We start from the raw sequence: 49,480 nt of genomic DNA on the forward strand, positions 1-49,480 counted from the left end.
TGTTCCTGCATTGCAATTGTTTTTATGCCTTGCAAGCAAATTATAGCCCTTTTATTCGAATATTGCAATAGGAAATTCGTATTTAAATGAATTATTGAAAATATATGGGTAGGAAAAGTCAAAAGCTGTTCAGTAAAAGGCGGACAGCTTTTTTTATTGCCCGCAGGCTGGGGGGAATTTTATATTCTCGATAGGTCGAATCTATCCCTTTGTCCTTCTTATTGAATTACGGAAATGATTTAGCTTGCCCTCAGGCCGGGCGGGCCCCTACTTTCGGAATCGTCCGAAAGTAGGCAACGGACGAGCCGGGGGCTTTTAACGCCCGGGGGGTGGGTTCCAAAAAAGCCCCCTGCACCCCGGTGGTATCCCCAAAAAGCCTTTGGGGTACACGCATTCTATGTGGTTTTCATTGACGCTCCTCCGAGGTAGCTTAGAGAAGAAGGTACCTTTTTTAAAACGTGCGTGCAGGCTCAGCCTGCCCCGGCGGGAGGGTTCTGTAAAAGCCCCCTGCACCCCGGAGGTATCCCCAAAGGGCCTTTGGGGTATACGCTTTCTTTGTGGTTTTCATTGACGTTCCTCCACGGCAGTTTAGGGAAAAAAAGTACCTCATTATAGCGTGCATGCAGGCTCAACCTGCCCCGGTTGGAGGGTTCCGCAAAAGTCTCTGCACCCCGAGGTATCCCCAAAGGACCTTTGGGATACACGCTTTCTACGTGGTTTTCATTGACGTTCCTCCGCGGCAGCTTAGAAAATAATGCCTTTATTTGTTCGATAGGAATTATGAAATTCTATATTTAATTGAATTCTTAAAAACGGTGGTTTTCAACCATCATTTAATGTATAATAATGGCAGGAATACACAGGATATAAAATCAAAAAGACTGAAGGAGGAAAGTGAAGATGGAATTCAAAGGCAGCAGGACGGAAGCGAATCTGATGGCCGCATTTGCGGGCGAATCACAGGCGAGGAACAAATATACATTTTATGCTTCCAAAGCCAGAAAAGAAGGCTACGAGCAGATAGCCGCGATTTTTGAAGAAACCGCCAACAACGAAAAGGAACACGCGAAGCTGTGGTTCAAATACCTGAAGGGCGGAGAAATCGGCCCGACAAGCACGAACCTTGAGGACGCGGCGGCGGGCGAAAACTACGAGTGGACATCGATGTACAAGGAATTCGCTGAAGAAGCCGAAAAAGAAGGCTTTACGGAAATCGCGGAAACCATGCGGCTGATTGCCGAAGTGGAAAAATCCCACGAGGACCGCTACCGCAAGCTGATTCAGAACATGAAGAAAGATATCGTATTTAAGGCTGACGAGGAAACCGTCTGGGTGTGCCGCAACTGCGGTTATATTCATGTGGGCAAAAATGCTCCGGAGGTATGCCCCGCCTGTAAACATCCCCAGTCTTATTTTGAGCGCAAGGCGAGCAACTATTAACCTTGTAAATTCGTATAAAAAAGGGGCCCCTCCGAATGACCGTTCAAGCCATTCGGAGCAGGGCTCTTTTTTGCATTGTGAAATTATTTTAATATTGTATTTTTAATGATTGTCTGATATAATAAAAACAGTGAATGAGGAACTGATCGGACGGTTAGCTCCCAAATGTTAGTTTAGAAATAAACCGCTGGTTTGGTCGCTGGGCGGTTTATTTCTTTTTATATAATGTACATACACTTATTACTCCGATGATAACGAGTGCAAACTGATATAAATCAGAATATGTTACATACATTCATACCCCCTCCATTCCTTGCACAGTCACGAGGAGAGGTTAAAAAGAATTATAAGGCTCTCCTCTAGCTTATTAGCTAACGAGAGAGCAACCGCCCAATCCGCCTTGTCAAATTAAGGAGAATGAAAAAAATCCAGGACTTTGATTCCTCATTCACATATATACATTATATTTTACAGGTCGCATAATGTCAATAATAGAAATATCCCCTGTCAGCTAAAAATTGTATAAAAAAGGAGCCCTTTCCGAATGAGCGGTTCAAGCCATTCGGAGCAGGGCTCTTTTTCATTCTTCTTCCTGCGCAAGTTCCAGCACTTTATTCGCCAGCTTCTGATCAACCACCAAAGTGTTGATAAATCCGCCGCGCACGGCCGCCAGCACGGCTTCCGCTTTAAATTCCGAGGCGCTGATTCCAATCGACCATTCGGCCGCCCGCATGGCTTCGAGCGGGGCGCTGATCGCGAACCGGCCGATTAGAGGAATTTCATTCCCGTCTTTGTCAAACGGATGGGCGAGAAGATGGCCGACCGCGCCCCGCCCGATCAGATCGATCCGGTCCCGGTCGGTAAGATAGCCGGCTTTCTGTAAGGTGGTATTCGAATCCAGCGACCCGATTCCGGTGAGGATAATGTCGGTGTGCATGGCGCGTTTCAGCGTGGCCTCGATCTGCGGCTCGGCCACAAGGTAGGAATAGACCACTTCGCTTTCCACGTAAATCGGGGCATAAATGTTGGAATAGGTTCCCCCCAGCTTTTTCGCCATGCGAAAGGCCAGCTCCAGCCCGTCCAGATTGGGGTTGCCGGTAGCCAGACAGCCGACCATCTGCACAACGTTCACATTGTAATAGTCCTTGGGTTCGATCAGGTCGCAGAGTATTTTCAGGGCGGAGCCCCAGGTAATACCCACGGTCTTGTTATTTTCAATAATGGTGCTGAAAAGCTGGTTTGCCGCTTCGCAGCAGCGGCTCAGCCCTTTTTCATAATCGTAATTTCCGCTTACCACAATCGCTTCCCGCAGGCCGAGGTTTACGCGGAGACGGTGGGAAAGCTGCGGGTCTTTTTTGATCGGACTATGTACAATGACTTCCACCACGCCGTCTTCCTTGGCTTCATCCAGAAGGCGGGAAACCGTGGGGCGCGAGGTCCCTAAAATATCTGCAATGGCACTTTGATTCAAGCCCTGTTCATAATACAGCTCCGAAACCCGAACCAGTAAATCCACTTTTTTGTCCATTTAATTTTTTTCTCCTTTTCTTCAACAGGGTTTTATGTGAAAATTATAACATAAAGCCGGTATTTTCGAAACAAGAAATTGAAAAAATTATCAAACAAAATTTTTCGGTACAAATTCGGTTCGGTCATCTGCAATAAGGGTAAAGTGCGCCGGTTTCAGTTTCGGATTGGGTGCGGATGTGTGCCCGGAAATCCATGCGGCTCAAGTGTACTTTTCCATGGAAAAAATATAGACCGGAGGAAACGGGGCGAAGCGTAGGAAATGGCATCAGTTTGGGTTCGGCCATACTATGGCTTAGGCCGTTTTTGCTTTTCTTCTTCCAGCAGAAGCTCCATAATGTTCACCAGCATAATGCGGTAGTCGAGATGATGCTTTGTTCCATGGGTGAACAGCAGGGCGCGGATATGATTTTTCCCGTACTGTGCACAGAATTTGTTTTCCTTGATCAGTTCGTTTAAGTAGCTGCGGATATAGAGAATGCCGGTAGCGTCCGTGTCGTCGCGGTAAAGGGGATAGTCCAGAAAGCCCATCCCGGGCGTAATGTGCGCCTGAAAGCGCGGGTCATAGGATTTAAAAAATTCCCGGAAGTAGTCGTCCAGGGTGTGGTTGTATACCATTAAATCCGTGTCCACCCGTGTCTTTTTCGCTTCCTCCCAAAGCTGTCTGGATTCCTCCTCATACTGCCTTACCAGATACAGCCCCTGTACGAAAAGCTGCTGTACGTCGATGGTTTTCAGTGTGGCGTACGGGTCGGGAAGGGTGCCGAGATAGGCTTTTATGCAGTAGAGCATGGACTCGAACAGGCTTTGCGCCGTTTCCGCGGGAACCGAGCTGCTTTTCCCGCCGGTGTAATAGAGGATTTCTTCGCCGAGCAGTTCCAGCAGGCGGGATTGTAAGGCCGCGATTTCCTCCGCCTGCAAAGACGTTTCCAGCGTATGGTTATTCATCGTATTCTTCCTCCGTTTCCTCTTCGTCCGGATTCATGTTTGTGTAATCCTTCACACCGCTGCGGAGGTTTTCCGCCAGCTTTTGCACGTCGCGTTCGTACAGCGCCTCCAGGGAACCGCCGCAGCGGGTTTCGAAGGAGTTACGTAGAAAAGCGATCAGCTCGTCGTCGGAAATCCGGTCTTCCGTTTCGGTTTTGGCTCCGTAAAAAATCTCGATGAGCTGCTGAAGGGTTTCCGCGTAGTCGTTCTGGGTAATATAACTGGAATCGCAGAATGCTTCAATCAGCTTTATGATGGTTTCGCTTCCGACCTCCACCCTTCCGTTGAAGCGCAGTTCTTCCTCGCGTGTTTTCATTAGTGCGGCCGCGTCCTGCGGGGTAAGCGAAAGCCCGTAATACGAGGTCTCATCGTTGCAGCTCAGAATTCGGTTTACGGCGTTGGGGTCGGAGTAGAAATCAAGCGAAAATACCGAGGTCAAATCGGTGTTCATAAAAAAGATCCCCTATTTAAAATTTTTTACACATATCCTCTTGACAAGCACTTATATTTGTGCTATAATATATATGTAAAAGTATGTGAAAATGAATATTTATGCCAAACTTTATCTTACCATTGATTCGAACGTGAGTCAATGGTTTTTTTATTAAAATTATGGACGGACAGGAGATGCCGTTTCAACAAAATACCCCCGCCGGTGGAGCGGGGGAACACCTTATCGGGCAGCCTATACGGCTGCCTTATTTTTTTAGAACCGATTCCACCTTTTCGATCAGCTTCGGCTGTATTTCCGGGTATGTCCACTGCGCGGGAAGCAGCCGCGCCTACAGATTATTTATATAGCTTTGCAGACATTCCAGATATTTTCCGGCGTGGAAACCGTCCATCAGGCAATGGTTTGCCTGAACGGAATAGGAAATCATCACTTTCTCGCCTTCCCGGTGATATTTTCCCCAGGAGAGACGCGGGACGGAATCCTCCGAGCCGAGCATGATGGGGTGCGTAAGCTGCGTGAAAGAGAACCACGGTGCACAGGTGCAGTAAAGCTGGTCGTCCCGCTTCTCGGATTCCAAATCCATAAAGCCGGGCTGACGGTCATTTTTCTCATTTACGGCCTTTGTGTAATCGCGGATGTCGTCGGTCATGTCGGCGGCAACCATTTTATAGAGGTCGCTGCCCTCGGGCAGGATGGTAAACGACGGATGAACCTTGTCGTGGAGCACAACCTGATCTCCGCGGATGCGGTACCGGAAATTCTCAATTTCGTTGGCGGCGGCGGCCGACGCGTAGCCCAGGGTGAAATAGAAGGAAAGCCCGTTTTCCTTCACGAATTGCAGAAGACGCGTTACGTCCAGATTTACGCAGATGTTGAACTGCGGATATTCCATACGGCGGAAAAAGTCAAAATGCTCTTTACGGGGCCATGTTTTTAAATCAATGATTTTCATCGGAAAAGCCCTCCTTTTCAGTTTGCAGAATCGCTTTATAGATATCGCCCTTTTTCAGGCCGGTTTCGGCGGCGGCCTTCCTGGCGGCTTCCGAGGAAGAAAGCCCTTCGGCGATCATTTCCCGCGCCATGGCAACGCCGTCTTCCAGCGTAAACGCCGTTTTTTCCGGCTCCGGCGCGCCCTCGATCACCAGCACGAATTCGCCTTTCGCGCCGCCGTCGGCGTAGCGCCGAACCGCTTCGGAAAGCGTGGTGCGGATCACTTCCTCGTGGATTTTTGTCAGTTCCCGAACAAGGGCGATGCGGCGGTCGCCCCACGCGGCGAGCATGTCGTTTAAGGTGGCGGAAAGCTTGTGCGGCGCTTCGTAAAAGACCATGGTGCGGCGCTCGTTTTTCACTTGCTCCAAATGCTCGCGGCGGCTTTTTTTATTCACGCTTAAAAAGCCTTCGAACGTAAAGCGCCCCGTCGGCAGGCCGGAAACCGCCAGCGCGGAAATAACGGCGCTGGGGCCGGGGACGACGTAAACCGGAATCCCGCGTTGTGCGCACTGGGCGACGAGCAGCTCGCCGGGGTCGGAAATTGCAGGCATGCCCGCGTCGGATACCAGCGCGCAGGTTTCGCCCTGCTCCATCCGGCCGCAGATCGTCTGCCCGCGCTCGCGCTTGTTGTGCTCGAAATAGCTGATCATCGGTTTCTTAATATCAAAATGATTGAGCAGTTTCAGCGTGACGCGCGTGTCTTCCGCGGCGATAAAATCTGCTTCCCGCAGCGTTTCCACCGCGCGGGGGGAAAAATCGGAAAGATTTCCGATCGGGGTGCCCACCACCATTAATTTTCCGTTCATTTGCCTGCCGCTCCTTTATTCAGCGCGTATTCGCCGTATATTTGTTTCATTTCTTCGGAAAAACCGCCGCCGTCCTCAATAAACAGCACAGGATCGACGGTCATGCCCGGCTTGCCGCCCCGGTTCGCCTGTAAAAGAAAGAGGGAGGGGGGCTTGTCCGGCCGCTGCTGTACAAAGCGCAGGCGTTTCGGCTCCAGCCCCGCATTTTTCAGGTCGAGCATGGTACCGCAAAGGCGCTCCGGCCGCATGCAGCAGAAGAAGCGCCCGCCGAACCGCAGGAGGTACGCGGCGGCTTTCGCGATGTCTTCAAACCGGCACGCAGTTTCATGCCGCGCAACGCGCAGGGCTTCGTCCGGATTCTGCGCGCCCGCGCCGTCGGTTTTGTACGGCGGGTTGCAGGAAACGGTGCCGAACGCGTTGGCGGGCAGGCCGGATTTTCGGATTTCCCGGATGTCTCCGTGCACGATCTCGACCGTTTCACAAAGCCGGTTGTATTTCACCGAACGGCGTGCCATGGCGCAGGCTTCCTCCTGAATTTCCAGGGCGTACACTTTGTGCGGCTTCGCCTTCGCGCACCAGATCAGCGGGATGGCGCCGCAGCCCGTCCCCAGATCGGCGCAAATTTCCCCCGCCCGCGGCGCGGAAAACGCGGCGAGCAGGATGGTGTCGGTATTAAAACGGTGGCTTTGCGAAACGATTACGGAGTAATCGCGCGAAAGCGGCTCAAGGTGTTCGGCCTCCAATAGAAATTTCCTCCTTATTTTTCTAAATCATAGCATGTATAAAAGGAAATAAATCGTCAAATAAAGAGAGCATTCGATATATAGAAAAAAGACGGGGCGCCGAAACGCTCCGCCTTCATCCTCTTGAATATTATTCCTGTGCAGGAGCTCCTACGGGGCAAGCATCGGCGCAGGCGCCGCACTCTGTGCAAAGATCTGCATCGATGACGAACTTACCATCACCCTCGGAAATTGCGTTTACGGGGCAACCCGCTGCGCAAGCGCCGCAGGAAATGCACTCATCACTAATAGCATATGCCATGGGAAAACACCTCCATATTAAATTACATCCATAATTCTATCATAAATGACAGAAAATGCAACCGTATAGGAGGAAATAATTTAATCCTTTTCAAGCTCCTTTAACTGCTCCAGTTCGCTGCGGTCAATGCTGACCTGACCGCCCTTAATCAGCTTCACCTGCGCGGCTTTGAAAAGCTTGGGCGCGGCCTCCGGCGCGGAGTCGAGGCGCACCTGAAGAATGCCGGTAAGCATATTCAAATCCACCACGGTGCCCTTGCCGTCCGGCGTCATCACCACGGAATTGACGCTCGGGGTGGAGCGCAGCAAATCCTGATACGCTTCCTGTTCGTATTTCAGGCAGCACATCAGGCGCCCGCAGGTACCGGATATTTTCACCGGATTCAGCGAAAGGCCCTGTTCCTTTGCCATTTTAATCGAAACCGGCTGGAATCCGCCCAAAAAGGTTGAGCAGCAGAACGGCCGGCCGCAGATGCCGAGGCCGCCGAGCATTTTTGCTTCGTCGCGCACGCCGATCTGCCGCAGCTCGATGCGGGTACGGAAAACGGAAGCCAGGTCTTTTACCAGCTCGCGGAAATCGACCCGCCCGTCGGCGGTAAAGTAAAACAGGATTTTGGAGTTGTCAAAGGTATATTCCACGTCGACCAGCTTCATTTCCAGCTTGTGGGCGGCAATCTTTTTCAGGCAGATATTGAAGGCGGTCTTTTCCTTGGCGGTATTTTCCTCCAGCTTCTTCAAATCTTCCTTTGTGGCGACGCGGATCAGCTTTTTCAGCGGCTGGACGATGCCCTCGTCGCTGATCTGCCGGTTTTCCATTGCGATTTCGCCGCACTCGACGCCGCGTGCGGTTTCAACAATAACCATATCCCCCTGTTTCAGTATATTCCCGTCGGGGTCAAAATAATATACTTTTCCAACATTTTTAAAACGAACGCCAATAACTTCGGCCATGTGAACCTCCCAATAATGAATTGGCATTATCTGCCGGCGGCCGCGCGCAGGTTCGCGCAAAGAGCCGTAACAAGCAGCGCCGCGTTCGCGTTTCGGTCAAGCGCGCGCTGTGCTTTTTGGACTTCGTCCAGAAGGGCAAGAAGTTTTCCGCGGGTCAGTCCCGCGCCGAGCGCCGCCGCCGTTTCCGGCTGGCCGGAAAGGCAGGCGCCGCCGCCCGAGCGCAAAACCGCCGCGTCACGGATCAGAATCAAAAGTTCCGAAAGGACAGCGCGCAGCCTGTCCTTGTTTTTTATCAGATCCGCCGTCAGGAACAGCAGATCCGTTTCGTTTGCCGCGGTAACCGCCGCGGCCAGCTTTTTCAAATATTCCGGCTCCACGCCGCTTTGCTCCCGGGCGGCTTCCAGCGAAAAAATCTGCGCCCGCGAGCGGATGGTCGGCAGAAGCGCCGCCGCGCTGGAAGCGGTGAGCAGGAACCGGACGTTTTCGGGCGGCTCCTCAAAGACTTTCAGCAGTGCGTTCTGCGAAGTCTCACTCATATTCTGCGCGCCGTACAGCAGATATACCTTGCAGTCCGCTTCGTTCGGCTTAATATAGGCGTCCGAGCGGATGGAACGGATGGCGTCGATCGGGAAAGCGCGCGGGTCGGCGTCGCCGTCCAGCGTAAAGATATCCGGGTGCGAACCGGCTTTCGCCTTGATGCATCCCGGGCATTTCCCGCAGGGCCTTTCCGCGGGGCCGGTGCAGACGCTGGCTTTCGCCAACGCGGCGGCCAGCCCGTTCCGCTCCTTTTGGGGTCCTTCCAGAATCATGGCGTGGGGCAGCCTGCCCTCTTCAAACAGAAGCGCGAGCGAATGCTTTACGTCTTCGCTGCCGGAAACCGAATGCAGGCTGAGCAGGCTCATACCTTTTCGAAGCGGTCCACGTTCAGAACGAAGATGGTGGAACCGCCGACGGTGACTTCAATCGGGAACGAGGAATACATGCCGACGTCCATGGTGGTTGCGCTTGGCACAAGCTGGGTACGGCGGCTGCTCTGCTTTGAAATAATGGAGATGACCTGGTCGACCTTGTCGTCTTCGGTGCCGACGATGAAGGTGGTGTTGCCCGCCATCAGGAATCCGCCGGTGGTTGCAAGCTTGGTGACGGAGAAGCCGTCTTTGGTCAGCGCGGCGGAAACCATGCCGCTGTCGTCGTTGCTTACAATCGCAAGTACCAGTTTCATAATGAATCCCTCCATAAATACAAATTGATTATAGAATAAAAATTGAAATCAAGAAATCCTTTTTATGGATATTATTTTATCACTTTTATCGTAAAAAAGCCATACCCGCGCAGAAACCGGAGGATTTCTTTTGTGATTTCCTCCCCTGGCATCACAACCGGAACGCCCGGCGGGCAGGGACAGGCGGCCTGTGCGGCGATGCGGCCCGCCGCCTGTGCAAGGAGCAAGGTTTCCGACGGCGCGAAAACGGCTTCGCGCAGGCTCATTTTTACAGCCGGGAGCGGCGGGAGTTCCGCCGTCTGCGGCAGGGGACGGCTTACCGGCAAGAGCGTGATCGCGTTTTTCAGCCGTGTAAAATCGTCGTCCGTATTAAACGGGGTGGCAATCAGAACCACATGTGCGCCGTCCGCGAACTCCGGCTCCACGCCCGCGCCCCGGAAGATTTCGGCGGCAGCAGTTCCGGTGATGCCGACGGAGGCCGTGTTCAGCGTGATGCGCGTCGGGTCCGTCAGGCCCTCCGGAAGGGTAATCCCGCGTTCGCGCGCGGTAGCTTTAATGTCCGCAACCTTTTTCTGAAGCGGCAGAAATTCCCCGCGGTGCAGCCGGAGCCATTCGCGCGCGAGGTCGAGCGAGGCCATCACCGGGTAGTTGGGGCTGGTCGAGCCGAACAGCGCCATAGCTTCCTTCGCGCCTTCGGCATAGCGGGCATCCGCGATATTGAGCCACGCGCCGCCCGTAAGCACATTCAGCGTTTTGTGCGCGGAGCAGGCGGTCATGCTCGCGCCGAGGGCGAGCGGATGGAGTTTTGGCTCGGTGAACATCAGGTGCGCGCCGTGGGCGTTGTCCACCAGAAGGGGAATGTCCCGCGCCCGGCACGCTTCGGCGATCGCGGGGATATCCAGAAGCTGCCCGTAATAGTTGGGGCTGGTTACGTAAACCGCCTTTGCGTCGGGCGTTTTCGAAAGGACGGAGAGGAGTTCCCCCGGCATCGCCCAGACGGGCGTTAAATCCAGCAAAGCCATGGTGTTCACCGCGCTGCGGTGCAGGATGCGGGAACAGACGATTTTGCCGCCGTTCGGCGCGGCAAGCCGGAACATCGCCTGAATGCAGAGGGTGCATCCGCCCGCGGAAATACAGGTTCGTTTTGCCCCGAACAGCTCGGCGGCAAGTTCTTCCGCCCGGGCGATCGGGCCGTTTGCTTCGAACAGGCTGTCCGTGTCCGGAAGCTCGGTAAAGTCGAGCGAAAGCAGATCGGGCGGCAGGGCGTGGGGATTATTTTTATGTCCCGGCGTGTGGAAAGAAGCGCGTCCGCGCTTTTTGTGTTCCAGTAAAGCGGTATAAAGCGGGGTAGACATTTTGATTGGCTCCTTTGAAAAAAAACCGCACGGCTCCCACCGTGCGGCACTTTGATGAAGAAATATTGCGGCCGGAATCCTTGTACAGATTCGTCACATATGGAATTGCATTAGCCGTTGCCCCCGTACGATTTTGTGGGCAGGTCGCTTTCGTAAATGAATTCCGCCAGGCTCTGGCTGCACTTCTCCAGATCCGGAACAAGCACGTCCGCAGGCGATCCGCCCATGGTTACCCGTTCGGAGGAATATTCGCTGTTGCCCGGCGTACGGTTCTGGCTGATCGGGTAATTCAGGTAGGTCAGCGCATTTGTTGCCATGCTCAGAACTTCGTTCTTCGTCATGTTGGTCGTGATGAGGGGAAGAACATCGTAGAGCGCCTGGTTGATCGTTCCGATGTCCGCGGTCTTGAATTTTTCAACAAGGCTTGAAAAAACCTTGCGCTGGCGCTCGGTGCGCTCAAAGTCGTCGCCGATCGCGCGGATACGGGAATAGTACAGCGCCTGTTTCCCGCTCAGCAAAAAGGTTCCGGCGGTCAGGTTGCGGCGCGGGTCGCCGGAGTTCCGGTTGATGAGCTGTGCCTCGCCCTTTGTAATCGTCATGGTAACGCCGCCGAGCTTGTCGATAATTTTGGAGAAGGACGCGTAGTCGATCAAGACAAAGCGGTCGATATCGGTTCCGAAGTTCGCTTCAATGGTGGCGACGGAGAGCTGCGGGCCGCCCATGGAATAGGCGACGTTCAGGCGCTGGCTCGCGTGGCCGGGAATCGCGACGTACATATCGCGCATGAACGAATTCAGTTTCAGTTTTTTATGGCGCGTGTCGACGGAGACGAGCATCATGCTGTCGCTTCGCCCGGGGTCGTTCGGCTGGTAATCGTCCACGCCCATTACCAAAATGTTCGTAATGGCGTCGTCATGATACAGCCCGCCCAAAACGCCGGCTTTGGCGCTTGTGGTGCTGTTGCCAGAGCCTCCCTGAAAGAGATCGCCGGTATTTACTTTTGAGGTCGTGTCCATTGGTACAAAATTAATCCGGCTCAGCATTTGATCGGCATAAACACAGCCAACGCCGGAGATCAGCATGACTGCGCTTAAAAAGAGTATAACGATATTTCGAATCAATTTTTTTGGACTTTTTCCGTTTTTCGGCATTTTTCCTGCTTTTTTCACAACATCAGTCCTCAATCGGCAATTTTTATAGTAATAACCGATTTATTATACCTTGCGGTTTACCTATAATAATTACTATACGGAATTAATTTGTAAACAGATTTTAGCAATTCAGTCCTGCTCATCCAGCGTCAGCTGATAGGAAGGCAGGAACTCCTCCACAAAACAGTCCGCTTCCGGAAGATGCATTTCGGCGACGGCCCGGCGCAGGGAAATCTCCGCTTTGGAAAATTCGCTGTTTCCCATCCCTTTTTCCTCCATGCATTTGATAACGGCGGAAAGCTTGTCCGCTGCTTTCACAAGGGGAAGAAGTTCGCGGTCGCCTTCGCCCGAGGCGGTCAGGATGGATTCGTAGCCCGGCTTTAAATCAGCGGGCAAAAGGCTTAAAAGCTTTTTGCGGGCGGTTTTTTCCACTTCGCCGTAGGCGGAGCGGATTTCCGGGTTATAATATTTTACCGGAGTAGGTAAGTCGCCGGTCAGGATTTCGGTTGCGTCGTGGTACAGCGCGAGGAGCGCGGCGCGCTCCGGATTTACGTTTCCGCCGAAGCGGGTGTTGCGGAGCACCGCCAGCGCGTGGGCGATTACGGCGGTTTCAAAGCTGTGCTCACAGAGGTTTTCTTCGCGCGTGTTGTGCATCAGCCCCCAACGGTTAATATATTTCATGCGCGAAAGCATCGCGTAAAAATGGAACATCCGGTTATCCCCCTGTATCCTTATATACTGCCCGTTTTTAAAGCAAAACTCCCCTGTTCTGAAAGGAAAAGGCAGGAAAGCCGAATGGGAATCATGCGTTTTCATAAACGGAAAGCGAATTATTTATAATATACTAATAAAACGTAAATTTTGCAAGAAGAGGGAGCCGGTTTTATTAAATTCGCTTTGTTCCAACAAAACCCTGTGTTATAATATGGAATAACAAATTGATAAACAGAGCAGTCGGCTTTTCCATGTTTACTGCTGTTAAACGGAGGCGACGGTTTGACCAGCATACTGACCCGCAAAGGAAAACAGAACTACTATCGGAAGGCCTTTTTATACGGCCTTGCAGTCTCCTTTCTTTTTTTCATCCCGTTTATTCTTTACGACAACGGCTATTTTTTATTCTACGGTGATTTTAATGTGCAGCAGGTGCCGTTCTACCAGATGTGCCACGACGCAATCCGCAGCGGAAACATCGGCTGGAGCTGGACAACCGATCTGGGCGCGAATTTCATCGGTTCCTATTCCTTTTACCTTCTGGGAAGCCCGTTTTTCTGGCTGACCATCCCGTTTCCGAGCGCGGCGGTGCCGTACCTGATGGGTCCGCTGCTGATTCTGAAATTCGGCTGCGCTTCGCTGACGGGATACCTTTATCTGGAAAGATACGTCGAGGAGAAGGACTACGCGGTGATCGGCGGAATGCTGTACGCGTTTTCCGGCTTTTCGGTTTACAATATCTTTTTTAATCATTTCCATGAAGCGATCGTATTCTTTCCGCTCATGCTGTGGGCGCTGGATGAATACATGTACAAAAAACGCAGGGGGCTTTTCGCGCTGACCGTTTTTATCTGCTGCTTCGTCAATTATTACTTCTTCGTGGGACAGGTTGTTTTTACCCTGCTTTACGGGTTTACCCGGCTGTTCAGCGGAAACTGGAAAATCACGGTGCGCGATTTCCTCCTGCTGATGTGCGAAGCGGTGATCGGTGTGCTGTGCGCCTGCGTTTTGCTGGTGCCGACCGTGCTTGCCGTGATTCAGAACCCGCGCGTGAACAGTCCGCCGGACGGCTGGAACGCCCTGCTTTACGACTGGAACCAGCGGTACGTTCATATCCTGGAATGTTTCTTCTTCCCGCCGGATATCCCCGCGCGGCCGAACTTTACCCCGAAGTCCGAGGCAAAATGGGCGTCGCTGGGCGCGTGGCTGCCGCTGTTCAGCATGACCGGCGTGATCGGTTTTCTGCGGATGCGCAAAAAGCACTGGCTGAAAACCCTGCTCGGCATCCTGTTCCTGATGGCGTTTGTCCCGGTTCTGAATTCCGCGTTCCAGCTCTTTAACTCCTCCTATTATGCGCGCTGGTTCTATATGCTGACCCTGATGATGAGCCTTGCGACAATCATTGCGCTGCAAAGGGCGTGCATTGACTGGAAAAGCTCGATGAAATGGACAATGGGGATTACGCTTGGAATCGCGCTGCCGATCGGGCTGATGGTGAAATCCACCCAGCAGGACGGCAATAAGACCTACACGTTCGGGCTGGAGGATTACCCGACGCGCTTCTGGTCGTATGTCGCCATCGCCATGGTGAGCCTGCTCCTTTTAACCATTATCTTTAAATATTATAAACGCGATAAAAAAGGCTTTATCCGCCGCTGTATGGGTGGGGTGGCCGCGATTTCCTTCGTTTACGCGCTGTTCTTTGTCGCGCTGGGGAAAACCCAGAGCGAGGACGCCCACAAGGAGATGATTCCCTATTCCCTGAACGGCGGCGCGGACATCAAGCTGCCGGACACGAAAAACTGCCGTGTCGACGTTTACGACGGAATGGATAATCAGGCCATGTTCTGGCAGATTCCCACCATTCAGGCGTTCCACAGCATTGTTCCCGGTTCCATCATGGATTTTTACCCCTCGATCGGCGTGCAGCGCGACGTGGGTTCCCGCCCGGAAACGAAGTATTACGGCCTGCGCGGGCTGACGAGCTGCCGCTGGCTGTTTGACCCGGCTTTAAGCGGCAAGGACTTCGCCGTGGGGGAAGCGGATGTGAACGCGCCGGCCATGCCGGGCTGGCGTTACTACGCTTCACAGAACGGGTTCAAAATTTATGAGAATCAGTACTATATTCCCATGGGATTCAGCTACGATTCCTACATCACCCGCTCGGAGTACGAGCAGGTAGACAAGGAAAGCCGCCATCTGCTTCTGCTGAAAACGCTGGTGGTGGAAAACGACGACGTGAAGAAAGTAAGCGGCATGCTCAAGCATGACGACGACTTTATGTCCTCCGATTTTTCGCAGGAGGCCTATTTTGAGGACTGCCTGAACCGCAAGGCCGAGTCCTGCTCCTTCTTTGAACACGACAACGGCGGTTTTACCGCGAAAATCAACGCCGACAAAGAGCGGCTGGTCTTTTTCAGCGTGCCGTGGGAAGGCGGCTGGAGCGCGCAGGTGAACGGCAAGGATGCGCAGATTCTGAAAGTCAACGTCGGGTTTATGGCGGTAAAGGTTCCGGCGGGCCAGTCGACCATCCGCTTCAACTATACCACCCCGGGCTTAAAGCAGGGGGCGCTGATTTCCCTTGGCGGCGCGGCGCTGCTGGCTTTTTACTGGATTGTAACCCGACGCTACGATAAAAGGCATCCGCATAAGCGGAAAACGTACCGCATCAAGCATGCTTTACCCGAAAAACCGAACGAACCCGCCGGACCGGCGGAAAATTTATAAAGGAATGATCGGAGGTTGCCATGCCTACAGTCTATTTTGTAATCCCGTGCTATAACGAGGAAGAAGTCCTGCCGGAAACCGTCCGGCGGCTGACAGAAAAAATAAACGGAATGATCGAGTCCGGGCGCGCCGACCGGCAAAGCCGCATGCTGCTGGTGGACGACGGCAGCCGCGACAAAACCTGGGAGCTGATCAGCAGATTCCATGCGGAAAACGAGCTGGTGAGCGGGATAAAGCTTGCGCACAACCGCGGGCATCAGAACGCGCTGCTGGCCGGGCTGATGACCGCGAAGGAATCCTGCGACTGCGCCGTCAGTCTGGACGCGGACTTGCAGGACGACATTGAGGTGCTCGACCAGTTTGTGGACAAGTTTATCGACGGCTGTGACGTGGTGTACGGCGTTCGGAACAAGCGCGAAACCGATACGTTCTTTAAGCGCACCACCGCGCAGGGCTTTTACAAATTCATGAGCGTACTGGGCGTGGATGTGGTGTATAATCACGCGGATTACCGCCTGATGAGCCGCCGCGCGCTGGAAGCGCTGGGCGAATATAAGGAAACCAACCTGTTTCTACGCGGCATTGTGCCGCTGATCGGCTACCGCAGCGACTATGTGTATTACGACCGGCACGAGCGCTTCGCGGGGGAGTCGAAGTATCCGCTGAAAAAGATGCTCGCGTTCGCGTGGGACGGCATTACTTCCTTCAGCGTAAAACCGCTGCGGATGATTGCGAATTTAGGCGTGCTGGTGTGCTTCGTCAGCCTGATCGGCGTGATCTGGGCGCTGATTGCCCGCTCCTTCTTAACGGCGGGGTTCTGCGGCGTCTGGTTTCTGGGCGGCGTCCAGCTTTTGTGCCTTGGCGTCGTCGGCGGGTATATCGGCAAGATTTACAGCGAAGTAAAGGCGCGCCCGCGGTATAAAATCGAAGAATATAAAAAATAGTCGACTGCCGCAGAAGAAAGGAAAATCTGCGCTCAGCCGACCGAATCGGAGTATTTCCCGGGAAAAGCGGGCACATAGTGCCGTTTTGGCGTATTTCTAATTCGCGGGCGGGAAAAAATTTACAGGTGTACGGAAGGGATGCTTCCTGCCGCCGTGTTCGATACCCGGCCGTTTTTGGGCGCCGTTATTTTCCTTCCTTTAAAAGGATGCGCGTTTCGCCCGGGTTCAGGCAGACAAGCTTTGCGGCGATGCGGGGGTGTTTGAGCCGCAGGCGCACCATGTCGCGCAGCGTCTGGCCGCCGTTATAGCCGTGGATGACCCGTATTTCCGTAACCTTTTTTGTGTCGGCCCGGTTTAAAAGCTGCTCGAGGCCGCGTTTGGCTTCCCCGGCGGTCATGCCGTGGATATCCACTTCCAATATATTTCCGTGTCTTTCCTGCAACAATTTTATCGCCGGCTTATCCTAAAAGATTCCCGCTTTACGGGTCGAACGGAGACGGGTTTCCCGTTTTTGCGACAAGATACTTTTGAACCGATTTCGTTTCTTCTGTTCTTATAAAAAGTATTATACCATTTATCCGACAAAATGGAAGCAACACACCTATTTTTTTATGCTATAATAAGACAAAACAGGAGGGATCAAATTGAAGGTTGTGGACCTGCGCAATGTCTTTGCAAGCTGCAACGACATGCTGATTGAAATCAGCGATAATTTTATCTATTATGCAGAAGAAAAAAAAGAGGAGGGACACAACAGTCTCTTCATTTTAGAATATAACCGCATTACGCGGCGGGAACGAATCGTTACCAATTACATACTCAGCAATCCGTCTTTTGTCCAGCATTTTTTCTGTTTCCCGGACCATATCATCGTAGTGATGGAAGGCGGGGAAAGCGAAGCCTGGATTCTGCGGATCGACAAGCATACCGGCGAAGAAAAAAACATGGCAAAGCTGAACTTTATCGGCAGCTTTGCGGACTGTACGGCGCTGGATGAAGACCATATCATCGTTTACACCGTTGAAAACGAGAAGCATCAGAATATGTTTCAGGCTTACAAAAAGCTTACAGGATTTTCCAAAATTGCGTATCTGTATGATCTGGACGACGAGAAATACTATTATGTGCGCGACCCGCGCGTCTGCAATGCGGACAGCTCCGGCCTGATTCCCTACGAGCGGGACGGGCAGATTCAGCTTTTGGTGCTTTTGCCGCACGGGGATGAAGCAGAAAAGGAAAAATGCTATAAAAACAAGCGCTGGCTGGGCGACAATATCAACGACAACGTATGGCTCTGCCCGCTTTTTGATTTTATTATCACCGTGAAAAACGGCGAGGAACGCGCGCCGCTGGAGCTGATTTTAAGCGCGGGAACCTGCGGCTTGGTGCGCTACGCGGGGATGGACGAGGAAAACCTGTATTTCCGCGCAAAACATTTCCCCACCGGCGATCAGCGGCTCTGCGCCTACAACAAGCTGACCGGCAAAAAGACGGTGGCGGCGGAGCTGAACCTGAAAGGGGACGAGAAACCCGCTTCGTTCTTTATCGACGTGAACGGCGCGCGGGTTTACCGCATTACGGAGAATGAGGACGACTACGAGGTGGACGGCGTTCTGAATTCGGAAATCCACGCGAAATACAGCAAGGAGCTGGGCGGGTTCCTCGCCTGTGTGGACGACCGGTTCATTCTTGCGCGCTATGTCCTTTCGGATGATAAGGATTCCTTCGAATTCAACTCCATTTATGATGTAACGACCAATGAGCAGAAAAGCTATGAATGCTGCTGCACCGTGCAGGGCAGTACGGTGGTGCTGTACTAAATACGGTCCGCTTCCTCTTCCGAATCGTCCACTTGAATCGAGAATTCGACGCTCTCCCTGCAATCGGGGCATTGCAGGGAACTTTCTTTTACAACGCCTTTTCTGGCGGCGTACACAAAAGGAAAAACGGCGCTTAGAGCGGTCATGCATAAATTTCCGCTTTTTTCTTTATCAATCAGTGCGCCGTCAAAATAAATGCTGTCGCCTTCCTTGTACAGGGGGCAATTCGACTGCACAACGACCAATTTAATCTTATTTTCTTTCATCTTCTTCATTCCTTTTTTTATTATTCAGACGGTCATCTTCTACAATGGGAAACAGCCAGCGGGGCGAAGCAAAAGTGGGGGACACCGCTTCGCCGCTGTCTGTTGGGTGCAAGGCATAAAAAAACGCCATACACGGACTTTCATCCATATACAACGCTACCACGCACAATGCGAAATTCGAAAATACCTCTGTACAAAACCGCAGACAAGAGGTATAATAGGATACGCAATGTGCTGATTATATCAGTTGCGTATGGAGGGGTTTTCTCCGTATGCAGGGGGCAAGTGTTCCCGCACCTGTTCCTGCATTGCACTTTTATATTTTTATGCCTTACAAGCAGATTATAGCTCTTTTATTCGAATAATGCAACAGGAATTTTGAATTTAAATGGATTATTCGAAATATTTTAATATGAAAAGTCGAAAGCTGTTCAGCAAAGTTGCAGGACAGCTTTTTCTATAGTTTAGCCGGGCACAGCGCCGTTTATTGTTTCTCCTGCGGCGGGGCGGCGCTTGAACAACTTGAAAGTTTTAATCAAACTTTTTCAAAAGTTTGCGAGGTTTGGGGCGGAAGCCCCATCGTTCCCTTGCCTTTTAAAAGCGCAGGAAGGGAGCAGAAACAGTCCGGTGGACTGTTTCTGTGTGGGGAACCCTCGCCGGGGGTTCCCCGGAGGGTTGGAACTGGATCCTGTTTGATGTTTTCTGACAGGCCGTAACTATCCCTTTGTTCTTCATATTGAATTACAGAAATGATTTAGTCTGCCCTCAGGCCGGGCGGGCCCCTACTTTCGGGTTCGTCCGAAAGTAGGCAAAGGACGAGCAGGGGGCTTTTGAATCCCGGCGAGAGGGTTCCATAAAAGCCCCCTGCACTCCTGAGGTATCCCCAAAGGGCCTTTGAGGTACACGCATTCTATGTGGTTTTCATTGACGTTCCTCCAAGGCAGCTTAGAGAAAAAAAGTGACTTATTATAAAACATGCGTGCGATCAGCCGCCCCGGCGGGAGGGTTCCATAAAAGCCCCCTGCACCCTGAGGTATCCCCAAAGGGCCTTTGGGGTACACGCATTCTGTGTGGTTTTCATTGATGGAGTCCTACGTTAGCCTTCCGTTGGAGGAACGCCGCTTGCGGCGTGGGGGAAACGGCAAATCGGCGCTGTGCGCCCGTGCAGGCTTAGCCTGCAAAAAGCGCCGGGGCGAAAACCCCGGCGCTGATTTTTTGCTTATTTACCGGATGCTGTGGAAGCGGGCGTCGAAGCTTGGGGTGCCGCAGGAGCTGCTGCGGAGGAAGCCGCGGCTACAAACATGGAAGGACTGTAGGAATCCAGCGCCTTCTGATTCAGGGTGATGTTGGAGTAAGACTGCGCCGCCTTCTCCATATCCTTGGAGAATTCCTCGGCTTTCATTTCAGCCAGCAGATTATTGCGGCTGCTTTCCGCGCCGAGCTCATCCTTCGTCTTCGCCGAAATATCGTTCTTCATCACGACGAGGTGAGCGCCGGAAATTTCAGCGGATTTCACTTCGCCCGGCTTCATGGAATCCAGCAGCTTTTTCAGTTCCGCCGGATAGCCGGTGCTTGTGTTCAGATTTTCGGTAACATTCTGAAGCTGCTCGGTTGTCTGCTTGGAAGCGGTTTTGTACTCGTCGGCAATCTGCTTCATCGTCTTCTTCTTGGAAGCAACATCCGCGGCGTAAGCGTCGAACTGCGCCTTGACGGCGGCCTTTTCCTTATCCGTAAACGCGGCTACACTGCCGTCGGATTTTGTATTGTACAGGGATTTCGCAATAAAGGTGAAATCGGTGTAATTCTTTTCAAAATAGGATTTGAGTTCGGATTCGGGAACCTCTTTCTTGCCGCCCTTGCCGTAAAGCCCGGTGAAGATTTTTTGGTATTTGGTGTAGAAATCCGCATAGGCAAGGTTGAAGGACTCCTTTGAAATTCCGTATTTTTCAAGGGTGGTGCTCGCCTGTTCCCACTGGGCGTCGGTTGCGCTGCCGATTGCTTTGGTCTCCTCCGGCGTAAGGGTCAGGTTCAGCTCTTTCATTTTATCGTTTAAAACGAAAAGCATCTTGGTGTAGGTGAGCGCTTTGTCCTTCATATAAGCATCGGCACTTTTGTTTTCGATTTTCTGATCCAGCACGGGTTTTGTCGGGTCCGTTTTCATGCTGTCCGCGCCCTGATAGGCGGCATATAAATTATAGATGTAGACTCCGATCGGAGCGGTAAAGCTGTCGTTTTTCATGGCCCAGCTTTTGTCGGTGGAACACGCGGCGGTGCTGGCCGCCATGGCAAATGCCAGGAGGACGGCGACGCCCTTTTTTAAACTTTTTATCATAGTTACCTCCATACGCTTGCGCGCGAAATTTCGAAAGACGCCCCCAGTACGGAGGCTTTCTTTATCATAACCAATTTTATCATTATACACGAATTAAAATTGCTTGTCCAGACAAAAACCGTCACATTTTATAAACTGTATGGAAATGCCGCGCCGCTACGCGTCTTTTTGGATGGCTCCGAGAATTTCGGTGAGCGTGTCGAGCGGCGTGGCGCCGGGTTCGATTTTTACGCTGATGTACGGCTTGGCCCCCGCGTTGAGCATAACCCGGGAACGCAGGGCGGAAACCAGCGCGCCGACCTGCTTCATGTCGATTTGCTTTTTATAAAGCAGGAGAACGTCGTTCTGCTGCTTTATTTCATAGATGCCAAGCTGGGACGCGAGATTGCGAAGGAGCGCGATTTCGATCAGGCCGTTTACGCTCTCCGGCGGGTCGCCAAAGCGGTCGATCAGCTCGTCGGTTACGTCGAGCGCGTCGTCGCGTGTGCGGATATCGGCGATGCGGCGGTAAATCTCCAAGCGCTGGCTGAGGTTCGAAATATAGCTTTCGGGAATATGCGCCTGTACCTGCATGTCTACAAGGCATTCCTGGTCATATTCCTGCGGGGTTTCACCCTTCTCGCGGCTGATCGCTTCGGCGAGCAGGTGCAGGTACATGTCGTAGCCGACCGCCTCCATATGCCCGTGCTGTTCGCCGCCCAGAATGTTGCCCGCGCCGCGGATTTCCAGGTCGCGCATGGCGATTTTGAAGCCGGAGCCGAATTCGGTGAATTCGCGGATGGCGGAAAGGCGCTTCTGCGCGATTTCGGTGAGCACCTTGTTGGGCGTAAAGGTCAGGTAGGCGTAGGCGCGGCGGCTGGAACGCCCCACGCGCCCGCGAATCTGATGAAGCTGGGAAAGCCCCATGCGGTCTGCGTTTTCAATAATCAATGTATTGGCGTTCGGAACGTCTACGCCGGTTTCAATAATGGTGGTGCAGACAAGAACGTCGATTTCGTGTTCGATCAGGCGGCGCCAGACTTCGGAAAGCTCCTGCTCGTTCATCTTGCCGTGGCCGAAGCCGATGCGCGCTTCGGGAATCTGCGCCTGTAAGCGGGCGGCGGTGCGCTCGATGGTCGCCACGTCGTTATGCAGATAGTAAACCTGTCCGCCCCGGCGGAGTTCGCGCCGGATGGCTTCGGCGATCAGGCCGTTGTCGTGTTCCAGAACATAGGTCTGCACCGGATGACGGTCGTGCGGCGCTTCTTCGATCAGGCTCATGTCGCGGATGCCGGACAGCGCCATGTTCAGCGTGCGCGGAATCGGCGTGGCCGAAAGGGTAAGGACGTCCACATTATTGCACAGGGCTTTCAGCTTTTCCTTCTGGGCAACGCCGAAACGCTGTTCCTCGTCGATGATGATAAGGCCGAGGTCGCGGAATTTCACGTCCTTGGAAACGAGCCGGTGCGTGCCGACAACCATGTCGATTTCCCCGCGCCTTAACCGGCGGAGAATTTCCTCCTGCTGTTTCGGGGTGCGGAAGCGCGAGAGAAGTTCGATTTTAACGGGGAAGCCTTCCATGCGCTTGGTGATCGTCTGATAGTGCTGCCACGCGAGAATGGTGGTGGGAACGAGCATGGCGCACTGTTTGGAGTCGGTTATGCACTTGAACGCCGCGCGCAGGGCGACTTCCGTTTTGCCGAAGCCCACGTCGCCGCAGAGCAGGCGGTCCATGGGCGCTTCCCGCTCCATGTCGCCTTTGATTTCCTCAATACAGCGAAGCTGCGCTTCGGTTTCGTCAAATTCAAAATGCGCCTCGAAATCGCGCTGCCATTCGTTGTCTTCGGGGAATGCATGTCCTTTTGCCTGCATCCGCTCGGCGTAAAGCTTCATCAGCTCTTTTGCCATGTCCTTAACCGCGTTGCGAACCCGGGTTTTGGCTTTCTGCCACTCCGCGCCGCCGAGGCGGTGCAGCTTTACGGTGGCGTCCTCGCGCGGGCCGATGTATTTGGAAACCATGTCCAGCTGGGTAACCGGAACATAGAGCGTATCGTTTTTGGCGTAGCGTACTTTAATATAATCCTTGACAACGCCTTGCATGTCGATTTTGTGGATTCCCTCGAACACGCCGATGCCGTGCGCCGCGTGAACCACATAGTCGCCGGGCGTCAGCTCGGCAAGGCTGTAAATTTCCTGGCTGTTCTTACTGCGCCTTGCTTTCTTCTGCGGGGTGGTAATCAGCCTTCCGTGCGTGATCAGCCCGAAAAACGCGCCCGGATATTCCAACCCGGCGGAAAGCGCGCCGGAAGTGACCACAACGGTTCCGCGCTCGACCTTTTCGGGATGCTCCGCATAGGCCGCGGGGATGCCCTGCGCCTGTAAGTCCGCGGCGGCGGTCTGTGCCGCGCGCTCATTTCCGGCAAGGACAACGCACGCCCATTTGGTTACAAGCATGTTCTGCACGTCCTCGCCCAAAAGCTGGGTGCTGCCGCCCCAGACGGAAAGCTGACGCGCGGTCATGTTCAAAAGGGTGCGCACCGGCGTATCGTAGCTGCCGCGCACGAAAGCGTCCAGATAAACGGCGCCGCTTTGCTCGAAGCGCTCCAGCGCGTAAGCCCAGTCGCCGCTGAAGGTGTCCAGCCCGCGGCAGAGCGTACCGTCCGCCAGAAGGTCCTTTACGTCCTCGCCCCACTGCCAGAGCGCGCTGCGCATGCGTTCCTTCGCTTTCGCGGGTTCGCTGACGAACAGCAGGGTATCGGGAACCATGTAATCGAACAGGGTAGCGGTTGAAGAATATAACAAGGAAATATATTTATCGGCGCAGCCGATATGCAGGCCGTTTTCCAGCTTCTGCGCCTGCCCCGCCAATACGGCTTTTGCCGCCGGGGCGGCTTTGCCGCGCAGGGAGGAAGCGAGCTTCTTTATTTTCTGCGCCAGCAGTCCGGGGTCGTCGATCAGCGCCTCCACAGCGGGCGCGATCGTGATTTGCGGGACGGTTTCGGTGCGGCGCTGTGTTTCCAGATCAAACAGGGAAATGGTGTCGATTTCGTCGCCCCAGAATTCCACCCGGGCCGGGTTCGGCGCGTCGGGCGTGAAAATATCCAGAATACCGCCGCGCTGGGAATACTGGCCGGTGCCGTCCACCTGGTCGGCGCGTTCGTAGCCGCAGCGGTTCAGGGCATTGAGCACCTGCTCCATGGAAACGGCCTGCCCGGCTTTCAGGGAGACCGTCCGCTTTTTCAGCTCGTCCGGCGGAATGGTGTATTGCAGCGCCGCGTCCAGACAGCAGACAACCGCGTCGCAGTCGCCGCTCAAGGTCTGCTCCAGAAGCTGCAGGCGCTGATGCTCGTACTCGTGGCTGCTTCCCGCCGTATCGCGGAAGGAAAAATCGCGGACGGGATAGAACAGCGGCTTCATGCCCATGGCGCCGAGGTCGTCGCAAAGGCGCTGCGCCTCGTTTTCGTCACCGGCAACAACAAAAGCCCTGCGCCGTAATTTTGCGCAGAGCGAGTAGATAATATTGGCTTTGTGAATACCGGAAATACCGGTTACCGCCGCGGGCAGCGCGCCGGATTTTACGGCGGCTTCAAGCGTCTGAAACTCTTTGAGCCCGCTGATTGCATTCGTGAGAAATTTCATGGAATCCCCTTTGTACGGCTGTAATTTTGATTGGCGCGATTCCGTTTATACAGGATTATTTTATATTATATGCTTTCGCCGGTACTCCATAACACCAAATCCTTATGGGCGTCCTGTTTTATGAATCCGATAAGGTTCGATGCGATAGAGTACTAGGAATTATATCGATTCATTGCTTCGGCGGCGTTGTCCTGAACCATCAGCTCCACCGAGGAATTTACATGGTCGATCGCCTCGTACAGCGCCTTACGGTCGGCGTCCGTGAATTTGGAAAGCACCCAGTCGGCGAGATCCCACCCGGGATTTGGTTTCGCGCCGGTGCCGATTTTTATGCGCGGGAAACGGTCGCTTCCGCTCAGGTAGATGATGTTTTTCATCCCGTTCTGGCCGCCGTCGCTTCCTTTCATGCGGATGCGCATACGGCCCGGTTCCAGCGAGATATCGTCGAACAGGATGATCGTTTTTTCCGGCGGCAGCTTGTAGAAGCGCATGGCCTCCGTTACGCTCTGTCCGCTCAGGTTCATATAGGTTGAGGGCTTTAAAAGCAGAACCTTTTTGCCGCCGATCTGCGCGGTTCCGCACAGCCCCTTGAATTTTAAGCGGTCGACGCGCGCGCCGGCCTTTTCCGCAATATAGTCCAGCGCCATGAAACCCGCGTTATGGCGCGTATTTTCGTATTTGGCACCCGGGTTGCCGAGGCCGACGATAAGGTATTCGACCTGACCCGCCGGTTCGGCTTTCGCCGCAAACGGATTATGAAACAATGATATCACCTCATTTTGCCCTTAAGCCGGGGGCGAAGTACTTTTTTCGGATACCGGAAGTTTTGGTTAATTTTTTTAAAAGGTTGCAGGGTTTGGGGCGGCGCGCCATTGCTCCCCTGTCTTTTAAAAGTGTAGGAGGGGAGCAAAAACAGTCCGGTGGACTGTTTTTGACAGGTCGAACCTATCCCTTTATTCCTTCGTATTGGAATTACAGAAATGATTTAGTTTGCCCTCAGGCCGGGCGGGCCCCTACTTTCGGAATCGTCCGAAAGTAGGCCAAGGACGAGCAGGGGGCTTTTGAATCCCGGCGGGAGGGTTCCATAAAAGCCCCCTGCACCCCGAGGTATCCCCAAAAGGCCTTTGAGGTACACGCATTCTATGTGGTTTTCATTGACGTTCCTCCGAGGTAGCTTAGAGGGAAAATCTACCTTATTATAAAACGTGCGTGCAGACTTAGCCTGCCCTGCCGGTCGGGGAGCGCCTACGGCGTGCTCAACTGTGGGCAGGGTAAAGAAACGGGGCGGAATAGGGCTCCCTACTCCGCCTGATTTATTTCTTAGATTTCTTTTATCAGACAAACATGGGGGAAACCGGTTTGTCTTCGTAGATGCGCTCGATCGCTTCGGCGAACAGCGGGGCGACGGGCAGGATGGTAAAGTTATCAAGCTGCTTTTCGGGCGGCAGGGGAATGGTGTCGAGCAGGACAAGCTCCTTGATCGGGCTGTTCTTGATGCGCTCGATTGCCGGGCCGGAAAGGACGGCGTGGGTGGCGCAGGCGTTGACTTCCTTTGCGCCTTTTTCCATGATTGCGCTGGCGGCGTTGCAGAGCGTGCCCGCGGTATCGATCATGTCGTCGACAAGAACAACTTTTTTATCCTTCACGTCGCCGATCAGGTTCATCACTTCGCAGACGTTGGCTTTCTGGCGGCGCTTGTCCACAATGGCAAGCGGGCAGCCGATGCGCGCCGCGAAATTACGGGCGCGGGTAACGGAGCCGAGGTCGGGGGAAACAATGACGTAATCGTCGGTGTTGTCGCCGATCCGCTCTTTCAGGAAGGAGGAAAGGATGGGCGCGCCGAGAAGGTGGTCCACAGGGATGTTGAAAAAGCCCTGTATCTGGGGAGCGTGCAAATCCATGGTCAGTACACGGTCGGCGCCCGCGGTCGTAATCAGATCGGCGCAGAGCTTTGCGGAAATCGGGTCGCGGGCCTTGGCCTTGCGGTCCTGGCGCGCGTAGCCGAAATACGGCATAACGGCGGTAATCCGAGCGGCAGAGGCACGTTTCATCGCGTCGATCATGATGAGGAGTTCCATCAGGTTATTATTGACCGGGGCGCAGGTAGACTGAACAATAAAGCAGTCGGAGCCGCGGACCGATTCAAAAAGGGAAAGGGAAATTTCGCCGTCGCTGAACATTCCTACTTCGCTTTTACCCATCGGAAGTCCCAAACACTCCGAAATCTGTTTTGCCACGCGCTGATTTGCATTTGCAGCAAAAATTTTGATATCCTTGCCGTGAAAATTCATTTGCATATCCCCCTAATTTTTCTCAGTGGTTTATAACCGTGAAAGGCGCTACCGCCTGATTTGGCTTTATTACGCTGTTTTCGCACTGCACCGAATGCAGGCGTACGCCGTCGCCCACGATACAGTCCGAAACAAAAGAATTCGGCCCCACCGTGCAGCTGCAACCGATAACGGTTTTGCCGCGCAGAATGGTGCCGGGTAAAATGCAGGTATCGCTGCCGATTTTTACATCCGGGCCAATCATGACGCCGTCGCGGCAGGGAATTTCGATTCCGTTTTTCATATGCCGGGAAAGAACCTCCTCGCGCGCGATGGAATTCAGCGCGTTGAGCTGGAGGCAGTCGTTGGCGCCCAGCACGGTGTTTGCATCGCCGGTGGTATGGGCGGCGGCCTTTCTGCCGTTTTTAATCAATAGCTTGACCGCGTCGGTCAGATAGTATTCTCCCTGGGCATTGTCGTTTTGGATTTGATCCAGGATATTCAAAAGGTCGTCCGCCCGGAACCAGTAGGCGCCCGAGTTGATTTCGCAGATGGACAGGGTTTCGCGGTCCGCGTCCTTCTGTTCCACGATTGCGCGGATCAGGTGGGTTTCGGGATCGCGTACAATCCGCCCATAGCCGGTCGGGTCGTCCAGCACGGCGGTGATGACCGTTGCCGCGTTGCCGTTTTCCGCGTGGTCCCTGCGCGCTTCGTCGATCACCTGCGCGTTTACGAACGGCGCGTCGCCGTTTAAAATCAGTACGTTTTCCCCGCGGTGTCCGCGAAGGAAATCCGCCGCCATCATAACGGCGTGGCCGGTGCCCTTGCGCTCGGCCTGCAGGGTATGGCAAATTTTCGCGCCGGTGCCGGCGGTATTTAAATTCGAAAGATATTGTTCCACTTTTTCATGCATGTAGCCGGTTACGACGCAGATGCCGGATACTCCGGCCCCTTCGGCGGAATCGATTACCCATTGCAGCATGGGTTTAAAAAGCACCGGCGAAAGCACTTTGGGGCGGTTGGATTTCATCCGTTTTCCATCGCCGGCGGCAAGAATGACAGCGCAGCATTGTTCTGGCATAATTTCCTCCGTGAATAATATTGCAATGCATCAGAGCATAAAAATGACATTTTACTTTGTCTTAACATTATCTCTATTATCGCATAAGAATCAGAATTTTCAAGGAAAAATTTCAGATTTGCCGAGGATTTGTGAAAGTTACTGGGATTTCGTTAAATTTAATTTAAAATATCAGTTGGTTTTATAAGAAAACATATGGTAATTTTTAAATGTTTTTGTTATAATACAGTTTGAGCGATTGTTAAAGAATTATTATATGGAATAGCTCGATAATACAACTGATTATAGGAGGTACTTTTAATGAGCCACAAGTATGTCTACCTTTTCTCCGAAGGCAACGGCAAAATGAGAGAGCTGCTGGGCGGAAAAGGTGCAAACTTAGCTGAGATGACCGTTCTCGGCATGCCTGTTCCTCAGGGATTTACGATTACCACGGAGGCCTGCACCCAGTATTATGAAGATGGCCGCGAAATCAATGCGGATATCCAGGCTGAAATTTATGAATACCTTGCAAAAATGGAAACCATCTGCGGCAAGAAATTTGCCGATCCCCAGAACCCGCTTCTCGTTTCCGTGCGTTCCGGCGCCCGCGCTTCCATGCCGGGTATGATGGACACGATCTTAAACCTCGGTTTGAATGATACCGTTGTCGAGGGCCTTGCAAAAATCACCAACAGCCCGCGCTTCGCATACGACTCCTACCGCCGTTTCGTGCAGATGTTCTCCGACGTTGTTATGGAGCTTTCCAAAACAGAGTTCGAGAAAATCATCGAGGCGAAGAAGCAGGAAAAAGGCGTTAAGATGGACACCGAGCTTGACGCAGACGACATGAAGGACCTTGTAAAGAAATTCAAGGCTTTCTATAAAGCACAAAAGGGCGAGGATTTCCCGACTGACCCGAAGGTTCAGCTCATGGAAGCCGTAAAAGCCGTTTTCCGTTCCTGGGACAACCCCCGTGCGAACGTATACCGCCGCATGAACGAAATTCCTTACGACTGGGGCACCGCCGTTAACGTACAGGCGATGGTATTCGGCAACTCCGGCGACAAATCCGGCACAGGCGTTGCGTTTACCCGCAACCCGGCCACCGGTGAAAAGGCACTGTTCGGCGAGTATCTCATTAACGCACAGGGCGAAGACGTTGTTGCGGGTATCCGCACGCCTTCCCCGATCAGCCACCTCCAGCAGGATATGCCGGAAGTCTATAACCAGTTTGCAGAAATTGCAAATAACCTTGAAAAACATTATAAAGACATGCAGGACATGGAGTTCACCATTGAAAACGGCAAACTTTATATGCTCCAGACCAGAAACGGCAAGAGAACCGCTGCCGCGGCTCTGAAAGTCGCTGTTGACCTGGTTGACGAAGGCATGATCGACGAGGAAGAGGCTGTTCTGCGCGTTGAGCCGAAGCAGCTCGATTCCCTGCTCCATCCGCAGTTCGACGCAACCGCCATTAAAAAGGCCAAAGCGATCGGCAAAGGTCTTGCAGCTTCCCCGGGCGCTGCCTGCGGTAAAGTTGTCTTCTCCGCGGAAGACGCAAAAGAATGGCACGCAAGAGGCGAGAAAATCGTTCTCGTTCGTCTGGAGACCTCTCCGGAAGACATCGAAGGCATGGCTGTTGCACAGGGTATCCTGACCGTTCGCGGCGGCATGACCTCCCATGCGGCTGTTGTTGCGCGCGGCATGGGCACCTGCTGTGTATCCGGCTGCGGCGAAATCGTTGTCGATTATGATGCAAAGCATTTCACCCTCGCGGGCCAGACCATCAAAGAGGGCGACTATATTTCCATTGACGGTTCTACCGGCAATATTTACGCGGAAGCAATCCCGACCGTTGCGGCTTCCATTTCCGGCGATTTCGACCGCTTCATGAAGTGGGCCGATTCCGTCCGCAAGCTCGAAGTTTACACCAACGCCGACACACCGAAGGACGCCAAGCAGGGCAGAGATTTCGGCGCGCAGGGTATCGGCCTTTGCCGTACCGAGCACATGTTCTTCGAGGGTCAGCGTATCAAGGCGATGCGTGAAATGATCGTTGCGGAGACGACACCGGAGCGCGAGAAGGCTCTTGACAAGATCATGCCTTACCAGCAGGGCGACTTTGAAGGCTTGTATGAAGTGATGGAAGGCCGTCCGGTTATTATCCGCTTCCTCGATCCGCCTCTCCACGAGTTCCTCCCGACGAAGGAGCAGGATATTAAGGAGATCGCGGGCGAACTGAATATCACCGTTGAAAAACTCAAGAATGTTATCGCGAGCCTGCACGAGTTCAACCCGATGATGGGCCATCGCGGCTGCCGTCTTGCCGTTTCCTATCCGGAAATTGCAAAGATGCAGACAACGGCTGTTATTAATGCGGCGATTGCTGTGAATAAAAAGCATCCGGAATTCAACACCGAGCCCCGCATCATGATTCCGCTCGTAGGCGAGGAGAAGGAATTGAAGTTCGTTAAGGATGTTGTTACCGAGACAGCGGACAAGATCATCAAGGATTCCGGCGCTGCGCTGAAATATCAGGTCGGTACCATGATCGAAATCCCGCGCGCCGCTCTGACCGCCGACGAAATTGCCAAGGAAGCCGAATTCTTCAGCTTCGGCACCAACGACCTGACCCAGATGACCTTTGGTTTCAGCCGTGACGATGCCGGCAAGTTCCTCAGCTACTACTATGAGAACAAGATTTACGAGTCCGATCCGTTTGCTCACCTCGACCAGAAGGGCGTTGGCAAGCTTGTTAAGATGGCTGTTCAGCTCGGCCGCGAGACAAGACCTGACATCCACCTCGGCATCTGCGGCGAACACGGCGGCGACCCGACTTCCGTCGAGTTCTGCCATAAGGTTGGCCTCAACTATGTTTCCTGCTCACCGTTCCGCGTGCCGATCGCACGTCTGGCTGCTGCACAGGCTGCCGTTAAGGAAAAGAGAGCGAAATAAGTTCGCGTTCTAACGGAATAAATCCTTTGTCCTTTTTAATAGACGAAGAAAAAGAATCCCCAATCGCAGGATTTCCTGTGGTTGGGGATTTTGCTGTATAAAAGCGGAGATTGGCAGGGAGGGGTTCAATCCTCTTCCCTCTTTTCGATTGCCCTCAGGCCGGGAGGGGCAGGCTCATCCGGAGGCGCTGTGTCGGGCAGACAGGAAATATTCCTTTGAATCTATTGCGCAACAACGGCTTTTTTGTTATTATAGTGTATAGTTTCGCTTTAATAAAGTTATGTATTAATAATTAAAAGCGTTAAACTAATATATAGTAAGGTTGGATGATTTATGACAACTCTTTTCTTAACGCTGCTGCCAATCCTCCTTATCCTGATTCTGCTGGTCGTATTCAAGAAGCCCGCCGATGTATCCGGAACCGTGGGGCTTCTTGTAATCGGGGTGGTTGCCTGCCTGTTTTTCCAGACTTCACTGGAGGTCTTTTTCCGGTCGACGATTGCCGGATTTATCAAATCCTTTTCCGTTTCGCTCATTGTTGCGACGTCGCTTTTGCAGATGGCTTTGATTGAAAAGAGCGGCGCGCTGAAACGGATTATTATTTTTATCAAGACGTTGGCAAGCGAGAACCGGTCGGTGCAGATTATGCTCCTCAACCTCGGATTCGGAACCCTGATGGTTGCCGTGGGGGCGACGCCGGTTTCCCTTTTGCCGCCCATTTTACTTTCCATGGGCTATTCGACTTACGTGGCGATTGCCTTGCCGGCGATCGGCTATGATTCGCTGTGTACATATGCGCTGCTCGGCGCGCCCATTGTTGTGTTTATCGATATGGCCAACGCCTTTTTAAAAAACGCGGGGCTTCTTTCTGCGGGCGGCGAAATCACCCTGTCGCAGGTCGGCACGGTCTTCGCTTATTTTCTGCCGCTGACTTCCATTATGATCGGCATTTCCATGCTGTATATTACGAATAAATGGAAGGGCGTGAAAGAGGGACTTGTTCCATGCCTTTTATCGGGAATTGTGATTGGCGTGATTGCCTTTGTCACGAGCCGGTACGACAATCTGGTTGTGCTGACCGGCGTACTGTGCGGAATCGGTGTTATCCTTGCTATGCTTGCTTATTTAAAGGCTACAGGGAAAAAGATCATAGATAAAAGCATTCTTACAAAAGAAGAACTGGAATACGAAAAACAGTATTCTTTATTAAAGGCGTTCATGCCGTGGATTTTGCTGATCGGTTCCATTCTGGTCATTAACGTTCCAAAGAATATTTTTAATCAGTTTTACCGCGTCTGGCTGTTCCCCATAAACGGGCTGACGGCGGACGGTTCGCCGATTGCGACCCGGTTTTTATGGAACGCCTATACTTGGATTTTTCTTAGCACCATTGCCGCGGCCTTTCTTTTAAAACCCACAAAACAGCAGCTTGCCGATACGGTGCGGGTATGGGCCAAGCGCGCGCCGAGGCCGATTTACTCCGCCGCCGTGTTTTTTGCAATCGGGGAAGTCATGAACATGTCGGGTTACAGCATGAAAGCGAACGCCTTTGTTACCGACAGTATGATTAAGGTACTCGCGGACTATTCGGCGCAGTTTTTTCATTCCGCTTACGGCGCGGTTGTAACTTTTATCGGGCTTTTCGGGGGCTTCATTACCGGGAGCGAAGCGTCCACCGTGGCCATGTTTGCGAAATATTCCATGAAAACCTCGGTGAATCTGGGACTTGACCGGACTTCCATGATTCTTATTACGGCGGGCCTTGCGTTCGGCGGGGGACTGGCAAGCGTTATTTCGCCGGCGAAGCTGCAGAATGCCGCCGCGTCCATTGACAAGCTGGGAGAGGAAAACCGGGTAATCCGTACCGCTTTTGTTTTCTCCCTTCTGTTTACCGTTATTACTTCTGCCTTTATCCTGATTTTACTGCGGGTTCTGCCGGGTACGATTTCCTAGGACGCCGGAGGGAATCAAAGGGGAAGCACTTGACAAATTGAAGATCATGGCCTATGCTATTGAATACAATAATCTTAAAATAAGACGGCCCAAAAAAGTGTTGCAAAACACCAATTTGGGCCTCTGTCTTTGTTCATTACGGTTCGTATTCTTCTGTTTTGGCAGGAAGGCCGAACGGCTTGCTTTTCTTTTTCGGCAAGCCCCGCAGTATGTCCTGATGAACCATGATGAGGTCAGGCGCCGGGCGGCGGAACCGGAATCGCTTTGAAACGCAGGAATTGAGGAGGGTGTAGGGTATGAGTAAGAAACAGGTTAAGGGTTTGGTTATTTTACTGCAACTCTTTTTAATCGGTGCATTGTTCCTTCCGGCGGGCACCATCATCGAAAGCTCGAAGAATCAGGACGACGCGACACTGAGCGTATTCCGGATGATCGACCGCTACGCGGGAATGGGCTTTGCCGACGACGCACGGTTTTATATGATTTTTGCCTGCCTTTTTCCGGCGGCGATTATCCTTTTGCTTCTGGTTTTGAAGGAGCGGAAAAATTTCCAGGCCGGCATCCTTTTAAGCGCGTTTTACGCCACGGCTTCCGCGTGCTTTTACAGCGCGGCGAAAACGAAGATGGTCGATTACGCGACTATGACGATTCTTCCGAATATTATCATTCTGATTTCCCTTGTCTCCATGATTATGCTGATCTGGGGCCTTTTTCTGGATCCCCCTGCGGAGAAATCCGCCCAAAGGAAGAATTGACAAAGCCGCCGCAATAATTTATAATAAATAAGTTGCATATATTTGCGGCACGGCAGGATTGGGCGGCTGTTCCCTTGCTGAAAGCCCGGAATCCCTGCCGGGAAATTTCATATTCGTCTCCGTAGCTCAGCTGGATAGAGCGTTCGCCTCCTAAGCGAAAGGCCGCGCGTTCAAATCGCGCCGGGGACGCCAAAACGCGGGTAGTCCGCAGAATTGCGGGGGGACCTGCTGAAGAATTATTGTCCGCGCCCGGAGTTTTCCGAGCGCGTTCTGCTTTTATCGGCAATTGTGTAGAAAGAAACAGGGATAGCATAAAGGAGTATTTTATGAATGGTTCACCTTACGGTCCGTATAATCCGTATAACCCGTATTTCGACCCTGTGCTGTATGAGAGGGCGCAGGGGGAAAAGCACCAGTTAAAACAAACGGCGAACGGCCTTTGCATCACGCTGCTGGCATCCATGCTTTTTGTTTATGTTGTTGCCATCCTCGGCAAGGTGTATTTAAATGGGATTGGCTATACCCCCGACTACACCAACCCGGATTTTAGCGGCTATACGCCGGTTTTGTATTATCTTCTGGAGGGTATTACTTACCTCCTGGGGCTGACGATGCCCGCGCTCCTGTATTTAGCCATTCGCCATATACCGCTTCGGGAAGTGCTTCCGTTTCAGAAAACGGGCTTTCTGAAAACCGGCGCGTTTGTTTTTTTCGGCGTGGCGGTTTGTATGCTGGCAAATTTCCCCGCCAACATTGTCGCCAATATTGAAAAGGCATTCGGATTCAATCCCGATCTATCCTTGCCGCTGACGAATGACCCGGCCGTACTGGCTCTGTATTTTATTACATTGGCGGTTGCGCCCCCGATCGTTGAGGAACTGATCTTCCGGGGCATCATTCTGCAAAGCTTCCGGAGATTCGGGGACGGTTTCGCAGTTGTCGCTTCGGCCATGCTGTTCGGACTGTTTCACGGAAACTTTGTGCAGATGATTTTTGCATTTATCGCCGGACTGGTGATGGCACTGGCCGTTGTGCGCACAAACTCCCTTCTGCCTTCCATCCTGATTCATTTCTGCAACAACTCCATTTCCTTTGCAATAACCGCTACACAGCGGCTCTATGGGGATACCGCGGTGACATACGTAAATAACGCGGTTTTCGGCGTTTCCATCATTCTGGGAATCGGGGCGCTGTTTTACCTTTGGTCAAAAGACCGGCATCTCTTCCAGGGGGACGCGGGAAACCCGATGTTCCGCCTGCCGGCAAAGATCAAGGCGCTGTTCTTCAATTTCGGGGGCGTGTGCATGCTGATTTACGCTTTCGCGTCTTCCCTATGGGTTCTTACAAAATGACGGACAGGGACGAAGCCTTTATGCGTGAGGCTTTAAAATACGCATACATGGCGGCGGAGGACGGCGAGGTTCCGGTTGGCGCGGTGATTGTTAAGGGGAATGAAATCATCGCCGCGGGGCGCAACCGCCGCGAAACAGGGAAAAACGCCTTGTGCCACGCGGAGCTGGAGGCCATTGACAAGGCCTGCACCCTTTTGGGCGGGTGGCGGCTTTGGCAGTGCGAGCTGTTCGTTACGCTGGAACCCTGCCCCATGTGCGCCGGAGCTATTATTAACGCGCGGATTCCGCGCGTCGTGTACGGCGCCAAAGACCGGAAAGCAGGCTCCTGCGGTTCCGTTGTGAACCTGTTTGAACTGCCGTATAATCATAAACCCGAACTGAGGGGCGGCGTTCTGGAAGAGGAATGCGCGCAGGCGCTGCAGGATTTCTTTAAAAAGTTAAGAGAAAAACAGTAAACCTCCGGAAATTTTCCGGAGGTTTTTTATAGAAAAAAGGAGGAAGCAGACGCTTCCTCCTTTTTGTTACCGGAAATGATGGCGGTCGCGGTTAAATTTGCCGAAAGAATGCAATAAAAGCAAAACGCCCACCATAATGCAAAGAGAACCGACTCCTCCCATTTTTCTCCCACTTTCTTTTCGATAAAATGATATCGTTAAAGCCTTTTTATTCTCTGTATTTCATTTTAACCTATCTATTCTACCATTTTTGCAATTCGGAAACAAGATGGAAAGGCAAAAATGTTGGGGAATGCGGGAATCGGTGTACCATTTTTGTCACATCAACAGGGATAAAAAGAATTCTCGCAGCGAAATGCATTGCAATTATGATTCTTCTTGGATAATATGGAATTTAGAGGACACCGGTTGACAGCTTGGTTACCGGGGCATTGAAAGGAGAATTATGAATTATAAAGAGTGGGGAATGACCTATTTGGAAGAAGCGGAAAAGCTGAAGGAGCGGCTGGTTCCTTTGAAAAGGCAGGCCAAAACGGCGGATAACGAAACGGCCTCTCAGTTGTACCGACGGGCCGCGCTGCTGAACGACATGTATCTGGACTGTCTGCATACGGGGCGGTATTTAATACAGAGCGGGGGAAAGAGATGAGGAGGAAAAGCAATTTGAGCCTTGACCTATTCGGGGACAGGCTGAACGTTCCGAACCGGACGGAGGACAGCGGAGCAGAACGGGAAAGGATGCTGCGCATTCTCCGCATGGTGATGGAGGGGGAACTGACCGAAAGGCAGAAGGATTGTGTAAGGCTTCGGTATTTTGAAGCGAAAAGCGTAACCGAGGTTGCCGAAGCACTGGGGATTACGCCCCCGACCGCATCAAAGCATTTGAAGAAAGCCCGCGCCCGCTTGGGAAAGGTGATGGGATATTCTTTTCCGAGGTTAAGCTGAGGGGCGCGCAGGCAGACTAAATCATTTCTGTAGTTCAATATTAAGAATCAAAGGATTGGTTCGACTTGTTCGAAAACAGCAGACAAAGTGCAGCTCCGACCTTTCGGGGAACCCCCGGCGAGGGTTCCCCACGCTAAAACAGTCCACCGGACTGTTTCTGCTCCCTTCCTGCGCTTTTTGAAAGGCAAGGGAACGATGGGGCGCTGCCCCAAACCCTGCAAACTTTTGAAAAAGTTTGAGCAAAACTTTCAAGTTGTTCGGGCTTAGCCTATCTAAAAATAGAACGCCGCGGAATTTCCGCGGCGTTCGTATATTTTTTATTCTTATCAGTGCACAATCGGCATATCGCCTGGTTCGTGGGAAGCACCGTTAAAGTAAATGTCGTACCATACAAGAAAAACGAAAATCGTCCAGATTTTACGGTTGTTGTCCCGCTTTCCGGTATAATGCTCGTCCAGAAATTTCATAAGCTCATCCGTGTTGAAGAACTGCTTCGCAGTTTTTCCGGTAAATGCGTCCTTGACGATCTTGTAATATTTCTCTTCCCTCAGCCAGACTCTGGTCGGCACCGGGAAGCCGAGCTTCTTCTTCTGCGCCGTGGTGTCCGGAAGATGCCGCATCGCCGCCTGGCGCATCGCGTATTTTGTATTTTCCTTATTCACCCGCAGTTTTCTCGGCAGGCGCGAGGCCACCTTGAACACTTCTTTGTCGAGGAACGGCACGCGCAGTTCCAGAGAGTTCGCCATGCTCATGCGGTCGGCCTTTAACAGAATGTCGCCGACAAGCCACACGTTAATATCGAGATACTGCATCTTCGTAACGTCGTCCTTGCCACGCACGCGGTCGTAGTACTTTTTGGTCAGCTCCTGCGGGCGGGTAACGGGCATATCTTTTTTCAGCAGGCGGCGTTTCTCGTCCAGCGTAAACATGCTGCAATTGCCGATAAAGCTTTCTTCAATCGGCAGCGCGCCGCGAATGAGGAAGTTCTTGCCCTTAAAGGTAAACGGAAGCGCTTTCGCAACCGACGCGAACGTGCGGCGCAGGCCGAGCGGCAATTTCTTGTAGGCTTCAAAATCGTCCGGCTCATGATAAATATTGTATCCGCCGAACAGTTCGTCCGCGCCTTCGCCGGAAAGCACCACCTTCACGTATTCGCTTGCCATTTTCGAAACAAAGTACAGCGCAATGCAGGACGCGTCGGCAAGCGGCTGGTCCATCTGATACTGCACCTTGCGGATATTCCCCCAGTATTCCTCCGGCGAAATCACCTTGTAGTGATGGTCGACGCCGACCTTTTCGGAAAGGTTTTTCGCCCAGTCGATTTCGTTGTACTTTTCGCCGTAGTCAAAACCGACCGTAAAGGTTTTCTGCCCGGCGAAATACGTGGAAACATAACTGGAATCCACGCCGCTCGACAGGAAGCATCCGACTTCCACGTCGCTGATTTTGTGGGCGTTTACGGAATCCTCAAATACTTTTTCGATTTCGTCAACCGCCTGTTCCTTCGTCATGCTTTCATCCGCGTTGAACTTCGGTTCCCAGTATCGGTGCGTTTCCACCTGGCCGTCCTTGTACCAGAGGTAATGGGCGGGCATCAGGCAGTAAACCCCTTCAAAAAACGTTTCGGGCGGCACGGAATATTCAAAGGAAATATAGTTGTCGAGCGCCCGTTTGTTAAACTTCTTTTCAAAGCCCGGGAAATCAAGAATGCTTTTAATCTCGGAACCATACACGAAATGATCGCCGACCTTCGTATAATGCATCGGCTTGATCCCGAAATAATCGCGCGCAAGAAACAGGCTTTTCCCAACGGTATCGTAAATTGCAAACGCGAACATGCCGCGCAGCTTGGGTAAAAGATCCTCGTGCCACTCCTCAAAGCCGTGAATCAGCACTTCGGAGTCGGTCTTTGTATAAAACCGGTGTCCCTTCGCAATCAATTCGTTGCGAAGGTCACGGTAATTGTATATCTCTCCGTTAAACATGAGCACCAGCGTTTTATTTTCATTGTAAATCGGCTGGTCACCCGAGGAAGCCACGTCGATAATACTTAAACGCCGAAAGCCCATGGAAATATCATGATTTGAAAATATTCCGCTGGAATCCGGCCCCCTATGGGTTATTTTATCCGTCATGGTTTTAATAACGTCGTCGCGGTTAATGATGCTACCGGTAAATCCACACAGTCCGCACATCTAAATTATTCCTCCTCGCCACGGTATACCCGTAAAATCTTCTCAGCGGCAGCGGAATCAACTGCCATAAATTCGTCCTGCTCTGCAACGCCCACGCTTTGCGTAATTTCCAGTGATTTTTTGTAAACATCCATACGCGTCCTCTGCTGTACCGGCTCTTGATTTCCCTTCAGAAAAAAGGAAAAACCGATTCGGTTTTCCGCCTCATCCGCATAGCAGAAATAACCGTCGGTCACAACCTTGCCGTGTTTTTTTGCAGCCACATCGGTAACAGCAAGCTTTACCAGTTCAACTGCAAAATCATTCAGCCCGGCCTCAAAAATCAATATTTTTTCTTTCAGCTGAGCCGGGGATACAACCACCCGTTTCGTTACGCCGCAAAGCTGCGGAAAAGCTTCGCCGACCTTTACCGAGTCAAGCGACCGGCAGCCGCCGTTCGGTACGACATATACCATAAAGTTTTTACTTTTATCGTGATAAAGGCAAGGATAAACGAGCTGCGCTTCGTAGCCGCACTCGGGACACTTCCAGTCGAACAGCGTTTCGTCCAGCACACGCAGCCGCAGTTCCGGATCTTCACCTGCTTCCAGCTCCGGATGTACCTGTGTTTTTACCACCGCGCCGCAGTGTGGACAGCTCACGTCCCTGTTGTCTTGGGTTGCCATTTTTAACATCCTCTCCTTAGGCTTTGCGTATTTGCACATTATATCACAATCTGATAAAAAAAGGAACAGAATTAAATAAGACTGTTATTTTACGGCATTTTGCGATATAATAACAGCAAAGAGAAATCCCCTAAATTAAGCCGCATTTTCGGCAGGAGGTAAGCTTATGAGTATTTTTAACAACGTATCGGAAAAAGTTACAAAAGCAGTCGACTATGTCGTTGAAAAAAACCGTAAAGCCGCATTGATAAACCGTATCCGGATTGTCATTAAGAATGAAAGGGAAAACGAAGCGCGCGCCTACATCGCGCTTGGGAAGTACTACTTTCATAATATGCGCGATGACCAGAACGAGGAAACAGAACATCTGTGCCGTTCCGTGGAAGACGCCGAACGCCGCATGAAGAAGGCGTTTGAAAAGCTGGACGAGATCACTGCCCCCGAAGAAATCACGGAAGACGAGTGCGCGGACTGCGGCGACGATTGCTGCTGCTGCCCCTGCGGCGTCGACGACGACGAGGAAGACGATCTTCCGGAGCAGGAGGAAATCACCAACTATCCGATGCATTTTCCCATCGTTGACAAGGCGAACGAGCGGGGCTATGCAAGCGACGAGGCGGCGGAGGAAGCGGCGGAAGATATGCCGGAAAATCCTTCGTACCCGGATTGAGCATGAAAAAACGGGTAATGCTCGGCATGAGCGGCGGCGTGGACAGTTCCGTCGCCGCTCTCCTTCTTTTAAAGGCCGGCTACGACGTAACCGGCGTCACTTTGCGCCTGCGTCCGGACGAATACATGCAGCAGAGCGCCGCGGGCGGCTGCTGTTCGCTCGACGATATCGACGACGCGCGCAGGGTCGCCTATAAGCTGGGGATTGACCATCTGGTTCTGAATTTCACGGAATTCTTCGAAAAAGACGTGATCGATTATTTCGCCGCGCAGTATGAAGCCGGACTGACGCCCAATCCCTGCATCGCCTGTAACCGCCACATCAAATTCGACGCCATGCTCCGCCGCGCGCGCGAGCTGGATTTCGACTCTGTCGCCACCGGGCATTATGCCGTCATCGAGCAGAATGCCGCGGGACGCTGGCTTTTGCGCAAGGCTCCCGCAAGCAAGGATCAGAGCTACGTTCTGTATTCCTTTACACAGGATCAGTTAAGCCATACGCTGATGCCGCTTGGCGAGTACACGAAGCCGCAGGCGCGCGCGCTTGCGGAGGAAGCCGGTCTGCCCGTCGCGCACAAGCCGGACAGCCAGGAAATCTGTTTTGTGGAAAACAAGGATTATGCCGGATTTATTGAACGCTACACCGGCAAAATGGCGCCGCAGGGCAATTTTGTCGACGCGCACGGAAAGATTCTCGGCCGCCACCGCGGGATAACGCATTATACGATCGGCCAGCGCAAGGGGCTGGGCGTTTCCTTTGGGAAACCGATGTACGTTACCAAAATCGATACGGTACATAACGAAGTGACGCTTGGCGAAGAAGGAAGCCAGTACCGGACTTCGCTGGTCGCCGCTGATTTGAATTTTATACCGTTCGACACGCTGGAAACCGAAATGGATATTACCGCGAAGGTACGGTATCAGGCCGCGCCGGCGAAAGCCCACCTTATTCCCCTTGGGGAAGGCAAGGTCCGCGTGGATTTCGAGGAAGCGCAGCGCGCCGTCACGCCCGGACAGGCGGTCGTGTTTTACGACGGCGATCTGGTCGTTGGCGGCGGCACCATTCAGGCGGACACGTAGCGGGCGCACAGCGCCTTTTGCCATTTCCCCCGCGTTGCAGGCGGTGCTTTACCGCAACAAATGAAAATCGTTTTATATAAAAGCTGTCCGATGAAAAATTCACCGAACAGCTTTTTTAGATTTCATACAATTTTTTGTCCTTAGTTTCGGGCGGGGCAAACTACATCATTTCCTGTAATTCAATATGAAGGACAAAGGAGTAGGTTCGACCTGTCCGAAGACAGCCTGTGATGCAAATTCGGCCTTTTGGGGAACACCTGGCGAGGGTTCCCCCTCACAAAAACAGTCTACCGGACTGTTTTCGCTCCCCTCCTGCGCTTTTTTAATGCAAAGAGACGATGGGGCCCTGCCCTTAAAACCTGCAAACTTTCATCTTGTTCAAGCTCAGCCTTTCCGTGGAGGAACGCTGCATCGCAACGCGGGGGAAACGGCGAAAGGACACGGTGTGTCCGCTGTGTACGCCTTTTAAGCGAATAAAATCTCAGAAGTCAGCAGATTGGAAACCAGAAATCCCTTTGGGGTAAAGTGAAAGCTGTTTTCTTCGCAGACGGTCAGCCCGCCTTTTTCATACAGCTTCGCCGCGTGCAGAATCCGTTCCGGGATGCCGAACCCGAAGCGCGCGCGGCATCCTTCGTCGGTCAGGCCCTCCGTCAGCCGCAGGGCAAGCATGGCGTATTCCTCGAAGCCGCCGCCCGCGCCGTCCTGTACCGGCGGTTCGCCCGCAAGGAAACCTTTCAGGCTTCGATTACAGTAAAACCGTTTCCCATTTAAAAAAGAATGCGCCGCCGGGCCGATTCCAAGGTATTCCCGGCAATGCCAGTATTTCAGATTGTGGCGGCTTTCAAAGCCCGGCTTCGCAAAATTTGAGATTTCATATTGATGAAACCCGCGCTTTTCCAGTTCCTCGCAGGCCAGAAGATATAAATCCGCCGCCGCTTCTTCGCTAGGCAGGACAAGCGCATCCTTTTTATGGCCGTAAACCGTATTCGGTTCAACTTTCAACAGATATGCCGAAAGATGTTGAATCCCCGCGTCCGCGCAGAACGAAATGGAACGCTTCAAACTTTCCGGCGTCTGCTTCTGAACCGCAAGCATCAGATCGAGCGAGATATTTTCGAATCCGGCGGCCTGCGCGTCGCGCACGGCTTTTTCAGCCTGAGGTGCGGTGTGCCGCCGGCCCAAAAGCCGGAGTTCCTCTTCGTTCGCGGACTGTAATCCGATCGACAGCCGATTCGCGCCCGCTTCACGGATTTCCTGAAAGAATCCGCTTAAATCCACCGTCGGATTCGCTTCCGCCGTGATTTCCGCATTTTGCAGGCCAAAGCATTCCCGCGCCTTCTTTATTAAATAGGCGAGACGTTTTCCCCCCAGCAGGCTGGGGGTTCCTCCGCCGAAATACAGCGTGCCCGCCGGGCGGTTTTCCTTTCGCGCAAAAGATTCCAATTCCGCCGCCGCGCGCTCTGTGTAGCGGTTCATGGTTTCCCCGTCGGCGGGCAGGGAATAAAAATCACAGTACGGGCATTTGCCGTCGCAGAACGGAACGTGAATATAAAGGCCGATCGGCTCCGTGTTATTCATCCAGTTTCAGTACGCTCATAAACGCCTCCTGCGGCACTTCTACGGTGCCGAGCTGGCGCATGCGCTTCTTGCCTTCCTTCTGTTTCTCCAGCAGTTTTCTTTTCCGCGAAATATCGCCGCCGTAGCACTTCGCCAGAACGTCCTTGCGCAGCGCCTTTACCGTTTCGCGCGCGATAATCCGCCCGCCCACGCAGGCCTGAATCGGAATTTCGAAAAGCTGGCGCGGAATTTTCTCCGAAAGCTTCTCCGCCATTTTGCGCGCCCGCGGGTAGGCCTTGTCCGAATGGATAATAAAGGACAGTGCGTCCACCACTTCGCCGTTCAGCATAATATCCAGCTTTACAAGGCTGCTCTTTTTATAGCCGCTCAGTTCATAGTCGAAGGAAGCATAGCCGCGCGTGCGGGATTTCAGCGCGTCGAAGAAATCGTAAATAATTTCGTTCAGCGGCAGCTCGTAATGGATGTCCACACGATCGGTGTCGATATAATCCATATTTTTAAAGATGCCGCGCCGTTCCTGGCAAAGCTCCATGATGTTGCCGACGTATTCGCTCGGCGTGTAGATATGCGAGTCGGTCATCGGTTCCTCCGCCATTGAAATCAGTGAAGGATCGGGGTAGTTGGTCGGATTATCAATGAAAACGACCTCGCCGTTCGTTTTGGTAATTCGGTAAACAACGCTGGGCGCGGTGGTAACCAGATCGAGGTTGTATTCCCGTTCCAGCCGTTCCTGAATGATTTCCATATGCAGAAGGCCTAAAAAGCCGCAACGGAAACCGAAGCCGAGCGCGACGGAGGTTTCCGGCTCAAACGAAAGCGCCGCGTCGTTTAGCTGTAACTTGTCCAGCGCGTCGCGCAGGTCGGGATAGTGCGCGCCGTCCGCGGGATAAATCCCGCAGAAAACCATCGGCTGTACCGCGCGGTAACCGGGGAGCGCCTCTTTTGCCGGGTTGTCCGCAAGGGTAACGGTGTCGCCCACGCGCGCGTCCTTTACGGCCTTGATGGAGGCGGCAATATAGCCGACCTCGCCCGCGCTCAGTCCGTCGCTCGATTCCAGACAGGTGGCGCGCCCGTAGCCGCATTCCACCACGGTGAACCGCGCACCCGTAGCCATCATGCGGATGGTGTCGCCCGGGTGTACCTGCCCGTCCATCACACGCACATGGATAATCACGCCTTTATACGCGTCGTAATAGGAATCAAAAACCAACGCCTTGAGCGGCGCGTTTTCGTCGCCCTGCGGCGGCGGCACGTTTTTCACGATCTGTTCCATAACCTGATCGATGTTTGTGCCCAGCTTCGCGGAAATGCAGGGCGCTTCGTCGGCGGGAATGCCGATTACGTCCTCAATTTCCGCGCGCACCCGTTCCGGCTGCGCGCCCGGCAGGTCGATTTTGTTGATAACCGGAACGATTTCCAGCCCCGCGTCCACCGCCAGATAGGTATTGGCAAGCGTCTGCGCCTCGATGCCCTGCGACGCGTCCACGACCAGCACCGCGCCCTCGCATGCAGCGAGCGAGCGGGAAACCTCGTAGTTGAAGTCCACATGACCCGGGGTGTCGATCAGGTTAAACACGTAATCCTGCCCGTCCGCCGCGCTGTAAACCAGCGTAACGGCGTGCGCCTTAATCGTAATGCCCCTTTCGCGCTCCAGATCCATACTGTCGAGCAGCTGGTTTTCCATGTCGCGCAGCGCAACCGACTTCGTCTGCTCCAAAATCCGGTCGGCGAGCGTACTTTTGCCGTGGTCAATGTGCGCGATAATGCTGAAATTCCGAATTCTCTCGCGTGGTATCGACAAATTTATCACCTAATTCAATGAATTTTTTAAAAGGATAATTTATAAGGATAATAAGTTATTATAACATAGAAAACAAAATTTGAAAATCGTCTTTTGGGGACACATAGTGTCCTTTTAGGCCGTTTCCTCCGCGCCGCGAAGCGGCACTCCCCCAACGGAAAGGCTGAGCCTGCACGCATGTTTATAATAAGGTATTTTCTTTCTCAAAGCTACCTCGGAGGAACGTCAATGAAAACCACAAAGAAAGCGTGTACCTGAAAGGCCTTTTGGGGATACCTCAGGAGTGCAGGGGGCGTTTGTGGAACCCTCACGCCGGGCTTCAAAAGCCCCCGGCTCGTCCGTTGCCTAAATTCGGACGATTCCGAAAGTAGGGGCCCGCCCGGCCTGAGGGCAAGCTAAATCATTTCTGTAATTTAATCGAAGGAAAATAAGAGGTTGGTTTGGACTTCAGAACAAAGTCTGCGGCGATTCACAAAGGAACGAGTATCAGCACAATTTTAAAGGGGGAGAACCCTGCGTGCAATTCCAACCTTCCGGGGAACCCCCTGCGAGGGTTCCCCGCGCAAAATAGTCAACCGGACTGTTTTGCTCCCTTCCTGCGCTTTTGGAAGGCTCAGGGAACGCTTGGGGCGCTGCCCCAAACCTCGCAAACTTTTGAGAAAGTTTGATCAAAACTTTTAAATTGTTTAAAAGCAATCCTTCCGTTGGAGGAGCGCCGCCTGCGGCGCGGGGGAAACGGCGCTGTGCGCCCTNTAAATTGTTTAAAAGCAATCCTTCCGTTGGAGGAGCGCCGCCTGCGGCGCGGGGGAAACGGCGCTGTGCGCCCTGCAAAAAGAGGGATGTGCGAAAGCACATCCCTCTTCTCTGATTTAATATTTTGTATTCCGATAGTATTTATCGTTCAGCAGGCGCTTTTTGCGCGATTTGGCCGGACGGCGGTAACGCTTGCGTCCCGGGCCTCCGCGCGGCGGACGGCGGTTGCTTAATACGACAATCAGAACAACGGCAACGCCCAGTGCAATACACGCCCAGGAAAGGATACCGATCCAGTTCATTTTCTTATTGGCGGCCGCGTCAACCGCAGGGGAACTCAGCGGATTGTTTTCCACGATGCTGTTTACGCTCGGAAGAACGATTTCACTCGATACCCCGGAATCTTCACTGCTCAAAAGATCGCTTGAAACATCGCTGGAAGGGTCGGAGGAAGCGCTGGAGGAAACCGCCCTGCGATGGGTTCTCGGTTTCGCGCTCGACACGGGGGGCTTGCTCGGCGTACTCGCCGGGGTATTTGCCGCAGAACCTGCATTGCTTGCGGCCTGCTGCTGCTGAATCGTTTTTTCCACCTGTTCGGGAGTAATCTCGGTTGCCAATGCGGTAACGGAATAACATGAAAACATAAACGCCACGATAAACAGCATCAGCCATGTCTTTTTATGTTGTTTCATGATTTTGATTCCTCCGCAGTATTATCTTGAAATGAGAACACGAAATTATTATACCATACTTTCGCTACATTGCAAGTTTCCTGCCAGGTTTTTCCTGTGATTTGATAAAGAAGCGTTTTGTCGTCCCCAAAGCCGATGCGGCGCGAATTATAGTCCACCACGGCAAGCCCGATCAGCAGCATTAAAACGCAGAGGGTACTGAAAAATGATCCCCAAAAAATTCTTCTGTTTTTTCTTGTCATTCATTTTACACATCCTAAATCAGCTTATCCAAACCTTGTTTTATAAAAAAAACATCTTTTTCTTTTCAAACGGGGCCTACGTCAATTTATTCAAAACTTCGACAAGCGCCTTCCCGAACAGATCGCCGGAATACTTTGCCTCGTCAAGTGTATTCACTTCTGTTCCGAATTCAACAAGCAGGGAACCCTTTGTTAAATTTTCATTGTATTTTCGGGTACAGAAATTCAGCGGACGTCCAAGACCGGGGTACAGATCGGCCATGGATTTCTGAAGCCGCACGGCAAGCCGCAGGTTGTACTCCCAGTTCGGGAAATTCAGCGAACCGTCGTCGTCACAGCCGGAAATAATCATGACCTGCGCGGCCTTTTTCCCGTTTACCATCGCGGTCGGCTTAATCCGCGTGCCGCCCTCGGTTCCCATCGCGTCGCGGTGAATGTCCAGCGTTACCTGAATCGAGGGGTATTTTTTCAGGGCGTTCAGGATGGTCACCTTCGAGCGGTCGTAGGAGCCGTTGTAGCTCGGATAATCATGGCAGGTGGTATCGTGGTACGTATTGATGCCCGCCGCTTTCAGCTGCTCCGCAATGCGTTCGCCGACCGCTACCATGTTTTTCGCATTGTCGCGGCTGCGCGTCTCGCCCGCGAATGCTTCAGTCGTATGCGTATGGTAAATTAAAACCTGTGGGCCGGCATTCTTTACGATTTTTACCGCCGGCTGCTTTTGCAGCTCGCCCGGAATGTCGATCCCATGGTTTTTATTTAAGTTTTTCACCCAGACATTATTGTATTGTACCCCGGCGTTCACAATGCTCATTTCTTTTACGTCCGCCTTCTGCGTTGTGGAAACCGTTCCCTGCGACCCGTTCGCCCCGGAGCTGTTCCGGTTCTCCTCCGAAGAGTTCTCCGGTCTGGATGAACTCGGGCTTTTGGGCGTGCTGGACGCCGGTTCGGGCTGGGACGGGCCGTCCTCCTCGTCCTCTTCCAGAATATCGGTTTTCAACGCTTCGGCCGCGCCTCCCGGCATAATAAATCCGGCGGCGGTAAACGCCGCGTCCCAGGAAGGAAGCACCGAAAGGCGCCCCAAAACACACACGACCGCTGCGAACGTCAGTGCAGCGGAGCACAACCCCGCCGCCTTTTGTCCCCATTTTTTCATATCCTGCCCCCATAAATCGATATTCATTCTTATGCGGGCGGGACAAATTTCATGATGACTCAGGTTAAATCTTCAAAATCAGCAATTGTCATCGTTGGGTTCAAAGCCACGTTGATGCCCATTCCAAGCACTCTTGCGCCCCTCGAAATAATCAGGTCGATTTCCCGCGGCGTAACCATCATCTGCGCGCCGCGCGGAGCGATTTTTTCCTCCTGCCCTTCCGTATCGCCGTCCAGGAGGTCAGAAGCAAGCGTCGCCGCGTCCACCACGGTGGGAATCCCCATGCTGATGACCGGAACGCCCAGCGTGCTTTCGTCGATGCGCGGCCGGGAATTCCCGACCCCCGCGCCCGGGGAAATGCCCGCCGAGCAAAGCTGAACGGTACAGCCCAGCCGCGAGGGGCTGCGCGCCGCCAGCGCGTCGATCGCAATAACGAAATCCGGTTTCATCTCCTTTACCAGCGCCTTCAGAAGTTCAAAGGCCTCAATGCCCGTCGAACCAAGAACGCCGGGGCTTACCACCGAGACGGGGCGCAGGCCTTCCAGCCCCGTCACTCTGGCCAGCTCGCCGCGGATGTGCCGCGTGGCCATGATCCGGTCCGCGGTAAGCGGGCCGAGCGCGTCCGGCGTAATGTCGCGGTTGCCCAGCCCCGCCACCAGCGCGCTTCCCTCTTCGGGCATCAGCTTCGAAAGCTCCCGCGCGGTCAGCGTTAAAAGGCTGTTGTCGCTGTCGATATGGTCGGAGATGGACTTCACCTCCAGCGTAACATAGGTATTGCCTTTTTCTTCGATGCTTGTGATTTTGCACCCGTTTTCCTCCCGTACAACATGCTTGCCGGGATCGGTATTTTCCAGCGCCAGATCGGTACGGAATACCATAAGAATCAACCCCTTATCTTTTTTTATGAAATACTTGCATTTCCTGCTTTTTGATGGTATTATTATTGATACGTGACAATACCAAAGGAGGTGGAATTATGCCTAACATTAAATCAGCGAAAAAGCGCGTGAAGGTTATTGCTACTAAAACGAACATCAACAAGTCCCTTCATTCCGGACTGAAAACAGATATAAAGAAAGCGAACCTTGCGATCGAGTCCGGTGAAGCCAGTGCGGATGCAGTTAAGGTCGCTATGAAGAAGCTTGACCAGGCTGTTGCAAAAGGAATTCTGCACAAGAACACGGCTGCCAGAAAGAAGTCAATTCTTGCACGCAAGCTGAACGCGGCAAACGCATAACCCCAATACGCGGTTTAAATGCAAAAGCAGAGCCTTGTGCCCTGCTTTTTTACTTATCATAAAAAGAAAACAAACTGTTTCCGGCCGGATTGACTTTTCCGAAAGAAATGGTTATCATAGAAACAAGAAGAATACGGAGGTGCTCACTTTGAAAAAATGTAATACCATTACCATATTGATTACGGTTATTTCCGCCTTTATTGCGGTTGGTGCCGCTGTTGTTGCGGTTGTTCTCTTTTTCGAAAAGAAGAAAAAAGACGAAGAAGAACTTGAGCACTACCTGGATTGTTCCATTCAATAGGAACTTTCTCCGGCGCATAACATGACGGGCAGGATTTACCCTGCCCGTTTTTCATGCGCCGTGTTTCACAATATATTTCTTTAAATACATACGGTAATACAGTTTCCAAAGCTCCCAAAGCAACATTCCAAGAATCTGCCCGTTGATAATCCGGAAAATCCGGTAAGCGATTTTCAGCCCGTAAAAAGCCTCACTTTCGCTTATCTTAGCTCTTGTCTCCCGACTTTGAAAACAAGGCCGCGACATATCCGAAGAACACGGCCGCAGCAATTCCCGCGGCACTCGCCGCAACGCCGCCCGAGAAGATGCCGACCAGACCCTTTTCCTTGATCGCTTCCAGCGTCCCTTTCGCCATGGTATAACCGAAACCCGTGAGCGGTACCGTAGCGCCCGCGCCGGCAAACTTTACAAGCGGCTCGTACAGCCCAAGCCCGGTGAGCGCAACGCCCAGCGTAACAAAAAGCACAAGGATTCTGGCAGGGGTCAATTTCGTAAAGTCGATTAAAAGCTGGCCGACCGCGCAGATTGCGCCGCCAACTAAAAAAGCCCGTAAATACTCCACGTTTTTCACCTCGCTTCTAGTTTCGCCGGATCTTGGAAACAATATACATTACAGGAAACAAAATTGAGAGGAAAACGCCGGATTTTAACCGGATACGTTTTTTATTTTTATAGTATGAAATAAAAAAAGTCGGACTTACACCCGGCGGGCTGGACACAATGCCTTTCGCCGGGAAGCCGACTAAGTGAATCTTCCCTCCTAGGGGGGACACCCTGGTGGGGAAGACAACACGCTGATCGATCGGGCGACAGAAAAACCGTTGCTTCCGAATCGTTCGGCCTTGCTCCCGGCGAGGTGGAACCGCCGGGAGGGCCGACAAGGAAATGGGGGGCATCTTTCGCCCATGGTGGAGAACGCTTCTTAAAGATCGGGCGGCAGGAAAAGTAAACGGTGCACCCGAAAAACCCGCCTCATTAAAATGGTGACGCCCGCCGCCCGAACGCAAGGCATAAAA

45 protein-coding genes and 1 tRNA gene are annotated in these 49,480 nt (G+C 52.7%); 16 read left to right on the top strand and 30 right to left on the bottom strand.

The genetic code is table 11. The annotated features are described in order from the left end of the window. Positions 1 to 900 precede the first annotated feature (900 nt). Positions 901 to 1,440, top strand: a complete 540-nt coding sequence (gene rbr / locus OUY18_RS12750) for a rubrerythrin (RefSeq protein ID WP_268059153.1) — start codon at positions 901 to 903, stop codon at positions 1,438 to 1,440. Between the two features lie 580 nt (positions 1,441 to 2,020). Here rbr and OUY18_RS12755 read toward each other — a convergent pair. From OUY18_RS12755 to yfbR, 13 genes are all read right to left on the bottom strand, one after another. Continuing rightward, complete coding sequence (locus OUY18_RS12755; protein WP_268059154.1) at positions 2,021 to 2,968, bottom strand: sugar-binding transcriptional regulator; 948 nt, start codon at positions 2,966 to 2,968, stop codon at positions 2,021 to 2,023. Positions 2,969 to 3,255: 287 nt separating this feature from the next. After that, positions 3,256 to 3,915 carry a DUF6179 domain-containing protein gene (locus OUY18_RS12760; protein ID WP_268059155.1) on the bottom strand — a complete coding sequence of 220 codons (660 nt, stop codon included), beginning with the start codon at positions 3,913 to 3,915 and terminating at the stop codon, positions 3,256 to 3,258. Further along, on the bottom strand, positions 3,908 to 4,405 hold the full coding sequence (locus OUY18_RS12765) for a DUF6323 family protein (protein WP_268059156.1): 498 nt from the start codon (positions 4,403 to 4,405) through the stop codon (positions 3,908 to 3,910). Before OUY18_RS12765 ends, OUY18_RS12760 begins: the two co-directional genes overlap by 8 nt. Positions 4,406 to 4,736: 331 nt before the next feature. Continuing rightward, entirely contained in the window at positions 4,737 to 5,360 is a 624-nt protein-coding gene (locus OUY18_RS12770; protein ID WP_268059157.1) for a chloramphenicol acetyltransferase, read from the bottom strand. Further along, the gene (gene rsmI / locus OUY18_RS12775) at positions 5,347 to 6,204 is read right to left on the bottom strand and encodes a 16S rRNA (cytidine(1402)-2'-O)-methyltransferase (protein ID WP_268059158.1); all 858 of its coding nucleotides are present in this window, start codon (positions 6,202 to 6,204) and stop codon (positions 5,347 to 5,349) included. The genes OUY18_RS12770 and rsmI overlap by 14 nt, the downstream gene beginning before the upstream one ends. Further along, a complete protein-coding gene (locus tag OUY18_RS12780) occupies positions 6,201 to 6,947 on the bottom strand; it encodes a tRNA1(Val) (adenine(37)-N6)-methyltransferase (protein WP_268059159.1) in 747 nt (248 codons plus the stop codon). Before OUY18_RS12780 ends, rsmI begins: the two co-directional genes overlap by 4 nt. A 130-nt stretch (positions 6,948 to 7,077) precedes the next feature. Beyond that, entirely contained in the window at positions 7,078 to 7,248 is a 171-nt protein-coding gene (locus OUY18_RS12785) for a DUF362 domain-containing protein (RefSeq protein WP_268059160.1), read from the bottom strand. 80 nt (positions 7,249 to 7,328) lie between these two features. Beyond that, on the bottom strand, positions 7,329 to 8,198 hold the full coding sequence (locus OUY18_RS12790) for a PSP1 domain-containing protein (protein ID WP_268059161.1): 870 nt from the start codon (positions 8,196 to 8,198) through the stop codon (positions 7,329 to 7,331). Positions 8,199 to 8,224: 26 nt separating this feature from the next. Then, the gene (locus tag OUY18_RS12795) at positions 8,225 to 9,100 is read right to left on the bottom strand and encodes an ATP-binding protein (protein WP_268059162.1); all 876 of its coding nucleotides are present in this window, start codon (positions 9,098 to 9,100) and stop codon (positions 8,225 to 8,227) included. Beyond that, positions 9,097 to 9,420, bottom strand: a complete 324-nt coding sequence (locus OUY18_RS12800) for a cyclic-di-AMP receptor (RefSeq protein WP_268059163.1) — start codon at positions 9,418 to 9,420, stop codon at positions 9,097 to 9,099. The genes OUY18_RS12795 and OUY18_RS12800 overlap by 4 nt, the downstream gene beginning before the upstream one ends. A 71-nt stretch (positions 9,421 to 9,491) precedes the next feature. Next, positions 9,492 to 10,775, bottom strand: a complete 1,284-nt coding sequence (locus OUY18_RS12805; protein WP_268059164.1) for an aminotransferase class I/II-fold pyridoxal phosphate-dependent enzyme — start codon at positions 10,773 to 10,775, stop codon at positions 9,492 to 9,494. A gap of 110 nt (positions 10,776 to 10,885) precedes the next feature. Further along, entirely contained in the window at positions 10,886 to 11,944 is a 1,059-nt protein-coding gene (locus OUY18_RS12810; protein ID WP_268059165.1) for an LCP family protein, read from the bottom strand. Between the two features lie 111 nt (positions 11,945 to 12,055). Continuing rightward, a complete protein-coding gene (gene yfbR, locus OUY18_RS12815; RefSeq protein WP_268059166.1) occupies positions 12,056 to 12,637 on the bottom strand; it encodes a 5'-deoxynucleotidase in 582 nt (193 codons plus the stop codon). Positions 12,638 to 12,922: 285 nt separating this feature from the next. Between yfbR and OUY18_RS12820 the strand changes: the two genes are divergently transcribed. Both OUY18_RS12820 and OUY18_RS12825 read left to right on the top strand, forming a co-directional pair. Further along, positions 12,923 to 15,367, top strand: coding sequence for a YfhO family protein (locus OUY18_RS12820; protein ID WP_268059167.1), 2,445 nt, complete (start codon positions 12,923 to 12,925; stop codon positions 15,365 to 15,367). 20 nt (positions 15,368 to 15,387) lie between these two features. Continuing rightward, positions 15,388 to 16,311, top strand: coding sequence for a glycosyltransferase family 2 protein (locus OUY18_RS12825; RefSeq protein ID WP_268059168.1), 924 nt, complete (start codon positions 15,388 to 15,390; stop codon positions 16,309 to 16,311). Positions 16,312 to 16,495: 184 nt separating this feature from the next. Here OUY18_RS12825 and OUY18_RS12830 read toward each other — a convergent pair whose 3' ends face one another. Next, positions 16,496 to 16,756, bottom strand: coding sequence for a Smr/MutS family protein (locus OUY18_RS12830; protein WP_268059169.1), 261 nt, complete (start codon positions 16,754 to 16,756; stop codon positions 16,496 to 16,498). Positions 16,757 to 16,964: 208 nt separating this feature from the next. On the opposite strand from OUY18_RS12830, the gene OUY18_RS12835 reads away from it, so the two are divergent. Beyond that, the gene (locus OUY18_RS12835; RefSeq protein ID WP_268059196.1) at positions 16,965 to 18,131 is read left to right on the top strand and encodes a hypothetical protein; all 1,167 of its coding nucleotides are present in this window, start codon (positions 16,965 to 16,967) and stop codon (positions 18,129 to 18,131) included. Here OUY18_RS12835 and OUY18_RS12840 read toward each other — a convergent pair. The 7 genes from OUY18_RS12840 to OUY18_RS12870 all read right to left on the bottom strand — a co-directional run bounded on the left by OUY18_RS12840 (position 18,128) and on the right by OUY18_RS12870 (position 27,698). Then, a complete protein-coding gene (locus OUY18_RS12840; RefSeq protein ID WP_268059170.1) occupies positions 18,128 to 18,397 on the bottom strand; it encodes a TIGR04076 family protein in 270 nt (89 codons plus the stop codon). The two genes, OUY18_RS12835 and OUY18_RS12840, sit on opposite strands and share 4 nt — an antisense overlap. Further along, positions 18,384 to 18,545: a hypothetical protein gene (locus tag OUY18_RS12845; protein ID WP_268059171.1), complete on the bottom strand. Its 162-nt coding sequence runs from the start codon at positions 18,543 to 18,545 to the stop codon at positions 18,384 to 18,386. The genes OUY18_RS12840 and OUY18_RS12845 overlap by 14 nt, the downstream gene beginning before the upstream one ends. A gap of 1,071 nt (positions 18,546 to 19,616) precedes the next feature. Next, entirely contained in the window at positions 19,617 to 20,729 is a 1,113-nt protein-coding gene (locus OUY18_RS12850) for a peptidylprolyl isomerase (RefSeq protein WP_268059172.1), read from the bottom strand. 156 nt (positions 20,730 to 20,885) lie between these two features. Beyond that, positions 20,886 to 24,347, bottom strand: coding sequence for a transcription-repair coupling factor (gene mfd / locus OUY18_RS12855; protein WP_268059173.1), 3,462 nt, complete (start codon positions 24,345 to 24,347; stop codon positions 20,886 to 20,888). A gap of 152 nt (positions 24,348 to 24,499) precedes the next feature. Beyond that, complete coding sequence (gene pth / locus OUY18_RS12860) at positions 24,500 to 25,111, bottom strand: aminoacyl-tRNA hydrolase (RefSeq protein ID WP_268059174.1); 612 nt, start codon at positions 25,109 to 25,111, stop codon at positions 24,500 to 24,502. Positions 25,112 to 25,681: 570 nt separating this feature from the next. Further along, positions 25,682 to 26,638: a ribose-phosphate diphosphokinase gene (locus tag OUY18_RS12865; RefSeq protein WP_268059175.1), complete on the bottom strand. Its 957-nt coding sequence runs from the start codon at positions 26,636 to 26,638 to the stop codon at positions 25,682 to 25,684. A gap of 22 nt (positions 26,639 to 26,660) precedes the next feature. Beyond that, positions 26,661 to 27,698, bottom strand: a complete 1,038-nt coding sequence (locus tag OUY18_RS12870; protein ID WP_268059176.1) for a sugar phosphate nucleotidyltransferase — start codon at positions 27,696 to 27,698, stop codon at positions 26,661 to 26,663. A gap of 300 nt (positions 27,699 to 27,998) precedes the next feature. On the opposite strand from OUY18_RS12870, the gene ppdK reads away from it, so the two are divergent. From ppdK to OUY18_RS12910, 8 genes are all read left to right on the top strand, one after another. Then, positions 27,999 to 30,635: a pyruvate, phosphate dikinase gene (gene ppdK, locus OUY18_RS12875; protein ID WP_268059177.1), complete on the top strand. Its 2,637-nt coding sequence runs from the start codon at positions 27,999 to 28,001 to the stop codon at positions 30,633 to 30,635. A 333-nt stretch (positions 30,636 to 30,968) separates the two neighbouring features. Continuing rightward, positions 30,969 to 32,588 carry an L-lactate permease gene (locus OUY18_RS12880; RefSeq protein WP_268059178.1) on the top strand — a complete coding sequence of 540 codons (1,620 nt, stop codon included), beginning with the start codon at positions 30,969 to 30,971 and terminating at the stop codon, positions 32,586 to 32,588. Between the two features lie 296 nt (positions 32,589 to 32,884). Continuing rightward, entirely contained in the window at positions 32,885 to 33,343 is a 459-nt protein-coding gene (locus tag OUY18_RS12885) for a hypothetical protein (protein WP_268059179.1), read from the top strand. A gap of 115 nt (positions 33,344 to 33,458) precedes the next feature. Further along, a tRNA-Arg gene (locus tag OUY18_RS12890) sits at positions 33,459 to 33,535 on the top strand. A 134-nt stretch (positions 33,536 to 33,669) separates the two neighbouring features. After that, positions 33,670 to 34,695, top strand: coding sequence for a CPBP family intramembrane glutamic endopeptidase (locus tag OUY18_RS12895; protein WP_268059180.1), 1,026 nt, complete (start codon positions 33,670 to 33,672; stop codon positions 34,693 to 34,695). After that, a complete protein-coding gene (tadA, locus tag OUY18_RS12900; RefSeq protein WP_268059181.1) occupies positions 34,692 to 35,150 on the top strand; it encodes a tRNA adenosine(34) deaminase TadA in 459 nt (152 codons plus the stop codon). The genes OUY18_RS12895 and tadA overlap by 4 nt, the downstream gene beginning before the upstream one ends. Before the next feature lie 445 nt (positions 35,151 to 35,595). Further along, positions 35,596 to 35,799 carry a hypothetical protein gene (locus OUY18_RS12905; protein WP_268059182.1) on the top strand — a complete coding sequence of 68 codons (204 nt, stop codon included), beginning with the start codon at positions 35,596 to 35,598 and terminating at the stop codon, positions 35,797 to 35,799. A gap of 14 nt (positions 35,800 to 35,813) precedes the next feature. Then, positions 35,814 to 36,095 (top strand): RNA polymerase sigma factor, encoded by a 282-nt coding sequence (locus tag OUY18_RS12910; RefSeq protein ID WP_268059183.1) that lies wholly within the window; start codon positions 35,814 to 35,816, stop codon positions 36,093 to 36,095. Positions 36,096 to 36,421: 326 nt separating this feature from the next. Here the strand turns inward: OUY18_RS12910 and asnB are convergent, their stop codons facing one another. Together asnB and OUY18_RS12920 are read right to left on the bottom strand one after the other, a co-directional pair. Next, complete coding sequence (asnB, locus tag OUY18_RS12915) at positions 36,422 to 38,290, bottom strand: asparagine synthase (glutamine-hydrolyzing) (protein WP_268059184.1); 1,869 nt, start codon at positions 38,288 to 38,290, stop codon at positions 36,422 to 36,424. Positions 38,291 to 38,295: 5 nt separating this feature from the next. After that, the gene (locus tag OUY18_RS12920; RefSeq protein ID WP_268059185.1) at positions 38,296 to 38,955 is read right to left on the bottom strand and encodes a CpXC domain-containing protein; all 660 of its coding nucleotides are present in this window, start codon (positions 38,953 to 38,955) and stop codon (positions 38,296 to 38,298) included. A 166-nt stretch (positions 38,956 to 39,121) separates the two neighbouring features. Here OUY18_RS12920 and OUY18_RS12925 point away from each other — a divergent pair, with 166 nt between their 5' ends. Next, the gene (locus OUY18_RS12925) at positions 39,122 to 39,625 is read left to right on the top strand and encodes a hypothetical protein (protein WP_268059186.1); all 504 of its coding nucleotides are present in this window, start codon (positions 39,122 to 39,124) and stop codon (positions 39,623 to 39,625) included. A gap of 2 nt (positions 39,626 to 39,627) precedes the next feature. Next, positions 39,628 to 40,704, top strand: a complete 1,077-nt coding sequence (gene mnmA / locus OUY18_RS12930) for a tRNA 2-thiouridine(34) synthase MnmA (RefSeq protein ID WP_268059187.1) — start codon at positions 39,628 to 39,630, stop codon at positions 40,702 to 40,704. A 465-nt stretch (positions 40,705 to 41,169) separates the two neighbouring features. Here the strand turns inward: mnmA and hemW are convergent, their stop codons facing one another. The 6 genes from hemW to gpr form a co-directional block, all read right to left on the bottom strand. Beyond that, positions 41,170 to 42,282 (bottom strand): radical SAM family heme chaperone HemW, encoded by a 1,113-nt coding sequence (gene hemW / locus OUY18_RS12935; RefSeq protein ID WP_268059188.1) that lies wholly within the window; start codon positions 42,280 to 42,282, stop codon positions 41,170 to 41,172. Further along, positions 42,275 to 44,083 carry a translation elongation factor 4 gene (gene lepA, locus OUY18_RS12940; RefSeq protein ID WP_268059189.1) on the bottom strand — a complete coding sequence of 603 codons (1,809 nt, stop codon included), beginning with the start codon at positions 44,081 to 44,083 and terminating at the stop codon, positions 42,275 to 42,277. Before lepA ends, hemW begins: the two co-directional genes overlap by 8 nt. 869 nt (positions 44,084 to 44,952) lie before the next feature. After that, positions 44,953 to 45,528 carry a hypothetical protein gene (locus OUY18_RS12945; RefSeq protein WP_268059190.1) on the bottom strand — a complete coding sequence of 192 codons (576 nt, stop codon included), beginning with the start codon at positions 45,526 to 45,528 and terminating at the stop codon, positions 44,953 to 44,955. Next, entirely contained in the window at positions 45,525 to 45,770 is a 246-nt protein-coding gene (locus OUY18_RS12950) for a hypothetical protein (protein WP_268059191.1), read from the bottom strand. The genes OUY18_RS12945 and OUY18_RS12950 overlap by 4 nt, the downstream gene beginning before the upstream one ends. 76 nt (positions 45,771 to 45,846) lie before the next feature. After that, a complete protein-coding gene (spoIIP, locus tag OUY18_RS12955) occupies positions 45,847 to 46,926 on the bottom strand; it encodes a stage II sporulation protein P (RefSeq protein ID WP_268059192.1) in 1,080 nt (359 codons plus the stop codon). 59 nt (positions 46,927 to 46,985) lie between these two features. Then, positions 46,986 to 47,804 (bottom strand): GPR endopeptidase, encoded by an 819-nt coding sequence (gene gpr, locus OUY18_RS12960; RefSeq protein WP_268059193.1) that lies wholly within the window; start codon positions 47,802 to 47,804, stop codon positions 46,986 to 46,988. Positions 47,805 to 47,902: 98 nt separating this feature from the next. On the opposite strand from gpr, the gene rpsT reads away from it, so the two are divergent. Further along, positions 47,903 to 48,163, top strand: a complete 261-nt coding sequence (gene rpsT / locus OUY18_RS12965; protein WP_268059194.1) for a 30S ribosomal protein S20 — start codon at positions 47,903 to 47,905, stop codon at positions 48,161 to 48,163. Positions 48,164 to 48,311: 148 nt separating this feature from the next. Further along, positions 48,312 to 48,464 (top strand): hypothetical protein, encoded by a 153-nt coding sequence (locus OUY18_RS12970; RefSeq protein WP_268059197.1) that lies wholly within the window; start codon positions 48,312 to 48,314, stop codon positions 48,462 to 48,464. Positions 48,465 to 48,669: 205 nt separating this feature from the next. Here OUY18_RS12970 and spoVAE read toward each other — a convergent pair whose 3' ends face one another. Further along, positions 48,670 to 49,026 carry a stage V sporulation protein AE gene (gene spoVAE / locus OUY18_RS12975; RefSeq protein WP_268059195.1) on the bottom strand — a complete coding sequence of 119 codons (357 nt, stop codon included), beginning with the start codon at positions 49,024 to 49,026 and terminating at the stop codon, positions 48,670 to 48,672. Positions 49,027 to 49,480: the final 454 nt, after the last annotated feature.

It is taken from the genome of Caproiciproducens galactitolivorans (assembly GCF_026672255.1).
In the GTDB taxonomy this organism is placed as follows: Bacteria; Bacillota; Clostridia; order Oscillospirales; family Acutalibacteraceae; genus Caproiciproducens; species Caproiciproducens galactitolivorans_A.

Coding starts and splice junctions, on each gene's coding strand:
- OUY18_RS12825 (WP_268059168.1), top strand. CDS start 15,388: ATGCCTACAGTCTATTTTGTAATCCCGTGCTATAACGAGGAAGAAGTC.
- asnB (WP_268059184.1), bottom strand. CDS start 38,290: ATGTGCGGACTGTGTGGATTTACCGGTAGCATCATTAACCGCGACGAC.
- OUY18_RS12905 (WP_268059182.1), top strand. CDS start 35,596: ATGAATTATAAAGAGTGGGGAATGACCTATTTGGAAGAAGCGGAAAAG.
- hemW (WP_268059188.1), bottom strand. CDS start 42,282: ATGAATAACACGGAGCCGATCGGCCTTTATATTCACGTTCCGTTCTGC.
- OUY18_RS12945 (WP_268059190.1), bottom strand. CDS start 45,528: ATGAAACAACATAAAAAGACATGGCTGATGCTGTTTATCGTGGCGTTT.
- OUY18_RS12845 (WP_268059171.1), bottom strand. CDS start 18,545: ATGGATGAAAGTCCGTGTATGGCGTTTTTTTATGCCTTGCACCCAACA.
- OUY18_RS12840 (WP_268059170.1), bottom strand. CDS start 18,397: ATGAAAGAAAATAAGATTAAATTGGTCGTTGTGCAGTCGAATTGCCCC.
- OUY18_RS12895 (WP_268059180.1), top strand. CDS start 33,670: ATGAATGGTTCACCTTACGGTCCGTATAATCCGTATAACCCGTATTTC.
- rsmI (WP_268059158.1), bottom strand. CDS start 6,204: ATGAACGGAAAATTAATGGTGGTGGGCACCCCGATCGGAAATCTTTCC.
- OUY18_RS12870 (WP_268059176.1), bottom strand. CDS start 27,698: ATGCCAGAACAATGCTGCGCTGTCATTCTTGCCGCCGGCGATGGAAAA.
- mnmA (WP_268059187.1), top strand. CDS start 39,628: ATGAAAAAACGGGTAATGCTCGGCATGAGCGGCGGCGTGGACAGTTCC.
- yfbR (WP_268059166.1), bottom strand. CDS start 12,637: ATGTTCCATTTTTACGCGATGCTTTCGCGCATGAAATATATTAACCGT.
- rbr (WP_268059153.1), top strand. CDS start 901: ATGGAATTCAAAGGCAGCAGGACGGAAGCGAATCTGATGGCCGCATTT.
- OUY18_RS12755 (WP_268059154.1), bottom strand. CDS start 2,968: ATGGACAAAAAAGTGGATTTACTGGTTCGGGTTTCGGAGCTGTATTAT.
- OUY18_RS12925 (WP_268059186.1), top strand. CDS start 39,122: ATGAGTATTTTTAACAACGTATCGGAAAAAGTTACAAAAGCAGTCGAC.
- OUY18_RS12865 (WP_268059175.1), bottom strand. CDS start 26,638: ATGAATTTTCACGGCAAGGATATCAAAATTTTTGCTGCAAATGCAAAT.
- ppdK (WP_268059177.1), top strand. CDS start 27,999: ATGAGCCACAAGTATGTCTACCTTTTCTCCGAAGGCAACGGCAAAATG.
- OUY18_RS12885 (WP_268059179.1), top strand. CDS start 32,885: ATGAGTAAGAAACAGGTTAAGGGTTTGGTTATTTTACTGCAACTCTTT.
- OUY18_RS12920 (WP_268059185.1), bottom strand. CDS start 38,955: ATGGCAACCCAAGACAACAGGGACGTGAGCTGTCCACACTGCGGCGCG.
- tadA (WP_268059181.1), top strand. CDS start 34,692: ATGACGGACAGGGACGAAGCCTTTATGCGTGAGGCTTTAAAATACGCA.
- rpsT (WP_268059194.1), top strand. CDS start 47,903: ATGCCTAACATTAAATCAGCGAAAAAGCGCGTGAAGGTTATTGCTACT.
- OUY18_RS12790 (WP_268059161.1), bottom strand. CDS start 8,198: ATGGCCGAAGTTATTGGCGTTCGTTTTAAAAATGTTGGAAAAGTATAT.
- OUY18_RS12800 (WP_268059163.1), bottom strand. CDS start 9,420: ATGAAACTGGTACTTGCGATTGTAAGCAACGACGACAGCGGCATGGTT.
- OUY18_RS12950 (WP_268059191.1), bottom strand. CDS start 45,770: ATGACAAGAAAAAACAGAAGAATTTTTTGGGGATCATTTTTCAGTACC.
- OUY18_RS12765 (WP_268059156.1), bottom strand. CDS start 4,405: ATGAACACCGATTTGACCTCGGTATTTTCGCTTGATTTCTACTCCGAC.
- gpr (WP_268059193.1), bottom strand. CDS start 47,804: ATGGTATTCCGTACCGATCTGGCGCTGGAAAATACCGATCCCGGCAAG.
- mfd (WP_268059173.1), bottom strand. CDS start 24,347: ATGAAATTTCTCACGAATGCAATCAGCGGGCTCAAAGAGTTTCAGACG.
- OUY18_RS12770 (WP_268059157.1), bottom strand. CDS start 5,360: ATGAAAATCATTGATTTAAAAACATGGCCCCGTAAAGAGCATTTTGAC.
- OUY18_RS12850 (WP_268059172.1), bottom strand. CDS start 20,729: ATGATAAAAAGTTTAAAAAAGGGCGTCGCCGTCCTCCTGGCATTTGCC.
- OUY18_RS12805 (WP_268059164.1), bottom strand. CDS start 10,775: ATGTCTACCCCGCTTTATACCGCTTTACTGGAACACAAAAAGCGCGGA.
- spoIIP (WP_268059192.1), bottom strand. CDS start 46,926: ATGAAAAAATGGGGACAAAAGGCGGCGGGGTTGTGCTCCGCTGCACTG.
- OUY18_RS12785 (WP_268059160.1), bottom strand. CDS start 7,248: ATGGCATATGCTATTAGTGATGAGTGCATTTCCTGCGGCGCTTGCGCA.
- OUY18_RS12795 (WP_268059162.1), bottom strand. CDS start 9,100: ATGAGCCTGCTCAGCCTGCATTCGGTTTCCGGCAGCGAAGACGTAAAG.
- OUY18_RS12760 (WP_268059155.1), bottom strand. CDS start 3,915: ATGAATAACCATACGCTGGAAACGTCTTTGCAGGCGGAGGAAATCGCG.
- OUY18_RS12880 (WP_268059178.1), top strand. CDS start 30,969: ATGACAACTCTTTTCTTAACGCTGCTGCCAATCCTCCTTATCCTGATT.